The following is a 41,252-nucleotide window of genomic DNA, read 5'->3' as shown; positions in this document are numbered from 1 at the left end:
GTGTTCGCCCGGCGCATCGTGGGCTGGCGGGTCAGCAGCTCGATGCGCACGGACTTCGTGCTCGATGCTTTGGAGCAAGCGCTGTACGACCGTCAGCCCGAGCAATGCTGATCACCCCCTAGCCTCGGCTGGGGTTTTTGTCGAAAACGGTCGGCGAAACGGTGTTCAAATTGGACGGCGAGAGCGAATCAATATGCGCAGAGGTTATAACCGTGAAAAAAATAGAGCTTCCTTCCGTCTTTGAACTGGATTTTTATCGGCAACAGCAACCTGAATTTGCTTATCTTGCCTACGAGGATGCGCTGGAAAATTACCGAGCAAATGGGATTTCCATGGGGCATTTGAGCAGCCATGGAGCGCTGCGAGGTCACCTTCTTGACTATGCAAAGAAAGAAGGTTCAATTTTGGAAATTGGGCCTTTCCATGCGCCATCCATCACTGGCGATAATGTTCGTTACATGGACGTATTATCGACGGAGGAGCTCCTTGAGGCGGTAAAGACAGCGGGGCATGAAATTTCGAATGTCCCGGAAATTCACTATGTCGCACCGAAAGGTGGCTTCGATATGGTCGATCGGAAATTTGCTGCCGTTTTCAGTGGCCATTGCATCGAACATCAGCCTGATTTGATCCGACACTTTCAGGGTGTTTCCAGTGTCTTGGAGGACGGCGGCCGTTACTATATTGCCTGTCCAGACCGACGCTATTGCTTTGATCACTATCTACCGGAAACGGCGGTGGTTGATATTCTTGCGGCTTACCATGCCCAACGCAAAGTGCATTCCGCAAGGACTTTTCTTGCGCAAAGGCTACATCGATCCCATAACGATGCAGGTCGACATTGGGCCGGAGATCACGGTGCGCCGAGTTGTCAAGACTATCGAGAGTTGAGAAAAGAACTCTTCATCGATCTTCCGGGTGAAAATGATTATCATGATGCTCACGCGTGGCAATTCACGCCTACGTCATTTTTTGAAATTATAAATTTCTTGCACGAAGCAGGACTCATTGAATTTTCTGTTGAGCGGGTTTATCACACAAGATTTGCAACGCAAGAATTTACGGCGGTACTTCGGAAGGGAGCGATTGATCTAGATAGGAATGAGGTGTTTTTGGATCAGATACCTGTGAAATCCGTTGTCGCGGCCGTCAAAATTGAGAACAAGGGTCTGCAAACAGAGATTGATTTGCTCAAAAAGCAGGTCGAGGAACTCAGATTTCAAAAGAATTCAGGTGAAAAATTGGTTGAACACTTGAATGGCGAGCTGGCAAGCATTCGCGCATCGCGGTCGTGGGCCGTTACCCGTCCTCTGCGAAAACTCACCGCTCAGTTTGGAATGGGGCGGAGGAAATGACGAATCGGTAGGTCCGTCTTGGCGCTCGATCTGCGGCGCGATGAGCGGCTGCGAGCGATGCCGCCCGATGAAGCGGCCGCCCGACCAGCAGGACAAGCGCTTGGTGATCCCGCTCGAGGTGCATGACTTCGACCGCTGGCTGACCTGCACGACCGAGGAGGCCCGGACGATGCTGAAGCTGGCGCTAGTCGAACTGTTCGATGCGGGGCCTGCGACGGCAGCCGTAGCGGCTTAGTACCTCCAGCGCGGGGGAACAGACGGGGGAACGTTTGGCACGCCAATCGGAGGAATCGAAAGCTGGTGCGCTCTGCAGCTCGCCCTTCAATCCCCTCCGGGACCAAGGGGCTGCGGATTTGGGTCACGGTGTTGCCCATGTTCACCATGCAGCGCACTTGGTTGACACGCAGTCAGTTTCATATGCCACCGCCTTTGCCCTCGGCGTCCTCGCTGCCGATGACCGGGCGAAATTGCTTTGCCGAGCTTGGCGATGCATAGAAGCCGTCAAGGTTTGCGCGGCCGGCGGGCCCCTTGGGCGAGGTCGAACAGTTGCCGGTAGACGTTGCGAGCAGCGCTGGGGTAAGCGTCCACCCAAGCCTCGAACTCTGCGCTCTCTCCACGATGGAGTCAGCGTTGGGGTGCGCCTTGTAGATCGCGTCGTAGTGCGCCGTGGCCGCGTCCTGCTGCTGCTTGGCCTGCAGCGGTGCGACGGCCTTGCCGACGCGCACCTCCACCCGCTGTTGCACCAGCTTCGCGATGCCGGCGGCGAGCGCCTCTTCCGAGAAATCGCCGAACAGGCTCGCGTCCACGCCCTTCTCGATGGCCGCCTCTGCTGCGGCGACCATGTTGTCGGTCTTGGTCGGTGCCTGTCCGGCTTCTGCTCGCGCATCAGCCTTTGCCCTGAGGTCGGCCAGCTGGCGCCGGACCTCCTCCGCCTGGGCCTTCCAGTGCTGTTCGCCCTGGCGGGCCTTCTCCAGTCGGTCGTAGGGGATGGTGTGCTTGCCGTCCCGCGCCAGCACCACTGCATTTGCCGGGTCGATAACCTCGGCGTCATCCTTGGTGCCCGCGCCTTCTGCGCCGGTGGTGGTGGTCTTGCCCGCGTCCGCGGGCTTGGCCTATTCGTTGTCCGTGGTTCACATCCTTGAGCGCGGCATCCTGCCTGGCGGCTTGGTTCTTCTGGAATGGCATCCAGCCGCAGAAGGCGCTGTCCGGCGCCGCATCGTCGCCCTGCACCAGCGCCACGCTGGTTCGGCTGTGCGGCGTGCCATTGGCATTGAAGACGGTCAGGTTGACCATCTTGTCGTTCGAGACGCGAGCGATGATGGCTGCATAGGGATCGCCGCTCTCGTTGCACGCGAAGCCCGCTTCGCCGCTCTTCGGCGCCGGGTAGAAACCAGACGACGCGGCCGACGGTCGGGATGATGATTGGGTTGTGATCTTTCACAGCAGGGCTCCTTGGGCGATGGCTGTGATGGCAGCTATGGCGCCAGCCGATAGCCGCCATCAACGCGGTGATCGTCGTTTCTCCTTGCCCTGCGCGGCGATCCCTACAGGGGGGTGACCACCGTCCGCAAAAAAGCCCGCTCCGAGGCACTCGGAGCGGGCTGAAGGTCAGCTGTCCTTACGCGAACAGATCAAGCTGACCAGGATGGGAACGCCAGTGTTGGCACACGAACTCGAGCTTACCGAGGCGGAAGCGCGTGTAGGCGGTCACAAAGACGTCCTTGATTTTTGGGTAGCGCATAGCCACCTCCTTTACAAGGTAGGCGAGGTCTTTCCTTGAAGAAGCGCCACCCAGGAAGTAAACTTCCTGCTCTCAGCCCGAGAGTTGGGGGCGTTCGGATGGGTCGGAAGACCACGAAAAACGTCACCATCAAATCCCGGTAGCGCAAGCCGCCGGGTCGCTTTCACCAAGTCTCTTGACTTGGGTCGTGGAAGTGGAGACCGGTCGCTCCAGTAGTGGCCTGCTACGGCCCTTGCAGTGTTCCTTCCGCCAAGAACTCACACTGCAGGGGCCTTCTCTTTTTTGTCGCTTCCTCGGCTCGCAGGCAGTTGGCCGGGAAGCGCGTTATCTCCTCATGTGCCGTCGCCTTTCCCCAAGCTCGTTTTGGCATACATCACCTCGATAGCACCATCGTCGCCTCCCACGTACATCAGATCGAAGATGTTCGCCGCAGTCTGAAGCCACTTTGCGCGGTCGCGCGTAGACCAGGGAGCATCGGGCTCTGGCAGTTTGCGGAGCAGCCCCAGAACGAAGGGGTGGTAATCCTCCTCGCTCGCCCGGCCGTTGCCGCTCTTTCCCTTCCCGACTTCCGCTTCGCGCACATCTGGTTCGGCGGCCTTCGCTGGCTCTCCGCTCTCAGGACCACCGCGGGCGACCTTGCTGACCATCGAGCCGTCGACCGTAATCAAGCCAGCCATCTCCAGGTAGTCCAGCAGAAGTTGAACCTGCGGCTTGTACTCGAGGCTTGCCTTGCACTCCTCCGCCAAGAAGGCCAGTGCTTCGTTCACGGTGGTCGGTTTCAGTGACAGGCGGGCCAGGAGAGGCTTGCCGAACCAGCTTGCCGCGAGTATTTGCGCCAGCTTCGAAGCTGGGCGGTCATTGCCCCACTCGGCAGCTTGATCAAAGGAAAACACCGCATCCACCGGCCGCTGCTTGATGCCCTCACGCACGAGCAGCCCTGCGTCGTTCCAGAACGGGTTGCACGTCGAGATTGACGACGCGCTGATGTTCGCGAAGCGTCCGACATCGTTGTTCGAGACGGCGCCTCGACCCTGCTCTTCGCTCGCTTTCGCGTAGGCACGCAGGATTCCAAACTGGGTGTCCTTGCTCACCCGATCCGTCGGCAGATTTTTGATCGGCTTGCTCTTGCTGACCTTTTGATCGAGCACAGGACCAACTTCTACTTCCGGCACGGCGTCTTCGAAGTTTTGGTCTGTCATGTGCGTATCCTGAAAAAGTGGTAACTGGAATCATATCCGAGCCAGTACAACTTTCCGCCGTCGAATTGCGCGAAACTAAATGTATCTGCATCCACGTGAAACACATTCAATAAAATCAACTACTTAGAACTATTTTTTTTCGCAACTCTAGCCCAACTCATACAAACAAGGCTGTTCTGGCCATCCTCAGAAGACCTCTTAGGCAATAGGGTTTTCACCTAAACCACAGATACGTTGTCCCCGACGCGCTCCGTTTCTATGCCATTCATGCCCTCCCTCGCTCGCGCGGGGAAGGTCGGGCTGGTGTTCTCGCGCGCCGGCGGCGCTGCGGCTTCCTCCTCCTGCGCCTCAGGCGCCACCAACGCGGGGCCCCTGCCCCTGGACGTACGGGTCCTTGATGTTCATGGCCGCCGTCTGCGCCGGCGTCGGGAAATTCGGATCGTCGCCACCTGGCATGGGCCGCTTGTAGCCGGCGCCCTGCATGATGGCGTCGGCGATGGGCGCGATCATGGGCATCTGCGCCACCTGCGCGCCACCCTGCATCGCCGCAAACGCCGCCTGCACGCCCACCTGCACCGCGTCCGCCATTAGCTTGCGGATCTCGGCTTCGGTCTTGCGCTCCTTCATGTCCAGTTCGCGCGCCTTGAGGTCGTTGCCGGCCTTGGCCAAGGCGTCGGCCACGGCCTTCTGGATGCGCTGCTCGACCTGCTCGGGCGACTCCTGCGCTGCGGCGTCGCAAAGGGCCTGCACGAGGGCACGCCTGAACGGCACGTCCATCAGGCTGGCCAGGAACGGCATGGCCGCGGCCTGGTACTGCGGCGGCAGGCCCTTGATCGACTCCGACAGCGCGTTGAGCTGCTGGCCGCGGTAGGTCGGCGAGCTGGGCACGTCTTGCAGGCCGACTTGCAGCATGGTGCGCTGCAGATCGTTGGAGAGGTAGGGAACACCGGTGAGCGGGTCCGCCTCTGGCTTGTTGAGCACCACGGTGCGCGCCGGCGTCACGTCGTCGCCCTCGATGACCACCGCGTGCTGGCTCGATCCGATGTCCTGCACGATCATCGCCACCAGCATTTCGCCCACCTGGGTGCGCGCCCGCTTCTGGTTGCCCATCATGTGTGCGAGGGACTGGTTGGCCTGTCTACCTGGGTCTGGTCCTGAATGCCCATCGACACCAGCTTGAAGGCAATGGCGTGAGTGAATCACAAGACCAAAAACTCACTAGCGAGCCCGCGCCTCATTCTCTCGACCTGGGCCGGCTCTACGTCCCCTCACCGCCCATCCATTTCCAGAAATACCCAATCCTGGGGATGGGCAGGAAACACTTCGTTTACAAAAATCAACAATTAGAAACTTCTCAGACTTCCAGCCTGAGCTGTTTCTTTTTCGTGGATCAATAAATTTAACGAGGGGCAGAGGATGCTGTTTAGTCAAGCGAGTTTCTACGGGCGCTGCGGCGCCGTGGCCGGTGCGATCGCGCTGCTGGCGTCTTGTGGTGGTGGCGGAGGCGGAAGCAACGGCGGGGGCTTCTTTTTTCCAACGGCGGCCCCGGCGCAGCCCGTGACCCCGGTCGCCGAACAACGTGCGATCGGCGGCACCGTGACCGGCCTGGTCGGCAAACTCGTGCTGCAGAACAACGCGGGCGACGACCTCACATTGACGGCCGACGGCAAGTTCGGCTTTGCCGGCACCGTCGCCACAGGATCGGACTACGCGGTCAGCGTGCGCAACCAGCCCTACTGGCAGTTCTGCACCGTGACCAAGGGCAGCGGCACGGTCACGGCCGAGGTCGGCGACGTGGCCGTCACGTGCGCGGAGGCGGCCGCACAGGTGTCGACATTCGTCGGAACCGGCAGCCCCGCTTCGCTCGACGGCAACCGCGACACGGCGACGTTCGACAACCCCATGGGCGTCATCGTCGGCAAGAACGGCGAGCTCTTCGTGTCGGAACCGGGCAGCAACCGCATGCGCAAGGTCACGGCCAACGGCGACGTCAGCACCTTTGCCGGCAACAACACGGCTGGCACGATCGACGGCAACGCAACCGCGGCCTCTTTCAACGGCCTGATCGCCATGGCCCTTGCGCCGTCGGGCGATTTCTACGGCGCGGAATTCGGCGGGAACGTGATCCGCAAGATCACCCAGACGGCTGACGTGAGCGTCTTCGCGGGCGCTGGCAGCCCTGGTTCAGGGGACGGCAACGCCGCCACCGCGACGTTCAACGGCCCCATCGCAATGACGATCGACGGTGCGGGCAACATCTTCCTGGCCGAGCTCCACGTCTCTCTCATCCGCAAGATCACGCCTGCCGGCGATGTCAGCACACTGGCCGGCTCGTCGCCCCTCGGCTTTGCCGACGGCACCGGCACTGCGGCACAGTTCGCCCGGCCCTATGGCATCGTGGCCGATGCCGCCGGCAATCTCTTCGTGGCCGACAGCGAAAACCACAGGATCCGCAAGGTGACGCAAGGTGGCGTGGTCACGACCTTCGCGGGCACGGGAACGCCCGGCTCCTTGGACGGCGCAAAAGATATCGCGACCTTCCAGCGCCCTGGCGGCCTGGCCTTCGACGCCCTCGGCAACCTCTACGTGGCTGACACCGACAACAACGTCCTGCGCAAGATCACGCCGGCGGGCGTGGTGTCCACGGTTGCAGGCAAGGCTGGGGTGATGGGCAGCCAGAACGGCATCCGCGAGGCTGCGAGGTTCTCTCAGCCGTACGGCATCGCGATCGCCGCCGACGGCACGATCTACGTGGCCGACAGCTTGAACCACCGAATCCGCAAGATCGAACCCGTCGCCGCGCCCTGAGTCGCGAGCGAGTCGAAGCCCATCGCGTGTCAACGCGCCGGCGTGCCACTCACATGTGGCGCTGCCGGCGCGGCGCTCATCTGCGATGTGCGCCAGTTCGCCGCCTTGAGCATCTGCCGGGCCGTGCGGCAAGTGTTGAATTGGTGGCCTCGAAGATCGATGCGGACAACAACGCATCGGCGGATTGAACCCCAAGCTGCCTAGCGTGCCCAAGAAGCCTGCGAGTGTGTGCTCTTGGGCGGGGGCTCCAGTACGACGATATCCGCATAGAGACGATCCGTTCGCACCTTGATGCCTGCGGCGCACTCGTTTGCACGCGCAATGATCGCCGGCCAATGATCGGGGGCATCGGCTTGCCTCATACGCTCATGCCCCTTTTTGGCACTGTGAAGAAGTGCTTTGCCTAAACTTTCAGAAACAGAGAGCCCTTCGATAGCGCTGTGCGTTTCGAATCGGAGGTAGTCAGTGCGTGACAGCGCACTCACCAACACCTCAAGCTCAACCGCAAGATGGAAGAGGTCCATCAGCACGGGAGGTCGAACGCACCCGATGCTTGCGATCTTCTCAGCGACGCTGTACACGCCGCTCATCACCTGCAACACGCCCTGCAGAGCTGCGCGCTTAGTTTGCCAATCTGCAATTGCTTGCCGCCGGAGTTCCAGCCGATGCTGGCGCTGTACAACCCAGACGGCGAGACCGATTGCAGCGACCGAACCAACGGCCTGTACCCAAGAGGAAAACCCCGCGTTTTCGTTTGCCCATTTCAAGGCAGGAGACCAACCCGCAAGCAGCGCAATGACCGCACCGACCAGCGTCCACAGACCGAGCATCACGAGTCCGTTCATCTCCGCCTCCATTCTTTGGAGCGCGGAGTGTCGCGCCGATCAATCCTCCAGGTCGAAGCGCATCTGCAGCTCGCGCACGATGCGCGCGATGTCGACGCGGTGCGCGCCCCGGTCGGTGCGCACCGGCACCGTCCAGTTCGCGCCGCCCTCGCCGCCTGGGTCTGCCCACACGACGCCAGCGTCGTGCACATCGGTCGGCACGCCGCGCAGGTCGGGAATCGTCTCGATGCGCTCGAGCAGCAGGGACCGAAGCTGGGCGGCGGTGCGTGTCGGCTTTGCCATCTGTTTCACCTAAGCCCTCAGCGCATCCACCCACAGCCACCAGGCCCGGTTGTGCGCCTCGGTGATGCTGCGATATGTCTCACCGTCGCCAGGAAGAGACTCGAGACCAGGGCGCTCGATCGCATGGATCGACACGGCTTGACCATCTTGATGCATCACGGCAAAAGCGCTTTGCGCATCCCGCTGCATCTGCAGTCGGACCACCTTCGGTTCGGGCTTCCCCATCTCGCTTCCCCCAAATAGTCAGGAAACGAATGATGCACCGCGTCGAGACCTCACTCGAGCATGAGCGCCCCGCACCAGCAACTCGCGCACAGGCCAGCCTCAGCCGTCTCATGCGGACATTGTTTCGACCCCAGGGCAGTCGAGAAACGCGGCGCGCAATGCCCGGATCTTGACAAGCCTCGGCAAGTCCCGGTAAGTCCCCGGCAATGGCCCGTCAAAAGGGCCGTGCCCGGTGGAACGCTGACCCTAGTGCAAGCCGCACTGCACGCCCACGTCCGACGCCATCCCCCGCGTCGCCCACCCCAGCCGGGCATCGCCCGCCCCGTCCCCCACCGCAAAGAACCTGCACAGCCCATTGCCCACATCGAAGTGCCCGCCCTGCGTGCGGTTCACCGCCCGACCGTCCGCCAGCCGATAGGACACATCCCCCTTCTTCGGGCTGTACTCCTTGTGCAGGCTCACGCGCAGGAAGAACGTCGTGTACTCGATGACCGTGCTCTGACGGTCTTCTGCGTCCACCACGTTGAACCTGCCGGTTTCGCGGATCACTCTTTCGTAGGTCGCCATGGCTTTTCTCCTGCGCCAAGTGGGAAAACGGCGTGGCCCCGCTGAAAAATTCGGGCCATCCGACCGCTCTACGCAGCGACCTCACAAACGGATTCACTTTTTTTGCTTTTTTTGCCTTTTTCGCCGTTTAGTGCACGAACGGCTTGGCTTTCTCCTGGAAGACCTTGTACAGAACGTCGAGCTCTTCCAGTTCCCGCTTCAGCGCCTGCCGGTCGTAAGGCTCGCCGGCAGCAATCTGGGCCATCAGGTTGCGGTGGGACTCGCGCTGGGCCTCCAGGGCCTGGAAGGCCGCGAAGAATTCGTCCTGCTGGATGGACATGGCATCTCCTTCGAAAACCCCACTATGCCCAGAACGGCCGCGCTGGGCCATGGCCTTAGGCAGCCGGCGCCAGGTGCCAGTTCTTGCTGCGCATCCACGCGCCCCAGTCGCTCCACGGAAAGAAGGCGCTGGGGTGGCGAATGAACAGGAACGCCATCGAGCGACCTTCGTGCGTCGCGGTGAGCTCCGACGGCTGAACGCCCGCGATGGGGTCGTACTTTCGGCGGGTCACGTTCTCGGCGCCGCACAGGTCGCGCAGTGCATCGATCTTCGGCCACTCGGTGCCGTAGACGACACAACGCTCGGCGCCCAGGGCAGCCGCCACGGTGAAGAACGACGCCCACCCGTGCAGGTAGTCGGCGTCGTCCGGGCGATGCTTGCGCGTCTTCATCGGGCGATGAACCAGGTTGAAAAACGCAAGCTCCGACCACAGGCGCTGCCGCTCCGCCGGCGATGTCTTGCTCTTCAGGTAAACGGCCCGTTCGAAGTTGCGAACATAGGTCGCGCGCCCCACCTTCTTCGAGTTCAACGCGAGCGCGCGATTCAGGTGCATCCTGCGCAGCGCGTCACTGCTTGCCACGTAGGCCAGGCTGGCCGCATGCGCGTCGTTCTTGCCGAAGGCGTACACGCTTTCCCCAAGCACGATGGTCTTCTTCTGCGAGCTCGCGTAGCGGCTTCCCACCCACGGCAGCGAAGGCAATTCGAGCGAAGCGAAGGTCGGGTCGAACGACGTGTCCAGCAAGCCCTTGTAGTCAGTCTCGACGCTCATTCTTTCCTGCCTCTCACACGTTGCATGCAGCGTCTTCACGCGATTTCTTCGAACTGAAATTGTCTCGCGACAAGACACTTTTCAAACCAATTCGAAGCTCATGAAATAGCGCACGCCTTGCGCCATTTCCTTGCGCAAGCCGCACACCCCGCGCGCCCGCAACAGCACTCGCTCGCTGATCATCGAGGTTCATGGCCCTCAAGAAATCCCCCAAGGCAAGACCCGGTCGCGCTCCGCTCCAGGAGGGCGTCGCGTCCATCCCCATCACGGTTCGCATGACACCGGCGCAGAAGGAGAAGTTCGCTTTGCTGGGCGGTGCCCGTTGGGTTCGGGCCTGCATTGCCAAGGCGGGGTTGCCCAAGCCAAAGCCATGAGCCACCACCGCCGCGCCTCATGGCGGGGACAACGCAAGCAGCGTCGTCCGCAGTGAGGCACAAAAGGCGACGGCCGCAGGGGGTAGGACCCCTGCAGCCGTCTGACCACAACGTGCTCCCAGCAAAGGAAATCGCACACCATGGCTACCAGAAATGTATCGCAGCGCCCTGCCCGCTCCACCTCGAACGCACTGGGCGCACCGGCCAGGCTCGACGTGACGCTTCACGCCACTTACCAGGTCGAGCAACTGCTGCTTGCCATGCGTCACGCCGCGGAAGAAAACGCCGAAGGCCTCCCGCACCTGGTGCTCGGCATGCTGCCGCGGCTGGAGCAGCTCAACGCGATGATGATGAGCGCGTCGGGCGACGCGCTGCAGTCGGTGCAGCACCTGATCCTCGAGGGCCAGCTCTGGCGCCCTCGCCCATAGCGGCGACGGCAACCACTGCCACTGCACCTGGCGCGCCGCCGAAACGGCGCGCTCCGGCTTCAGATCGGCCGCACGTCGAAGAACGCTTCGTCGGTGTCGCCCAGGTCGCGAAAGCCCGCGGTGCGCGCCGCGTCGTAGGCCTTGGCCCAGCGCTTGGCCATCGCGATCTCGGCCTTCGACAGATCGCTCTCGCTCGACTCGCTCGCGTTCTGGAACGCGCGCAGCGCAGCGACCACGTCGCCGCCCAGTTGCTTGTCGATCTCGCGGCGAAAGCGCTGCTCCGCGACCTTCACCGCGTCCGCGGCGGGGTGCGGGTAGTCGGCCAGCCGAACGGTGTAGGTGACGCGCGCCTCGACCTCGACGTTCTCGAACCGGAACGGCTCGTCGCGCTGCACCGCGCGCGCGGGTGCTAGCGTCGACGCGAGCGAGGGTGCGGGCATGTGCCGCACGGCTGGTGATACAGGCACCTGCATCGGCATTGCCATGGGCATCACCGCTGCGGCAGCCCGCGGAAAGAAAAGCTCAGATTGATTCATGGTTCATCGCCCCCACGCGCGTAGCGCGCTCATCAAAGGCCAGTTGCCAAAAAAGACTGTATGAATATACAGTTTTTAAGAACAGTAAACCAGCCCTCGATGCATGGGCTTCGGCATGAAGCCCACAAGGCGCTCGCGGAGAGTGCGAAAGGTGTTCGGCGGCGTGATCGACAGAAAGAGCGCGAAGCGCCCCTGCGGCCCGCGAGGCCGCGGCTCGAAGCCTTTTCACCGCGCGTTCAGCGGCCGTCGTAGATCATTCGCCAGACATTGCAGCCGCTCGGGCATGCAGGGGTTGTCTGGCTGGTGTTAGCGGCAGCCACCACGGGTGAGGCCGAGACAGAAAGGTCGGCAGGGTCGCTGCCCGGTGAAGGCACGCCGCCCATGACAAGGGCCGTTGCGCCGACAACCATCACCTTCGCAACCATCAACATGATCGTCTCCAGCAGTTGGTCACAAGCCCAAGATAGACCTGCCGCAGACAAAAATCGCCGGGATTTACCCTGAAGAAATTCGGCCGATCGGCCGTGCGATCAGGCGGCTTTTGTAGGCAGATCGCCTTCGCGCAGCTTGCGGCCCACCCACATCATTCCGGTCTCGTAGTTGGCCGCGCCCACCTGGATGCCGCCCACGGTGCGCAACGCGCCCGTGCCGTCGTCGGTGGCCGGGCCCTCGCCGGTGTATTCGCCAGGCACCAGCACGCGGCCGTCTTTCTGGAAATCCGCAATGCGCAGTTCGCGCATGGCGCGGCCCCAATGCCATTGCTTCTTGAGGTCGTAGGTGCTGGTTCGGGTTTTCTTCGCAGGGGTGGATTTCTTCATATCATTCGGCCGCATCAATCAACGGCCGCCAGCATAGCCCCGCGCGGGCCCCCTCCATGAAGAACCGCTCAGCGACACCCTGGAAGAAAAGCCGTACCTACGGCGACATCTACGGCGGGCGCGTGCGCCGCCGCATGACGGACAACATCTTCGCCCGCGCGCACTCGCTGAAGCGCCCAAGCCCGGGCGAGGCGCTGCCCCTCCTCGTGCAGGACAACCCGTCGCGCGAGTTCTTCTTTCCGGTGTCGGCGCAGGAATGCGCGGCGGCCCTGCGCGCGCTTCCGGCCAACCATGGCACGGGCATCACGCACATCTGGCTGCGCCGCAGGCCGACCCGCATGACGGGGCTGGACGCGCCGCTGGCCGAGTTCACCTGCGGCAGCGGCGTGCGCGCGATCCTGCTGTACCCGTGGCGGGTGGACGGCCGCCTCTACGTGGGGCGCAAGAAACCCAAGCCTCAGCATGTGGCGCCGTACCTGCGCTATGGCGCCACGCTGTGCAACGACCAGGGGCGCTGGCATGTCGATTTTTCGCAGGCGGATCTCAAGCGCTTCTACATCGAGCACCTGTTCTGCCATGAGGTCGGCCACCATGTCGACTGGTACAGCAGGCACTGGAGCAGCGCCAACGGCCGCCAGGCCGAGGAGTTCGCGGACCAGTACGCCGTGCAATGGGCGCAGGACGCGAGCGTGGTCGTGTGCGGTCCCTATTCGGTGCAAGGCCTCGTGCCCGGCATCTGAACAGGCGGCGCAGGCTCGACAGCCTCGCCCGCCTCCACGTAGTTGAGTTCGACCGGGTGAATGATCACCGCGGCAAACTCGCCGTCGAACTTCACCAGCAGGTACTCACCGCTGGCACCGGTGATCACACCGAATTTGCCTTGCAGTTCGACCCGCCCGCCGCGCCGCGCGGGAACCTTGAAACGCACTCGGATGTAGGGCAGGCCTACACGGAAATACTCGACCATCGAAACTCCCCGACATCTTGTGAGCACGGCCATGGTGTGCATGTGCACAGGCCGCAACGCACAGAAGCGGCCCACACCGGGTGTGGCCGCCTGTGCAGGTGCAATGTCTCCGGTCCGCCATGGGGAGGCGTGTCGGTCAGAGCCTACGCTTGGTGACAGCCATTGGACATCCGCCATTTGGCGGACGCACCCCATGTTTGTGGCTTCCGCCAATCGGCATAGGCGCGCAGCATGCAGCGATGGGTCGGCATGCCTCGGCGGGCTCCGGCGGCGCGATGCAGCAGGCCGCGCGGCTGCGCGGCCCACGAATGCCGGCGTGCGCTCAGTCGAACTCGCCGACCGCGCTGTCTTCCGTGAAGGCCGATTCGTCGGCCTCCTCGCGCGGGCCGACGTTCAGGTCTTCCGACAGGCCGCGCAGCACGGCGTAGCCCGCCTGCAGCGCTTCGGCATAGGTGTGGAAGCCCTTGGCGGCTTCCATGAGCGACTCGAACTCCATCGAGTTGTCGAAGGACTCGAGCAGCACCCAGAAGTAATCGCCGCCGTCGTGTTGATCGACGGTCAGGGCGATGGAGATAAGTTGACCAGACATGCGCGCATGGTGGCCCGCTCAAATTACAGATCGAAGACGCGCAGGTGCAAGGCCCATGTTGCGATCTCCCGACTCCTCTATTCGAGGGACTCCACGGAAGCCACGGACTCCAGAAACTCGAACCCCATGGTGCGTGCGTGGTAGTGCAGGCCACCGTCCTGCACGATGAGAAAGCGCGCGCCTTGCGCGCCCGCATTGTGGTGCGAGTGCGGCGCGCCCGGCGGCGTGACCAGCGTGGACCACGGCGCCCACGGGCACCTGGCATCGCCCACCATCGAATGGCAGCCCTCGCCCTGCACCACCAGCGTGATGGCGGCGGAGTTGTGGCGGTGGGTGCGCTGGTGGGTGTGCGGCTGGAGCGTGTTGAAGCTCAGGGTGAGCGTGGGCGTGAGATTGCGCGCGGCCGATTGGCGGTCCGACGAGAAGATCAGCGCGCGGCCCGAGGTTTCGTCGCGCGTGGCGGTGGAGAAGATCAACGCGAACTGGCGCTCGATTTCCTCGGCCGTGTAGTGCACCGCGTCGATGGTCGCCTTGGCCAGCGGTGCGGGCTGCGCGCGCTCGAAGGCCAGCTGCGGCTCGTTGCCCACGGTCCACAGCAGGAGATCTTCAGGGCCGGCCTCCAGCCGGTAGCCCGCGGCGCCGGGCAGCAGGAACACGTCGCCCGTGCCGAAGGCGAAGCTGTCGGCACCGCCGGCCAGGCGGCCGCTGCCGGCAATCACGTACCAGACCGAGCCGGTGGCGTTCACCTCCAGCGGCAGCAGCGCATCGCGCGCGGCAACGCGCACATAGCGCGCGAGCATCAGCGGCGTGGTGGCCGCGAAGCCGCAGCCCAAGGCGCGCGACTGGTCGCAGTCGAACACGCCGAAGCGGCCTTCCTGCGGCGGCGCGAACATCTGCGCGGGCACCACGGGCAGCTTCACGTTGAAGGCGTTGCCCGAGTTGAAGAAGCGCGCCCGCGCCTGCGCGGCGCTGGCGGGCGCGCGCGGGTGCTGCATGGGCAGGTCTGCCATGTCGAGCGTGGCGGGCATGGCGGGCATGGCGGGCATGGCGGCCTCGTCATGCACTGCGGCGGTGGCTGTCGAGTTCATGGCTGTGCGCCCTCTCCTGCATACGGCAGCAACACGCGCAGCAGCACGTTCGCCCCGGCCGCCACGTGCGTGGGCTCGGCCCACTCGTGTTCCGCATGGCTCACGCCGTCGCGGCAGGGAATGAAGATCATCGCGCTCGGGCACAGCGGCGCCATGTGGCGCGCGTCGTGGCCGGCGGCCGAAAGAATGGGCATGTGCGGCTCGCCGATGCGCTCAGCGGCCTGTGCAATGGCTTGCTGCAGCGCGGGGTCGAAGACGTTGGAAGGCGCGTCGACCAGCGGCGTCACGCTCACGTGGCACGGCGCGGCCAGCGTCTCGCACAGCGTCACCAGGCGCTGGCCCAGCCGCTCGAGCACGGCGTTGTCGGGGTGGCGCAGGTCGATGCGCAGCGTGGCGCGCTCGGGCACCACCGACGGCGCGTTGGGCTCGACCTGCAGGCGGCCGATGGTGAACTTCACGATGTCGTCATGCCCGCCGACCTGCGCATACAGCGCCACGGCGATGCGCGAGAAGGCTGCGAGCGCATCGCGCCTGTCGGCCATGGCCAGCGTGCCGGCGTGGCCGCGCTCGCCCTCGATGACGATGTCGAATGTCTTCTTGCCCTGGATGCCGGTGACCACGCCGATCACGTGGTCCTGCGCCTCCAGGATGGGCCCCTGCTCGATGTGCGCCTCGACATACGCCGCCAGCGCAAAGCCCAGCGGGCGCCTGCGCAGCGCGGGGAACGCGGCATGCAAGGCATCGAGTGCGTCGGCCACCGACACGCCCTTGGCGTCGCGCACCGCGCGCACGTCTTCCAGGCTGCGCACGCCGGCAAAGGCTTCGGAGCCCATCATGCCGGGCGCGAAGCGCGAGCCCTCCTCGTTCATCCACGCCACGCAGACGATGTCCACCGGCGGGCGCACGCCGCGCGCGGCCATGGTGGTGAGCACCTCCAGCGCAGCCGCCACGCCGTACACGCCGTCGAAGCGCCCGCCGCCGGGCTGGCTGTCGAGGTGGCTGCCGGCCAGCACGGGCGGCGCGTTGCGGTCGATGCCGGGCAGCGCGATGAAGAGGTTGCCCACCGCGTCGGTCGAAGGCTCCAGCCCCGCCGACAGCGCCCAGTCGATCATCGTGTGCCACGAGGCGATTTCTTCCGCGCTCAGCGCCTGCCGGTCGACACCGCCGCCGGGCGTGGCGCCGATGCGCGCGAGCGTCATGAGCCGGTCCCACAGGCGGTCGGCGTCGATGCGCCAGATGCCCTTCTCGCCCGCGGTGCCGTGCCCGGCCTTTTCTGGCTTCTCGGTCCGCGCGGTCTGATCAGTGGCTGCTTCGGCGTTCATCAGTCGGTCTTCATGATCTGGCTGGGCAGCGCACGCGGATCGCGCGGCTTCCACTGGCCGGCCTCGACCTGCGCGAAGAACTCGGCCAGCAAGGCGTTGAACGCGGCGGGCTCTTCCAGGTTGAGCGTGTGGCCGGTCTTGGGCATCACGGCAAGGCCGCAGGCGGGCACGGTCTTCTTCAGGAAGATGCCGGGCTGCAGGCAGTGGTCGTCCTCGTCGCCGACCACCACCAGCGAAGGCACGGCCATCACGCGCAGGTCGCTCTCCAGGTCGTAGATCGACGGGCGGCGGGCCTGCACGCCGCGCATGGTGTTGGCCGCGCCCACGGCGTCGTGCTCGCCGAGCCAGGCCGCAAACTCCTGCCAGCCGCGCGGGTCCTTGTTCTGGAACTGCACGCGGCTCGCGCCCAGCGAATAGGTGCGCGCGAATTTCTCGGAGCCTTGCGCCTCGAACTGCCTGGCCACTTCGAGCGAGACACCGCGAAAGTAGTCTTCGTGTTCCTTCTCCGCGCCGTAGCCCGCGCCGGCAATCACCAGCGAGGCGGCGCGCTTCGCGTGGCGCAGACCGAAGTGCAGCGTGGCAAAGCCGCCCATCGACAGGCCCACGATGTGCGCGCGCTCCAGCTCCAGCGCGTCCATCACGGCAACGATGTCGTCGGCCGCGGTGGCCTGCGAATAGCGCTCCAGGTCCTGCGGCACGTCCGACGGCGGATAGCCGCGCGCGCCGAAGGTCACGCACTGGTGGCGCCGCGCGAAGTAGCGCATCTGCGGCTCCCAGCTGCGGTGGTCCCCGCCGAACTCGTGCACGAACACGATCGGCGTGCCGCTGCCGGCGCTCTCGTAGTACAGGCGGGTGCCGTCGGGGGTGGTGGCGAAGCTCATCGTTCGTCCTTCCTCAGAACAGGGCCGCCGTGGCCGGCAGGCTGCGTGCGCGTTCCACGGCCTGCGGCAGCACGTCGCACAGGGCTTGCGCCCAGGCCTTGGGCACGGTGGTCGAGATCTTGATGAAGCGGTGGCCGAAGCGCGGCGTGTGGTACGTGCCCTGCCGCACCATGATGTCGTGCTCGCCCAGCGCGGTGACCAGCGCCTCGGGCGTCACGCCCGCCTTGCTGCACTCGACCACGATGAAGTTGGCCTGCGAGGGGAACACCGGCACCTCGAAGCCCGGCAGCTTCGCGAAGGCGTCGACGATCATCTGCTGGTTGGCGCGCTGCTGCGTGATGACCTCGGCCATCCACTCGTCCTTGACGGCCAGGCCCGCAATGGCGGCGCGCTGTGCCAGCACGCTGGCGCCCAGCGGGGCCTGCGAGTGCGGCAGGATGCGCGCGAGCAGCTCGGGCGAGGCCACGAGCGCGCCCAGGCGCAGGCCGGCCAGGCCGAGCCACTTCGAGAAGCTCACGATGGTCACGGTGCCTTCCGGGTAGAAGCGCGAGGCCAGCGTGTGGCTGTCGGCAAAGTCGCGGTAGGTGCAGTCGTGGATCAGCACGGCGCCGATCTCGCGGGCGCGGTCGGCAAAGGCGCGAATCTCGTCTTCGGTGTAGGTGGTGCCCAGCGGGTTGTTGGGGTCGACCAGGTAGATGACGGCGGTGTTCTCGTCGGTCGACGCGGCCAGCGCCTCGGCCGAGAGCTTGAAGCCGTACTCGGGCCCGTAGATCGGAATCTCGGTGATCACCGAGCCGGCCTTGGCCGCGAACTGCAGCGGCCACTTCCAGCCCGGATCGGTGGTGACGAAGCCCTTGCCCGCCACGCAGAAGGCACGGCAGGCCAGCGCCAGCGCGGACACCGCACCGTCGGTCACCACGGCCGACTGGCCGGCCACGCCCAGGTCGGCCACGATGGCCGAGCGCAGCGCTTCCATGCCCAGCGGCGGCGCGTAGGCGTGAAAGCTCTCGTCGTCGATGGCGTCGTGCAGCGCCTTCTTCACCGCGGGGTGCAGCGGGTAATGGTTGGTGTTCTGGCCGAGCCACATCAGCTCGGGGTTGGTGAACAGGCGGTCGAAATACTGGTTGCGGGTTTCGGCGTCGGTGGTCACCGACGAGGCCGCGGCCTTGGGTGCCTCGACGGGCTTGAGTACCGCGCTCATGCCGCGAGCCTTTGCTGTTCGGCGGCGATGGCCTTCTTGCTGGTCTTGATGATCGAGCCGCGTGCGGCAATGCCGCCGTCGATGGTCACCACGGTGCCGGTGATGTAGCCCGCGCGCGGCGAGGCCAGGAACACCATCAGCTCGGCCACTTCTTCCGGCGTGGCCGGGCGGCCGCCGGGGTAGTTGTCGAACAGCTCTTCCCAGCGGCCTTCGTCGCCGTGGGTGTCGAGCGCGCGGCGCTTCATGAGCTTGACCATGCGGTCGGTGGCCACGGGGCCGGGGTTCACGCCCACCACGCGAATGCCGTCGTCCAGGCTCACGCCGCCCAGGGCGCGCGTGAAGGCCATCACGGCCGCGTTGCCGGTGGAGCCGGCGATGTAGTTGGCGTCCCAGTTCTCGCCGGAGTTGCCGATGTCGTTCACGATCACGCCGCCGCCCGCGGCCTTCATGCGCGCGTAGTAGATCTGCGTGAGTTCCATGTAGCCCAGCACCTTGAGCTGGAAGCCGCGGCGCACCACGGCGAAGTCGAGCGACTCGATCGGGCCGGCCGGAATGTCGCCCGCGTTGTTCACCAGAATGTCGACGTGCCCGGCCGCCTCGGCCAGTTGCTGCATGGCGCCCGGCGCGGCCAGGTCCATCGGGTGGATGCGCACGTTGATGGGGTAGATCTTCTCGATCTCTTCCTTGGCCGCGGCCAGCGCCACGCCGTCGCGCGCGGCCAGTTGCAGGTGGCAGCCTTCGGCCGCGAACGAGTGGGCGGCTGCAAGGCCGATGCCTTTGGAAGCGCCGGTGATGAGAACGGTCTTGCCTTCGAGTTCGAGTTTCATGATGAAGTGATGTCCTGGAATGCGGTCGAAAAATTCGGTCGAGAAAAAATGGAATGCTTGAAAGAGAGGCTCAGGGCGCGCCGCCGTCCTGCTCGGACAGCGCCGCGATCAGGTCGACGATGTCGTCCTCGAGCAGGCTCACGTGGTCGATGGCGGAAGAGAACGCGGCCGCCGGGTCGTTGCGCCGGATGGCGTCCAGGATGGCGCCGTGCTCGCCGATGGTGGCGGTCATGCGCCCGGGCTGGAAGGTGACGTAGCGGCGGTACACGCGCACCCGCTTGCGCAGCGCGCGTGTCTGCTCGGCCAGGTAGTGCGTGTTGGAGGCCTCGTACAGCGCGTCGTGGAAGTCCTGGTTCACGTCGTAGAAGCGCGAGTGGTCGCCCGAGGCCAGGATGCGGGTGAGCTCGTCGTGCAGCGTGCTCATGCGCAGCTTCTGCGCCTCGGTGGCGCGGCGCGCCGCGAACTTGGCGCACAGGCCTTCCATGACGGCCATCATCTGGAACATCTCGATGAGCATGGGCAGCGAGATGCGCGCCACGCACACGCCGCCCTGGCGGCTGCGCAGGTCGACCAGGCCGGTGGCGGCCAGCGCCTTCAGCGCCTCGCGCACCGGCGTGCGCGACACCTTGAAGCGCTCGGCCAGCTCGGCCTCGTCGAGCCGCGCGCCGGGCTTCATCACGCCGCTGACGATGAGGTCTTCCAGCGTGTCCTTCAGCTCGTCGGACAGTGTGGCGCCCTTGCCGCGCTGGCGATCTCGTCCGCGCAGGGCCGACGGTTCTGCCGCCATCTCAGGTTCGTTCGGTTCCATGTGCTTGCCTTCCTTGTTGTGCTTGTCTTTGTCGGTCTTCAAACGCGGGGCCTGTTCGGCGGGCTCGCGCGGTTCCTGGCGCGGTGTCAGAACGGGCGGTCGCCGGCCACGGTGGTGCGGTGCATCACGCGGCGGTACACGTTGTCGTCGTACGGCGTGGCGCGGTGCATGGTGCAGCGGTTGTCCCACACCAGCAGGTCGCCCGCGAGCCACTTGTGGCGGTAGCTGAACGCGGGCGAGATGGCGTGCGCGTTCAGCTCGGCCAGCAAGGTCACGCTTTCTTCGGCGGGCAGGCCGTCGATTTCCTTCACCACGTCTTCGCCCACGTAGAGCGAGAGGCGGCCCGTTTCAGGGTGCGTGCGCACCAGCGGGTGCACCACGTCGGGCGTGGCGGCCAGCTGCTCGGGCGTGAGCGGGTTGCGGTCGGCGAAGGCCTTGCCGTAGTAGTTGGCATAGCTGTGCGTGGCGGTCATGGGGCGGATGCGCGCCTTGGTTTCTTCGTCGAGCGCGTCGTAGGCCGCATGCATCGAGGCGAAGAAGGTGTCGCCTTCCACCGGCGGCACTTCGAGTGCGTAGAGCAGCGCGCCCATCGAGGGCTCGGCCTTGTACGACAGGTCGGAGTGCCAGTTCCAGCCTTCCTTGTGGTTGCCGATGGGCTTGCCGTTTTCCGACACGTTCGACAGCACGTAGACCTCGGGGTGCTCCTTCTTCAGGAACTGCGTGAGCACGTGGCCCAGCAGCGTGCCGAAGCGGCGCGAGAACGCCACGTGCTGCGACTCGTCGATGTGCTGGCCGCGAAACAGCAGCACGGAGCGCTGGTTGAGCGTGTCGCGCAGCACGGCGAAGTCGGCGTCGCTCACGGGTTCGCGCAGGTCGATGCCCTTGACTTCGGTGCCGATGAAGGAGGTGAGGTTCTCGAGTTGCATGGTCGGAATGTGTAGGACTTGTAGAACGTTTGGAACGTGTCTCAGAGGGGAAAGATGAAGGGAACCGCTGTCAGAGCCGGTAGTCGGGCTGGGTGCGCTCCAGCATGCGCAGGAACGCGGGCCATTCGCGCGTGCCGGGCGGCAGGATGTCGCCGGCAAATTCGGTGAACTGGCGCGCGGCCAGGTCGCTCACTTCGGGCTGCGGGTACACCAGCGACTGGCCGGGCGCGATGCCGCCCTGCGCGAGCAGCTGCACCTTGGCGGCCTTCTCGAAGTAGTACATGAGGATGAAGGCCTCGGGAATGGTGCGCCCCACCGTCAGGATGCCGTGGTTGCGCAGCACCAGCGTGTGGTGCGGCCCCAGGTCGCGCACCAGCCGCTCGCGCTCGCCGGTTTCCAGCGCCACGCCTTCGTAGTCGTGGAACGCGGTGTGGCCTTGGTAGCGCATGGCGAACTGGCTCAGCGGCGAGAGGCCGTGGGGCATGGCCGCGATGGCGGTGCCGGCTTCGGAGTGCGTGTGCAGCACGCACAGCGCGTCGGGCCGGCCCGCATGAATTGCGCTGTGGATCACGAAGCCCGCGCGGTTCACCTCTGCCTCGGTGTCGTCCACCTTGTGGCCTTCGAGGTCGATCTTCACCAGCGACGAAGCCGTCACTTCCGAGAACAGCAGCCCGTAGGGGTTGATGAGGAAGTGGTGCTCCGGCCCCGGCACGCGCGCCGAGATGTGGTTGTAGATGAGGTCGTCCATGCCGAAGTGCGCCACCAGTCGGTAGCAGGCGGCGAGTTGCACGCGCAGCTCGGCTTCGGTCTGCGGGTACGCCGCGGGATTGCTCTTGCTCGTCATCAGCGCCACCACACCAGTTTCTGGTCGATCCAGATCAGCAGGCCGTAGAAGACCATGCTCGCGAGCGACGCAACCAGCACCGCCGACCACACGCTCAGCAGGTCGACCTGCTGCGTCGATTCATAGATCATTCGCCCGAGCCCCGCGTAGGCGCCCAGCATCTCGCCGACGATCGCGACGATCATGCTGCGCGGCACGCCGATGCGCAGCGCCGTCACCACCGAGGGCATGGCCACCGGCAGGCGCAGGCGCCACACGATCTTCATCTGCCCGGCGCCGAAGCTGCGCATGAGGTTCACCGCGGCAAGGTCGGCCTGCTTCAGGCCATGCAGTGCGTTGACCAGCATCGTGAAGCCCACGGCCAATGCCACCAGCGCGATCTTCGATGCGGCACCCAGGCCGAACCAGATGAGGAACAGCGGCGCATAGGCCACGGTGGGCACCGCGTTCACTGCCACGGCCAGCGGCATCACGATGCGCTCCAGCGGCGGTGCCAGCAGCAGCACCACGGCCAGCAGCAGGCCGAGCACGCTGCCCAGCGCATAGCCGCCGAGCGCCTCGCCCAGCGTGGCCAGCAACGCGGCCATGAGGCGGCCGGTGTCGGTGAACGCGTGCTGCACGATCGCGCCCAGGCTGGGCAGCACGAACGGCGGAATCTTGAAGAGAAGGATCGCGCCTTCCCACACCACCAGCAGAACGACGATGCTCAGCACCACCGGCACCACCGGAGAAGCCAGCAACTTCCGCTGCGCGGAGGGCATCAACTTCCGCTGCGCGGAAGGCATCAACTTTCGCTGCGCCACCATACGAGCCTCCTTTCCACGAAGGTGAGCAGCCCGTAGAGCAGCGCACCCATCAGCCCGCAGGCAAACATCACCACCCACAGGCGCACCACCAGGTCGGCGTTCATCGCCTCCATCAGCATCACGCCCAGGCCCACGGTTTCGCCGAACCACTCGCCCACCACCGAGCCGATGAGGCTCAGGCCTATGGCCACGCGCAGCCCCACCATGATCTGCGGCAGCGCTGACGGCACGGCCAGCTTGAAGAACATCACGAGGCGGTTGGCGCCGAAGCTGCGCATCAGCGCCATGCGTTGCGGGTCGCACGACTTCAGCCCGCGCAGCGTGTTCACCGTGACCGGGAAGAAAGTCAGGAAGAACGCGGTCATCACCTTGGCCAGCAGCGAGTTGCCGAACCAGATGACGATGAGCGCGCCGAAGGCCACCACCGGCACGGTCTGCGAGACCACGAACAGTGGGAACACCGAGCGCTCCATCCAGCGCGAGTAGGTGAACACCGTGCCGCAGAAGCAGCCGAAGAGCGCGCCCATGGCAAAGCCGAGCACGGTTTCGAGCAGCGTGCGGCCGAAGCCGCGCGCCAGTTGCGGCCACACCGACCAGGCGTCCTGCGCGATGGCGCTGAGCGCCGGCAGATAGCGCGGCGACGGCGCGAAGGCGTGCACGCAGAGCTCCCACACCAGCGCCAGCCCGATGAAGGCCAACGCGGGCGAGCGCACGGCGCGCTGCAAGAGGGCGTTCACGAGGCGGTGCCCTCCTGCGCGAAGGTCTTCTGGCTTTCTTCCTCGATCTCGGCCAGCAGGCGCTGCTTGAGGCCGATGAACTCGGGCGTGAGCACCACCGACGGGTCGCGCGGGCGCGGCAGGTCGATCACGGTCTCGCTCTTCACGGTGCCGGGGCGCGCGGTCATCACCAGCACCTTGTCGCCCAGCAGGATGGCTTCGTCGATGTCGTGCGTGATGAAGAGCACCGTGCGGCGGTGCCTGGCCCACAGCTCCAGCAGCCAGTGCTGCATGCGGGTGCGGGTGAGCGCGTCGAGCGCGCCGAAGGGTTCGTCGAGCAGCATCAGGTCGCGCTCGAACAGGAAGGTGCGCATCAGCGCCACGCGCTGGCGCATGCCGCCGGAGAGCTGGTGCGGGTAGTGGTTGGCGAAGCCGGCCAGGCCGAACTCGGGCAGCATGCTGCGGGCACGCTCGCGCGCCTCCTTGCGGGGCACGCCTTCCACCTCGAGCGCGAGGATGGCGTTGTCCAGCACGGTGCGCCACGGAAACAGCAGGTCGCGCTGCGGCATGAACGACACCTTGCCCAGCAGCTGGCCGTCGCGCTGCGGCGCGCCGCCGAACAGCAGCGAGCCGTCGTCGTCGGGCGGCAGCAGGCCCGCGATCATGTTGAAGAGCGTCGACTTGCCGCAACCCGAAGGGCCCACGAGCGTGACGAACTCGCTCTTCGCGATCCGCAGGTTGACGCCCGACACCGCGACGGTCTGTGCCTGCGCTTCACCGAAGCGCTTCCACACGTTGACCAGCTCGAGCATGGGCGGCGCCGCGTCGCCCGCTGGGGCCACGGCGGGCGGCATCACTTCGTGAGGCATGAATTTCATGGTCTTGGCAGTGATGCGGCTCAGAACTTCTTGTCGGCGGCGGGCACCTGCGTCCAGAAGCTGGCGTCGTACGCCTTGGACAGGTCGGCCGGTGCCTTCAGCGCCTTGTAGCCCACGAGCTGGGTCTGCATCTTCTCGACGGTGGGCAGGTCGATGGCCAGGATGCCGTCGGTGCCGCCCTTGCCGGCCTTCACGAGCTTCTCGAACTCCTCGAGCATGGCTTCCTGGTGCGGACGGTTCAGGCTGGGCGAAGCGGCCATGACGATGTCGATGGCTTCCTTCTTGTTCTGCAGCGCGTACTTCCAGCCCTTGATGGTGGCGTTCATGAAGGCCTGCACCTGCTGCGGCTTCTCGTTGCGGTACTTCTCGGACACCAGCACGGTGTCCTGCTGCACGACCACGCCGTAGTCGTCGGGCTTGATGAGCGTGAGCTTGTCGCCCAGGCCCTGCTCTTTCAGCGTGTTGAGTTCGTTGTAGTAGGTGGCGGCGGCCACGTCGAACTGCTTCTCGACGAAGGGCGCCATCGAGCCCGACTGCGGAACGATGGTGAGGTCGCTCTGCTTCACGCCGCCCGAGGCGAGCATGGAGTACAGCGTGTACTGCGTGCCGGTGAACCAGGTGGCGACCTTCTTGCCCGCGAAGTCCTGCACCTTGGTGATGCCGGAGTCCTTGTAGGCCACATAGGTGAACGGCGTCTTCTGCACGGTCACGCCGATGCACACCAGCGGCAGGCCCTTTTCGCGGGCGAGCAGCACGGTCTCGGTGCCGCCGGCCAGGCCGAAGGTGTCGTTGCCCGAGGCCACGAGCGTCTCGACGTTGAGGTTGGGGCCGCCGGGGTTGATGGTGAGGTCGAGGCCGGCCTGGTCGTAGAAGCCCTTGGCCTTGGCCACGTAGAAGCCGGCGAACTGCGCCTGCGCCAGCCACTTCAGGCGCAAGGACACCTTTTCAGCGGCGGATGCGGGCAACGCCTGCAGAAGGGCCATCGACGCGGCGACGGCAGCCAGGAGACGCAAGGACTTGAAAGACATGTTGAAAGCCTCTTGAATACAAAAAACTCATTAAGCAGTATCCATGCCAGCCTTTTTCCATGTGTTTTTCGCCTTCGGAAGCGTGAATTGGCCCGGAACATGCACCCAAGTGCAGCTTCTGCCCCAATTTCGAACCTGCTCGAGCCCCTCATGAACCGAATGCATGCGCTGACCGATTCCGCCGCCCCTGCCGTTCCCTCCGCACCCGCCGCCCCCACCACGTTCACCACGCTCACCGACCTTTCCGCCCGCGACGCCGCGCGCCGGATGGCCAGCGGCGAACTGCGCGCCACCGACTACGCCCGCGCCCTGCTAGCCCGCGCCGAAGCCATCGCGCCCTTCGGCGCCCTGCGCCATCTCGACCCCGAACAGCTTCTGTCGGCCGCCGCCGCGCTCGATGCCGGGCCCAGGCCCGCCGCCGGCACGCTTCCCCTGCATGGCGTGCCGCTGGCCTTCAAGGACAACATCGACGTGGCCGGCATGCCGACCACCGCCGGCAGCCCTTGGATGGCGGACCACACGCCGCGCATGCACGCCGGCGTGACGCAACGCCTGCTCGATGCAGGCGCGCTCGTGCTCGGCAAGACCAACCTGCACGAGTGGTCCCAAGGCGTCACCGGCCACAACCATGCCTTCGGGCCGTCGCGCAACCCGTTCGATGCCGCGCACGTCACGGGCGGCTCCAGCGGCGGCAATGCGGCGCTGCTCGGCCTGCGCGCCGCGCCGGCGGCCATCGGCACCGACACGGGCGGCTCGGTGCGCGTGCCGGCCGCGCTGTGCGGGCTGGTGGGCTTTCGGCCCACGGTGCACCGCTGGCCGGACGACGGGCTGGTACCCATCTCGCCGACCTTCGACACGGCCGGCGTGATGGCACGCTGCGTGGACGACTGCGTGCTGGTCGACCATGCCGTGACCGGCAGCCCCGCGCACCTGGCCGCCACGCCGCTCGCGGGCGTGCGGCTGGGTGTGCCGGCGGCTTATTTCTGGGAAGACGTCGATCCGCCCGTGGCCGAGCTGGCGCGCGACAGCATGGAACGGCTGCGCGCGGCGGGCGCGGTGCTGGTGCCTTGCGACCTGGCCGAAGCCGGCGCGCTGTTCCAGCAGGCGTCGATGTCGATCTCGCTGCACGAGATCCTGCCCGCGCTGGCCGCCTACTTCGCGCGCCACGGCCGCCCCTTCGACGCCCGCGCGCTCACCGACGCCGTGGTCAGCCCCGACGTGCGCCCGCTGTTCGAGCGGTTGTTCGGCGACACCGCCGTCACGCCCGAGGCCTATGCCCACGCACGGCACACGCTGCGCCCGCGCATGCAGGCGGCGTACCGCGAATGCTTTGCGCGGCACCAGCTGGCCGCGCTGGTCTTTCCCACCAGCCCGCTGACCGCCGCGCGCATCGGCGACGACGTGGAGGTGACGCTGTGCGGGCGGCGCGTGTCGGCCTTCTCGGCCTACATCCGCAACACCGGCCCGGCCGGCATGGCGGGGCTGCCGGCCGTGAGCCTGCCGATGGGACTGGCGTCGAACGGCCTGCCGGCCGGGCTGGAGTTGACGGGCGCGGAAGGCAGCGACACGGCCTTGCTCGCGTTGGCGCTCGGCGCTGAAAAAGCGCTGCCGCTAGCACCAGTTGCGCCCTTCGTGCAGAAGTTGGCAAACGGCGGCTGACAGCGTCGCCAAAACACTACGACCCTTCGCGTAACAGGCCTTCACGCCGGGGTGCGGGATCGGCGATGCTCGGTGCATGCCCATTGCGAATTCACATTTGCAAAAACGCCCCGGACCGCGCGCCGGATGGCGCACCGCCGCGCTGATCTACACGATCGGCGGGGTGGTGTGCATCCTGGCCAGCGCCGTGGTGCCCGACAGCGAGGTCGGCATGCTGGTCGCCATTGCGGGCGGGCTGCCGTGGTCGCTGAGCCTGCTCACGCTGGGCCTCTCGCCGGGCGTCGCGACCACCGCGCTGCTGTTGCTGGCGGGCAGCTGGGCGGTCAATGCCGCGCTGCTGTGGTGGCTGGCGCTGCGGCGGCCGAAGCCGATGGCGCTGCAGGAGCGCCGCGAGCCGTCGCACCCGGCGTAGGGCCGCCCTCTTCGCCCTCTTCCCCAAGCTCCGCGTCCAGCCCCAGGTAGGCGCGCCGCAACTCCGGCCGCGCCATCAGCTCTTCAGGCCGGCCCAGCGCCACGATGCGCCCTTCTTCCAGCACCGCCGCACGCTCGGCCACGTCCAGCGCCATGCCCACGTTCTGCTCCACCAGCAGCACCGCGATGCCGTCGGCATGGATGCGGCGGATGGCGGTGAACATGTCCAGCACGATGCTCGGCGCCAGCCCCAGCGAAGGCTCGTCGAGCAGCAGCAGCTTGGGCCGCGCCATGAGCGCGCGGCCGATGGCCACCATCTGCTGCTGGCCGCCCGAGAGCGAGCCGGCCGGCTGCTCCAGCTTTTCCTTCAGCGCGGGGAACAGCGTGCACACATGCTCCATCGAGCGCGCGCGCTCCAGCCGCGCCGCGCGCAGGTAGCTGCCGAGCTCGAGGTTCTCGCGCACCGTCATCTCGGTGAACAGGCGCCGCCCCTCGGGCACCAGCGCAATGCCCTGCGCGCAGAAGCGGTGCGGCGCCAGGCGCGAGATGTCCTGCCCCTCGAAGCGCATGCGGCCCGCGCTGATGCGGTGCAGCCCGGCCACGGCGTTGATGAGCGTGCTCTTGCCCGCGCTGTTGGGCCCGACGATGCACAGCAGCTCGCCCTTGCCGATGGACAGCGACACGTCCCACAGCGCGGTGGCCTGCCCGTAGGCGACGCGGATCGATTCGAGTTCAAGCATGGGCCAGCTCCCTGTCTGCCGCCACGGACACCGCCGCGGCCGGCGCGGCGGGCGCCTCCGGTTCCATGGCCTGGCCCAGGTAGGCCGACACCACTTCGGGCCGCTGCATCACGTCGTGCGGCGCGCCTTCGGCCAGCACCTCGCCGCGGTTGAACACCACGATGCGGTCGCACAGCGCCATCACCGCGCGCATCACGTGCTCGACGAAGACGATGGTCGCGCCCTGGTCGCGAATGCGGCGGATGAGCGCCACGGCCTCGTCGATTTCCGACGGCGTGAGGCCCGAGAGCACCTCGTCGAGCATCAGCACCTGCGGGCGCGACGCCAGCGCGCGCGCGAACTCCAGGAACTTGCGCTGGTGCAGGTTCAGGTCGGCCGGCAAGGCGTGCGCGCGCTCGGTGAGGCCGGTGAAGGCGAGCCACTGCCAGGCTTCGGCCTCGGCGGTCTGCCGGTCGAGCGCGGCGGCGCCGAACATCGCGGGCAGCGCCACGTTCTCCAGCACCGTGAGGTGCGCGAAGGGCCGCGGGATCTGGTACGTGCGCGCGATGCCGCCCTGCGCGATGCGGTGCGCCGGAACGCCCGAGATGCGGCGGCCCGCGAACTCGATGCGGCCGGCCGTTACCGCGTAATGGCCGCTCGCCACATTGATGAAGGTCGACTTGCCCGAGCCGTTGGGCCCGAGCAGGCCGAGGATCTCGCCGCGCCGCACTTCCAGGCTCACGCCGCGCAGCGCATGCACGCCCTTGAAGGACTTGCGCACGCCTTCGGCACGCAGCAGCACTTCGCCGGTGATGGCGGCGGGCACCTTCGCACCCGTACCCGTACCCGTACCCGCACCCGCACCCGCACCTGAACCCGCAGCCACGGCCACATGCGCCGGCACCGGTGCCGTCGAAGCCGCCGGCGCACCGCGCCGTGCTTTCCACCACTTCAGCACCTGCCCCAGCAGCCCTTCGGGCATGAACAGGATCACCACGATCAGCACCAGCCCCGTCATGCCCTTGCCGATGATCGCGCTGTCGCCGCCCGTGAAGGCATAGAGCAGCAGCGTGATGGCCGTCGCACCGACGATCGGCCCGGCCCAGTGCCGCGTGCCGCCGAGCACCGCCATCAGCACCACCGTGAGCGGCATCGCGATGGTGAAGGTGTCGCCCGTGGTCACGTACGAGATGAACAGCGCATGCACGCCGCCGACCACGCCCGCCAGCCCGCACGAGAGCGCGAAGGCGCCGAGCTTGTAGCGGTAGGTGGGCACGCCCATGACCTCGGCCACGTCCTCGTCGTCATGGATCGCGAACAAGCCCGTGCCGAAGCGCGAGTGGTACACGGCCAGCGCGGCCAGCACCGTGAGCACCGCCACGCCCAGCGCCAACAGGTAGAAGGTGCCCGAGGCGGAGGGCCCGATCTGCGGCACCGCCACCGCGCTCATGTACACGCCCGGCCCGCCGTCGATGGGCGTGTTGAGGATGATGGTCGCCACCACGAAGGTGGCGGCCAGCGTGAGCAGCGAGAACAGCTCTGCGCGCACCGCCTGCACGCGAAACGCCACCGCGCCCAGCAGCGTGCCGACCAGCGCGGCCACCGCGGCGGCGGCCGGCAGCGTCCAGAGGAACGGAATGTCCAAGCGCGTTGCCAGCGTGGCCGTGGTGTACATGCCGATGCCGAAGAACGCCCCGTGCCCGAACGAGAAGTACCCCGAGTAGCCCGACAGCAGGTTCCACGAGGTGACCAGCGCCACCCAGTGCAGCACCAGGTACAGGATGGATTCGTAGAACGCCGGCAGCCCGAGCCACGGCACCACGGCCAGCCCCGCGCCGGCCGCGAGAATCAGCAGGAACGAGCGCTTCATGCCACCCTCCCCGGCCGCACCAGCAGCACGAACATCAGCAGCGAGAACGACACCAGCGGTGCCCACGAAGGCGCGGTCACCGTCATGGTCACGGCCTCGGTCACGCCGATGATGCAGCCCGCAATGAGCGGGCCGAGCGGGCGGCCCAGGCCGCCCAGCATCACGGCCGCGAACACCACGCCGATCCACGCGTAGATCTGCGAAGGCGACAGCGTGTAGGCCAGCGCAATGCACACGCCCGCCACGCCGGCCAGCGCCGCGTTGAGGCCCGAGAGCATCAGCGCCAGCGCGTGCTGGTTCACGCCGAAGGCCGCGGCAATGGGTGCGTCTTCAGCAGCGGCGCGCATGGCCTTGCCCAGGTCGGTGCGGCGCAGCGCGAGCCACACCGCCAGCGAAATGCCCACGCCCAGCCCCAGCGTGATGAGCTCGGGCACCGGTAGGTAGAGCGGGCCGATCTGCAGCTTGTGCTCCGCGTAGCTCGACTCCAGCTTGCGGTAGTCGGCCGTCCAGGTCCACTGCAGCAGCGCCTCGATGATCACGGTGATGCCGAAAGTGACCAGCAGCGAGTTGAACGGACTCACCCGAAAGCGCGTGAGCACCCAGTGCAGGGCCACGCCCAGCACGAAGAACAGCGGCACGATCACCCCCAGCGTGAGCAGCGGGTCGACGCCGCGGTGGCTCGACAGTTCGTAGGTGAGGTAGGCGCCCAGGAAGGCGAGCGCGAAATGCGCAAGGTTGATCTGCCGCAGCATCCCCCACGACAGGCTGAGGCCGAGCCCCAGCAAGCCGTAGAGTGCCCCGGTGAACAGGCCCGCCAGAACGGACTGGGCCAGCAGCGTGGCACTGGGGAAGCTCATCAGCTGGCCACCCCGCGCGTTTGCAGCCTGGCGCCCGGGGCGGCCCATTCCTTGGGCCACACCACCACCCACTTGCCGTTCTGCACCTGCTTGACCTTGCCCAGGTCGTCGCCGAAGTTGCCGCGCTCGTTGAAGCGCAGCTTGCCCTGGATGGTGTCGACCTTGTTGGCGCGCAGCCAGGTGGCCATGGCCTTGTCGTCCAGGCCCTTGGTGGCGACCACGGCGGCCTCGATGATCTGCCATGCGGAATACGAGGCGGCGGCCTGCGTCTCCACCGCGGTGTCGGGCAGGCCGGCCTTGGCCGCGCGCTCGCGGTAGACCTTCACGAACTCGGCGGCCACGGGGTTGTCGGTGAACGGCGGATGGTCTTCGAAGATGGTGGTGGCCAGCGCACCGTTGGCCTCGGGCGCCTTGAGCATCGGCGCGGGCGCGGGCACGTGATAGAAGTGGTGCAGCGGTGCGTAGTCGATCTTCTTCATCGCATCGAGCAGCTGGTTGCCTTCGAGGCCGATGGCGCCGTTCCAGATGAAGTCGGGGTTGGCCTCCTTCAGCCGGCCCGCAATGGGGCCGAAGTCGCGGTTGCCGAAGTCCCACTCGAGGAACAGCACTTCCTTCAGGCCGCGCTGCTTGGCCACCTCGCGCGCGCCCAGCGCCACGAAGTGCACCGACGGAAACTTGCTGGTGACGATGGCGATGGTCTTGGGCGGCTTGGGCGAAGTGGCGAGCGCGTCGAGCACCATGGCGGGCATGGTCTTCTCGGGGTCGGGTCCGAGCGACCACGCGGGGAACTGCTGCTCGTACTTGGCCAGGCTCGGAATGCCGAAGGTGTGGTGCACCAGCGTCTTGTTGTAGCGCTGGGCCACGCCCATGGCGGACAGGATGTTGCCCGTGGCGTACGGGCCGATGAGCAGGTCGACCTTGTCGGCCGTGACCAGTTGCTCGTACAGCGTGCGCGCGAGGTCGGGCTTGGACTGGTCGTCCTTCAGCACCCACTCCACGGGGCGGCCCAGCAGGCCGCCGCGCTTGTTGAGGCCGTCCACGTAGATCTCTCCGGTGAGCTTGTGCACGAGGCCCGTGGCCGACAGCGGCCCCGTCAACGCCAGCGTGCCACCCACGCGGATCGGCTGGCCCGCGGGCTGCTGCGCCCGGGCCGCGGTGCTGAACAGCGTGCCGCTGCCGAGCGCGCCCAGGGCGCCCGCAGCCGCGACGAAAGAACGACGATCGATGCTCATGTCTTGTCTCCTGATAGTTATCGAACCGGCGCGGGCTCTGCGGCCCGTCGCTTTCCTTATTCGCCGTCGACCACGGGGTTCGACAGCAGGCCCACGCCTTCGATCTCGACCTCGCACACGTCGCCGGCCTTCATGAAGACCTGCGGCTTGCGCGCCAGGCCCACGCCAGATGGCGTGCCGGCGATGATGATGTCGCCCGGCTGCAGCGCGAACGGCTCGGAGCACACCGACACCAGCGTGGCCACGTCGAAGATCATGTCGCGCGTGTTGGCGTCCTGCAGCACGACTCCGTTCAGGCGCGTCTGCAGCTTGAGGCCGGTGGCGCCCGCGGGCAGCTCGTCGGCGGTGACGAACTCGGGGCCGAAGGAGCCCGAGCGGTCGAAGTTCTTGCCCATCATCCATTGCGCCGACTTGAACTGGTAGTCGCGGATGGAGCCGTCGTTGAACACCGAGTAGCCCGCCACGTGGTTCAGCGCGTCGCCCTTCCTGATGTAGCGCCCGGCCTTGCCGATGACCACCAGCAGCTCGCCCTCGTAGTCGAACTGCGTGGACACGTGCGGTCGCACGATCGGCTGGTTGTGGCCGACCCACGACGACGGGAAGCGATGGAACAGCACCGGGTAGGTCGGCGGGTCGAACTTGCTCTCGGCCGCATGGTCGATGTAGTTGAGGCCCACCGCAATGGCCTTGGAGGGCGACTGCACGGGCGGCAGCCAGTCGATGCCGGACAGCGGCAGCCGCGTGCGCGCGCTGTCGCCCGCCTTCTTGGCAGCAGCCATGGCGTCGGGGCCGGCGCGCAGCAGTTCGTCGAGCGTGGCGGGCAGGCCTTCGGCGCTGAGGTTGACCACCTCCTGGCCGAGGCGCAGGCCGAGGGCCGGCTGGCCGTTGTGTTGGAAGGCGAGAAGTCGCATGGGAGTTCCTTGTGATGCGGATTGGGTAGAAAGAAAAAATCGGCCTCAGGCCTTGGCTTGCGCCTCGACCTCGACCTCGAAATTGGTGACGAAGTCTTCGGGCACCTTGGGGCCCCAGGCGTAGAAGGAGTCCTCGGGCGGGTGGTCTGCACTGGCCCAGTCGAAGTCGCCGGGCACGAAGTCCATGTCGCAGGAGTACTCCGAGTAGCTGCCCCACGGGTCGCGCACGTAGTGGAAGTAGTTGGAGCCCAGCACGTGGCGCCCCACGCCCCAGCCGCGCACGTGGCCGGCGGCGTACATCTGCTCCATGCCGCGGCCGACCTCGTCGATGTTGGCCACGTCCCAGCTCAGGTGGTGCAGGCCCGGGCCGTTGGACTTCGCCATGGCGATCAGGTGGTGGTCGCTGCCGTGCACGCCGTGCATGAAGACGATGAGGTCGCCCGAGCGGTCGGTGATGCGCAGGCCCAGCGCGTCTTCGTAGAAGCGCACGGCCTCGGGCACCTTGGCGCAGAACATCAGGATGTGCGAGAGCCGGCGCGGATGCACCTTGGGAATGCGCGCGCGGTTGGGCGAGGCGCCGGTGCCCACGGGGGGGCGCGGCGCCACGACGGGCTCGCTGCCCGCGTCGGGCGCGCTCTTGGCGGCCACCACGATCTGCACCGGAAAGCCGTCGGGGTGCAGCACCCACAAGCCGTTGCCGTCGCCGAGCGCGTGCGGCGAGCAGCGCGGCACGCCCAGGCGCTCGATGCGCGCGGCAATGGCGTCGAAGTCTTCCGCGAAGCAGGCGAAGCGCAGGTACTGCAGCTTCTTCTTCACGCCGCCCTGGCCCTGACCTTTGTAGAGCGAACCCCAGGCATGCGGATGGCCCACGGTGTACAGGTCGAGCCGGTCGCCCTCCCGCTTCGGTTCGAGCCCGAAGGCCTCGTAGAAGCGCGCGGCCTCGTCGAGGTCGGGCACGGTGAAGACGAAGGCATCGAGCGAATGGACGCTGTGCAGCGCCGCGCGATGCGGATCTTTTCGGGTGCGAAGCTGGGTCTCGGCCATGTCGTGTGTCTCCAATCGGCTATCCACGTTCGAACAAATAATATATTCTTTTGTTGTTAGTCTATTGTTCGCCGGTTTATCCATCATTAGGGTTAACAAGTAACATCAGCCGTTTTTCGCGGTGAGACGGGAGTGCAATGAACGAAAAAACAAAAGGCATGAGCCAGACGCGCCAGGTGTTCACGGAGCTGCGCACGGCCATCGTGGGCGGGCGGCTGCTGCCGGGGTCGAAGCTCAACATCGCCGCGCTGGCCGAGGAACTGGACGTGAGCGCCGGCGCGGTGCGAGAAGGCCTGGCCATGCTGGAGGCCGAGGCGCTGGTGGTGTCGGAGCCGGCGCGCGGTTTTCGCGTGAGCCCGATTTCGCAGACCGACCTCGAGGACCTGGTGAAGGCACGCATCGAGATCGAGAAGCTGTGCCTGGCCGAGGCCATCCGCCACGGCGACCTGGCCTGGGAAGGCAGCGTGGTGTCGGCGCACCACCGCCTGTCGCGGCTGGCCGAGCGCGACGCGGCCATGCCCACGGTGCTGAGCACCGAATGGACCGACAGCCATGCGGAGTTCCACAACGCGCTGGTCGCGGGTTGCCCCAACGGCTGGCTGCTGCGCATGCACCAGATGCTGTACCAGCAGAGCGAGCGCTACCGGCAGCTGTCGGCGCCGCTGTCGAAGGAGTCGCGCGACGTGGGCGCCGAGCACCAGGCGCTGCTGGACGCGGTGCTCAACCGCGACATCCTGGCCGCGCAGACCTTGATTGCGGAGCACCTGCGGACCACCGGGCGGCTCCTGATGGCTTCGCTGAAGGCGAATCCGCCGGCCGAGCGCTGAGCGTTGCCGTGGGGCCCGCGGCGGGGCCATTTGGGAAACTACGAGGGTCTGTCGAACATTTCGATGCGATCATCTCGCGCGATTTCGTTCCTGCATCGCCTCACCCCAGGCCCACCCTCCCCCACAAAGGCTTTTTCCCGATGCCCCAAGACCTGCAGCAAGTCAACGCGCCACTGATCGGCGTTCCCGGCGGCCGCCACCTGCTCGACACGCCCGCCCTGCTGATCGACCTGCCCGCCATGGCGCGCAACATCGAACGCATGGCGGCCTTTGCCAAGGCGCGCGGCATCAACCTGCGCCCGCACGTGAAGACGCACAAGTCGGTCGAGATCGCGCGGCGCCAGGTGGCCGCCGGCGCCATCGGCGTGAGCTGCGTGACGATGGGCGAGGCCGAGGTGATGGTGCAAGGCGGCATTCCGGGCGTGCTCATCACCTCGCCGGCGGTCACGCCGAGCAAGATCGCGCGGCTCATCAAGCTGGCGCAGCGCGCGCGCCCCGGCGACGTGATGGTGGTGGTCGACAACCCGCAGAACGTGGCCGAGCTGGCGCGCGCCGCCAGCCAGCTCACGCACCCGCTGGACGTGCTGGTCGACTACGGCGCGGGCTACAACCGCACCGGCGCCGCCACGCAGGCCAAGGTGCTCGAGCTTGCGGCGCTGGTGGCGGCCGAGCCGCGCCTGCGGCTGCGCGGGCTGCAGTCGTACGCGGGCAACCTGCAGCACATCGTGGCGCGCGACGAGCGCCGCGCCGCGGCGGCCGGGCTGCGCGAGACGGTGGCGGGCATCGTGGCGGCGGCGCGCCGGCAGGGCCTGAACTTCGACATCGTGACGGGCGCGGGCACCGGCACGCACGACCTCGACACGCAGGAGAACGCGTTCACCGAGCTGCAGGCCGGCTCGTATGTGTTCATGGACGCCGAGTACACGAACGTGCTGGCCAGCGGCGGCCAGCCCTCGCCCTTCGAGGTCTCGCTGTTCGTGCAGACGGCGGTGGTCAGCACCAACGCCGCCGACTGGGTCACGGTGGACGGCGGCACCAAGTGCTTCTCGACCGACAGCGGCGTGCCGCTGGTGGCCAAGGGCGCGGACACGGCGAGCCGCTACGCCTTCTTCGGCGACGAGCACGGCAAGCTGATGCCCGTGCAGGGCAGCCGCCCCGCACTGGGCGCGCGCGTGGAGTTCGTGACGCCGCATTGCGATCCGACCGTGAACCTGCACGACGCGTACCACGTGGTCGAGGGCGGCACGCTGGTGGCGATCTGGCCGGTGGACGCGCGCGGCAAGCGTTGAATGGGCTGCACGCGTGGACCGCGCGGACTGCGTGGACTGCGCTGAACGCGCAGGTTCGCACGCACCGGTGCCGCCGGTGCTCCTCGCGCACGGCATAAGAAAACGCGAAAAGCGTATTTCACAAAAGCGGGAGCGCGGGGGACAGTCAGCGCCTGTCTGTGCCTGTCCCTCTTCTTTCAGCGCGCGTTCCGACGCCGCCCCGCCCCATGTCATCCATCCAAGAAACGACGCGCCCCGCGGCGCATGTCGCGGGCGTTCACGCGCCCTCCTCGCAACAGCTCTTCGAGCGTTTTCGCCCCGTGTTCCAGCGCATCGCCGAGCATGCGACGCGCCGCGAGATCGAACGCGAGCTGGCCTACGAACCCGTGGCCTGGCTCAACGCCGAGCGCTTCGGCGCGCTGCGCGTGCCGCTCGCGCACGGCGGCATCGGCGCCTCGGTCGAGCAGCTGTACGACCTGCTGATCGAGCTCGGCGAGGCCGACTCCAACCTGCCGCAGATCTTGCGCGCGCACTTCGGCTTCATCGAGCGGCTGCTCGCCGAGATCGACCCCGCGCTGCACGGCCCGTGGATGCGGCTGGCCGCCGAAGGCGTGGTGTTCGGCAACGCCACCACCGAGCTGGGCGACGGCTCGCTCACCACCATGCAGACCACGCTCAAGCGTGACGATGCCGCCGAAGGCGATGCGTGGCGGCTCGACGGCGACAAGTACTACAGCACCGGCACGCTGTACGCCGACTGGATCTCGGTGTCGGCCCAGCGCCTGAACGACGACGGCAGCAGCGAGCGCGTGATCGCGCTGGTGCCCGCGGAGGCACAGGGCGTGGAGCGCGTGGACGACTGGGCCGGCTTCGGCCAGCGGCTGACCGCCTCGGGCACCACGCGCTTTCGCAACGTGCGGGTGAAGGCCGAGAACGTGCTGCTCTACGTGCGCGACCAGCCCACGCCGCTGACCGCGCACTTCCAGCTCACGCACCTGGCCACGCTGGCGGGCATTGCGCGCGCCATCGTGCGCGACGCGGTGGCCTTCGTGCAGCCGCGCAAGCGCGTCTACAGCCACGGCAGCGGCAGCACGCCGCGCGAGGATCCGCTGGTGCAGCAGGTCATCGGGCAGCTCGCGAGCACGGCGTTCATCGCGGCGTCGACGGTGCAGGCGGTGGCGCGCGGGCTGGGCGACATCGACCGCTACCGCGCACGCGGCGAAGCGGCACCGGAAAGCCTGTTGTTCGAAGTGGAACTGAACACCGCCAAGGCGCAGGCCGGCATCGTCGACGCGGTGCTGCAGGCAGGCACGCGGCTGTTCGACATCGGCGGCGCGTCGGCGCTGCAGGAAGACCGCCGGCTCGACCGGCACTGGCGCAATGCGCGCACGCTGGCGTCGCACAACCCGACGATCTACAAGGGCCGCGTGGTGGGCGACCACCTGCTGAACGGGGCGAAGCCGACCTTCTACTGGGCGGTGGGCGCGATCGCGTCCTGAAGCTGCGGGCGGCCGACAGGCCGGGCGGGAGCGGAGCGCTTAAAGTCGCGGGTCTTCCGACCGGACCTCTACTTTCATGCGCCGACTGCTGCTCGCCCTCGTTCCCTTCGCCATCGCCGCCTGTGCCGTTCCCCTGACGGGCGTGCTGCGGCTCAACGACGGCATCTTCCGCGCGGCCAGCCCGCAGGAGGCCGAGGCGTATTGCCGCAAGGACGGGAACCCGATCCGCTTCCTGGAACAGTCCGATGCGCCCACCACACCGGGCAGCGGCGTGCTGTTCAGGTGCGATTGAGCCTGTTGAGCCTGGGCGGTTGAACCTGCCCGCCGGCGTGGCGCGCGCTCAGACGCGCGGCAGTGCGGCCAGAAACGTGGACACGACGATGGCTGCGGCGCGATCGAGCTGCAGGATGTCCGCCACGTCGAAAGCGTGCGGCGCCGTGCGTCCGCTCGCGCCGAGCGGCTTGCGGATCTCGACAAGGACTTCGGCCGCGAGCTCGCGGTCGCTGCGTGGCGCACCGTCGGCGTCCATCACCCACTCGTCGACCTGGTCGAACGGAATGCTGCGAAAGACCCCGACGATGGGGATGTACTTGTAGCGATCCTCGCCCACCAGGATGGGCACGCTGAGGTTACAAAAAAACGTGGTGGTCGACATGCAGGATCGCCGTCGCGAAACGAAAGCATCCAATTGTTGATGAGTGCGGCTTCAGGAGCCATCCTCCCCAGGTGTCATCGGAGAGGAAGACGTGACGTTCTGCACACAAATTGTCTCCAAACTCATGGATCTTCCCCATAAAACAACTACTTTATTCTTACACAACAACATCCAAAAAGCACTTTGAATCGTTTTGGATGTTGCAGACGGGTGCAATTCGCCCGGACACGGGGAAGCCGGCGCGCACCGGCGCCTTGGCTTAAAAGAGACAGACAGGAGGCGAGATTGCGCGGAATCCGGCGTCAGCGGACCGCAGGATTACCCGGAAACGTCGGCCCGCCGCCACACGCGGCGACACGCGGCGACATGCGGCTACGCGCGGGCGCACGCGGCCACACAGGGCCACAGGGCCACAGGGCCGAGCCGGAAAAACCTCAGGCCGGCGCCGAAAAACGGGGCGCGCGGCGCTCCATGTTGGCCTTCACGGCCTCGGCCTGGTTCGCGCTGCCGATCAGCGCCTTCTGCTCCACCGACTCGGCCATGAGCAGTTCGGCCGCCGTTTGAGAGGCCGAGCCGTTGAGCAGCCGCTTGCCCGCGCGGATGGCGTCGGGGCTCTTCTGGGCGATGTCGTGCGCCATCTGCAGGGCCTCGGCCAGCGGGTCGGCGCACACGCGGGTGGCAAAGCCGATCTGCAACGCCTCCTCGCCCGAGAAGATGCGGCCCGTGTAGGTGAGCTCGCGCACCACGTCGTCACGGGCCAGCTCGCGCATGAGCACCATGCCGGCCATGTCGGGCACCAGGCCCCACTTGATCTCCATGACCGACATGCGCGTGTCCGGCGCCACCAGGCGGATGTCCGCACCCAGCGCCACCTGCAGGCCGCCGCCGAAGGCCACGCCGTGCACCGCGGCAATCACCGGCACCGGCACTTCGCGCCAGACCATGGCGACCTGCTGCGCCGCGTTCGAGATGCCGTGCGTGCGCGCGACCAGGTCGGCGCCCGCCGCGCCCTCGCCCAGCACGCCGGAGCCGGCGCCTTCCTGCATGCGCTGGAACGAGGCCATGTCGAGCCCCGCGCAAAAGGCCTTGCCGCGGCCCGCGATGACCACGGCGCGCACGGTCTTGTCGTCGCGCAGCGCCTCGCCGGCGGCAATGAGCGCGTCGAACATCGCGGGGTCGAGCGCGTTCATCTTGTCGGCGCGGGCGAGCTGCAGTTCCACCACGCCGTCGGCATGGCGGATCGATTCGATGCGGTCGTTCATTCGGTGTCTCCTGGGCGGGGTCGTGGCGTTGTTCGCGGCAGTATCGCGCGCGGCGGCGCTGGGCGATGATCGCGGCTGTCGCCTACACAACACCGCTCGAGCCTCTTCGCCATGCCTTTGGACCGCCGCCAGTTTCTTCTTCAATCGGGTTCGGCCGCGGCCGTGGTGGCGCTGTTCGGCCAGGGCTGCGCAGCGCCGGCGTCGGTGCCCGCCGGGCAAGGCCAGGCGCTCGGCTTCACGGGCGTGCCGGCCTCGCTGCGCGACGGCGTGGTGATTCCGCCCGAATACGAATGGCAGTTGCTCTACCCCTGGGGCACGCCCACCGGCGTGGCGGGCCGCATGCCGGCCTTTGCGCCGGACGCTGGCAACAGCGCGGAAGACCAGGCCGTGCAGGCCGGCATGCACCATGACGGCATGCACTTCTTCGCGCTGGACGCAAGCGGCGAGCGCGGCCTGCTGGTCATGAACCACGAATACACCGACGAGGAGCTGCTGCACACTGACGGCATCAAGCCCTCCGGCTGGACCGCCGAGAAGGTGCGCAAGTCGCTGCACGCGATGGGCGTCTCGGTCATCGAGATCCGCCGCACGCCCGAAGGCTGGCAGCAGGTGCAGCCCTCCCCGTTCGCGCGGCGCGTGCACGGCCACACGCCCATGCGCATCTCGGGCCCGGCCGCTGGCACGCCGCGCATGCGCACCGCGGCCAACCCGGCGGGCGACGCGGTGTTCGGCACCTTCGCCAACTGCGCCATGGGCGTGACGCCCTGGGGCACGTACCTGAGCTGCGAGGAGAACTTCCACGGCTACTTCGGCGGCCCGAAGGAGGCCGCACAGGCCGTAACAGCCGCGCAGCGCCGCTACGGCACGGTGGCGGGCTCGCAGTGGGTCGAGTACTGGCGCTTCGACGAGCGCTTCGACCTGAGCCGCCACCCCAACGAGCCGCACCGCTTCGGCTGGGTGGTCGAGATCGACCCGTTCGATCCCAGCGCCACGCCCGTCAAGCGCACCGCGCTGGGCCGCAAGCGCCAGGAGAGCGCGACCTGCACCGTCGCGAAGGACGGGCGGCTGGTGGTCTACATGGGCGACGACTCGCGCTTCGAATACATCTACAAGTTCGTGAGCCGCGACAAGGTGCACCCCGGCACCGACGCCGCCGCGCGCGCCGCCAACCGCCACCTGCTGGACGAGGGCACGCTCCACGTGGCGCGCTACGACGCGGGCGGCCGCGGCCGCTGGCTGCCCCTGGTGCACGGCCGCGACGGGCTCGACGCGGCCGCCGGCTTCGAGGACCAGGCGGACGTGCTGATCCACGCGCGCCTGGCGGGCGACGTCGTCGGCGGCACGAAGATGGACCGGCCCGAGTGGATCGCGGTGCACCCGCAGACGGGCGAGGTGTACGTCACGCTCACCAACAACAGCCAGCGCGGCGACGCGGGCAAGCCCGGCACCGACGCGGCCAATCCGCGCGCGAACAATTTCTTCGGCGGCATCCTGCGCTGGCGCGAGGACGCAGGGGACGCCGCGGCCACCGGCTTCGGCTGGGACCATTTCGCCATGGCCGGCGACCCGGCGCAGCCCGGCAGCGGCGCGCGCTACCCGTCCGCCGACGCCGACATGTTCGGCGCGCCGGACGGCCTGCATTTCGACCGCGGCGGCCTGCTGTGGATCCAGACCGACATGAGCGGCCAGGTCATCGGCCGGCCGCCCTACACCTCGCTGGGCAACAACCAGATGCTGTGCGCCGACCCGGCGTCGCGGCGCATCAAGCGCTTTCTCACCGGGCCCAACGGTTGCGAGATCACGGGCTGCGTGGTCACGCCCGACCGGCGCACGCTGTTCGTGAACATCCAGCACCCGGGCGAGGCGCGCGACGACGGCGACGGCGGGCACA

The 41,252-nt window shown here is 66.9% G+C and carries 47 protein-coding genes (1 of these 47 running past the window's edge); 12 read left to right on the top strand and 35 right to left on the bottom strand.

Annotated elements, in window-relative coordinates; genetic code table 11:
* Positions 1 to 212: 212 nt before the first annotated feature.
* Entirely contained in the window at positions 213 to 1,355 is a 1,143-nt protein-coding gene (locus tag BM004_RS40745) for a class I SAM-dependent methyltransferase (RefSeq protein WP_143072474.1), read from the top strand.
* Between the two features lie 67 nt (positions 1,356 to 1,422).
* On the top strand, positions 1,423 to 1,590 hold the full coding sequence (locus BM004_RS22425) for a hypothetical protein (RefSeq protein WP_256219988.1): 168 nt from the start codon (positions 1,423 to 1,425) through the stop codon (positions 1,588 to 1,590).
* 178 nt (positions 1,591 to 1,768) lie between these two features.
* Here the strand turns inward: BM004_RS22425 and BM004_RS22420 are convergent, their stop codons facing one another.
* From BM004_RS22420 to BM004_RS22405, 4 genes are all read right to left on the bottom strand, one after another.
* Positions 1,769 to 2,374 (bottom strand): hypothetical protein, encoded by a 606-nt coding sequence (locus BM004_RS22420; protein WP_093216818.1) that lies wholly within the window; start codon positions 2,372 to 2,374, stop codon positions 1,769 to 1,771.
* Between the two features lie 28 nt (positions 2,375 to 2,402).
* Positions 2,403 to 2,648 (bottom strand): hypothetical protein, encoded by a 246-nt coding sequence (locus BM004_RS40740; protein ID WP_143072473.1) that lies wholly within the window; start codon positions 2,646 to 2,648, stop codon positions 2,403 to 2,405.
* Between the two features lie 780 nt (positions 2,649 to 3,428).
* Positions 3,429 to 4,295, bottom strand: coding sequence for a hypothetical protein (locus tag BM004_RS22410; protein ID WP_093216813.1), 867 nt, complete (start codon positions 4,293 to 4,295; stop codon positions 3,429 to 3,431).
* 348 nt (positions 4,296 to 4,643) lie between these two features.
* Entirely contained in the window at positions 4,644 to 5,408 is a 765-nt protein-coding gene (locus BM004_RS22405; RefSeq protein ID WP_218152714.1) for a portal protein, read from the bottom strand.
* 444 nt (positions 5,409 to 5,852) lie between these two features.
* On the opposite strand from BM004_RS22405, the gene BM004_RS22400 reads away from it, so the two are divergent.
* The gene (locus tag BM004_RS22400; RefSeq protein ID WP_177206569.1) at positions 5,853 to 7,103 is read left to right on the top strand and encodes an NHL repeat-containing protein; all 1,251 of its coding nucleotides are present in this window, start codon (positions 5,853 to 5,855) and stop codon (positions 7,101 to 7,103) included.
* A gap of 200 nt (positions 7,104 to 7,303) precedes the next feature.
* Here BM004_RS22400 and BM004_RS22395 read toward each other — a convergent pair whose 3' ends face one another.
* The 6 genes from BM004_RS22395 to BM004_RS22370 form a co-directional block, all read right to left on the bottom strand.
* On the bottom strand, positions 7,304 to 7,948 hold the full coding sequence (locus BM004_RS22395; RefSeq protein ID WP_143072472.1) for a hypothetical protein: 645 nt from the start codon (positions 7,946 to 7,948) through the stop codon (positions 7,304 to 7,306).
* Between the two features lie 39 nt (positions 7,949 to 7,987).
* On the bottom strand, positions 7,988 to 8,230 hold the full coding sequence (locus tag BM004_RS22390; RefSeq protein WP_093216808.1) for a hypothetical protein: 243 nt from the start codon (positions 8,228 to 8,230) through the stop codon (positions 7,988 to 7,990).
* A gap of 9 nt (positions 8,231 to 8,239) precedes the next feature.
* Entirely contained in the window at positions 8,240 to 8,455 is a 216-nt protein-coding gene (locus BM004_RS22385; RefSeq protein ID WP_093216805.1) for a hypothetical protein, read from the bottom strand.
* Between the two features lie 246 nt (positions 8,456 to 8,701).
* A complete protein-coding gene (locus BM004_RS22380; RefSeq protein WP_093216803.1) occupies positions 8,702 to 9,022 on the bottom strand; it encodes a hypothetical protein in 321 nt (106 codons plus the stop codon).
* Between the two features lie 127 nt (positions 9,023 to 9,149).
* On the bottom strand, positions 9,150 to 9,341 hold the full coding sequence (locus BM004_RS22375) for a hypothetical protein (RefSeq protein WP_093216800.1): 192 nt from the start codon (positions 9,339 to 9,341) through the stop codon (positions 9,150 to 9,152).
* Between the two features lie 55 nt (positions 9,342 to 9,396).
* Complete coding sequence (locus BM004_RS22370; RefSeq protein ID WP_093216798.1) at positions 9,397 to 10,110, bottom strand: hypothetical protein; 714 nt, start codon at positions 10,108 to 10,110, stop codon at positions 9,397 to 9,399.
* Between the two features lie 514 nt (positions 10,111 to 10,624).
* Here BM004_RS22370 and BM004_RS40735 point away from each other — a divergent pair.
* Complete coding sequence (locus BM004_RS40735; protein ID WP_143072471.1) at positions 10,625 to 10,912, top strand: hypothetical protein; 288 nt, start codon at positions 10,625 to 10,627, stop codon at positions 10,910 to 10,912.
* A 59-nt stretch (positions 10,913 to 10,971) separates the two neighbouring features.
* On the opposite strand, the gene BM004_RS22365 is transcribed toward BM004_RS40735, so the two are convergent.
* The 3 genes from BM004_RS22365 to BM004_RS22360 all read right to left on the bottom strand — a co-directional run bounded on the left by BM004_RS22365 (position 10,972) and on the right by BM004_RS22360 (position 12,266).
* The gene (locus BM004_RS22365) at positions 10,972 to 11,352 is read right to left on the bottom strand and encodes a hypothetical protein (RefSeq protein WP_256219987.1); all 381 of its coding nucleotides are present in this window, start codon (positions 11,350 to 11,352) and stop codon (positions 10,972 to 10,974) included.
* 332 nt (positions 11,353 to 11,684) lie between these two features.
* Positions 11,685 to 11,879, bottom strand: coding sequence for a hypothetical protein (locus BM004_RS40730; RefSeq protein WP_093122894.1), 195 nt, complete (start codon positions 11,877 to 11,879; stop codon positions 11,685 to 11,687).
* Between the two features lie 99 nt (positions 11,880 to 11,978).
* Positions 11,979 to 12,266 (bottom strand): hypothetical protein, encoded by a 288-nt coding sequence (locus BM004_RS22360; protein WP_093216792.1) that lies wholly within the window; start codon positions 12,264 to 12,266, stop codon positions 11,979 to 11,981.
* Positions 12,267 to 12,322: 56 nt separating this feature from the next.
* Between BM004_RS22360 and BM004_RS22355 the strand changes: the two genes are divergently transcribed.
* On the top strand, positions 12,323 to 13,006 hold the full coding sequence (locus tag BM004_RS22355) for a hypothetical protein (protein ID WP_093216790.1): 684 nt from the start codon (positions 12,323 to 12,325) through the stop codon (positions 13,004 to 13,006).
* On the opposite strand, the gene BM004_RS22350 is transcribed toward BM004_RS22355, so the two are convergent.
* The 14 genes from BM004_RS22350 to BM004_RS22285 form a co-directional block, all read right to left on the bottom strand.
* Positions 12,973 to 13,266 carry a hypothetical protein gene (locus BM004_RS22350; RefSeq protein ID WP_256219986.1) on the bottom strand — a complete coding sequence of 98 codons (294 nt, stop codon included), beginning with the start codon at positions 13,264 to 13,266 and terminating at the stop codon, positions 12,973 to 12,975. The two genes, BM004_RS22355 and BM004_RS22350, sit on opposite strands and share 34 nt — an antisense overlap.
* Positions 13,267 to 13,555: 289 nt before the next feature.
* Positions 13,556 to 13,822 (bottom strand): hypothetical protein, encoded by a 267-nt coding sequence (locus BM004_RS22345; RefSeq protein WP_093122902.1) that lies wholly within the window; start codon positions 13,820 to 13,822, stop codon positions 13,556 to 13,558.
* Positions 13,823 to 13,899: 77 nt separating this feature from the next.
* Positions 13,900 to 14,910 (bottom strand): cupin domain-containing protein, encoded by a 1,011-nt coding sequence (locus tag BM004_RS22340; protein ID WP_093216787.1) that lies wholly within the window; start codon positions 14,908 to 14,910, stop codon positions 13,900 to 13,902.
* Positions 14,907 to 16,232, bottom strand: coding sequence for a Zn-dependent hydrolase (locus BM004_RS22335; protein ID WP_093216784.1), 1,326 nt, complete (start codon positions 16,230 to 16,232; stop codon positions 14,907 to 14,909). Before BM004_RS22335 ends, BM004_RS22340 begins: the two co-directional genes overlap by 4 nt.
* Positions 16,232 to 17,113, bottom strand: coding sequence for an alpha/beta fold hydrolase (locus BM004_RS22330; protein ID WP_093216782.1), 882 nt, complete (start codon positions 17,111 to 17,113; stop codon positions 16,232 to 16,234). The genes BM004_RS22335 and BM004_RS22330 overlap by 1 nt, the downstream gene beginning before the upstream one ends.
* Before the next feature lie 13 nt (positions 17,114 to 17,126).
* Positions 17,127 to 18,314: a pyridoxal phosphate-dependent aminotransferase gene (locus BM004_RS22325; RefSeq protein ID WP_093216779.1), complete on the bottom strand. Its 1,188-nt coding sequence runs from the start codon at positions 18,312 to 18,314 to the stop codon at positions 17,127 to 17,129.
* The gene (locus BM004_RS22320) at positions 18,311 to 19,141 is read right to left on the bottom strand and encodes an SDR family oxidoreductase (RefSeq protein WP_093216777.1); all 831 of its coding nucleotides are present in this window, start codon (positions 19,139 to 19,141) and stop codon (positions 18,311 to 18,313) included. The genes BM004_RS22325 and BM004_RS22320 overlap by 4 nt, the downstream gene beginning before the upstream one ends.
* Before the next feature lie 70 nt (positions 19,142 to 19,211).
* Positions 19,212 to 19,949, bottom strand: coding sequence for a GntR family transcriptional regulator (locus BM004_RS22315; protein WP_093123364.1), 738 nt, complete (start codon positions 19,947 to 19,949; stop codon positions 19,212 to 19,214).
* 86 nt (positions 19,950 to 20,035) lie between these two features.
* A complete protein-coding gene (locus BM004_RS22310) occupies positions 20,036 to 20,875 on the bottom strand; it encodes a TauD/TfdA dioxygenase family protein (RefSeq protein ID WP_093216774.1) in 840 nt (279 codons plus the stop codon).
* Positions 20,876 to 20,945: 70 nt separating this feature from the next.
* Complete coding sequence (locus BM004_RS22305) at positions 20,946 to 21,719, bottom strand: class II aldolase/adducin family protein (protein WP_093216873.1); 774 nt, start codon at positions 21,717 to 21,719, stop codon at positions 20,946 to 20,948.
* A complete protein-coding gene (locus tag BM004_RS22300) occupies positions 21,719 to 22,459 on the bottom strand; it encodes an ABC transporter permease (RefSeq protein WP_256219985.1) in 741 nt (246 codons plus the stop codon). Before BM004_RS22300 ends, BM004_RS22305 begins: the two co-directional genes overlap by 1 nt.
* A 44-nt stretch (positions 22,460 to 22,503) precedes the next feature.
* The gene (locus tag BM004_RS22295) at positions 22,504 to 23,262 is read right to left on the bottom strand and encodes an ABC transporter permease (RefSeq protein ID WP_093122921.1); all 759 of its coding nucleotides are present in this window, start codon (positions 23,260 to 23,262) and stop codon (positions 22,504 to 22,506) included.
* Positions 23,259 to 24,119 carry an ABC transporter ATP-binding protein gene (locus tag BM004_RS22290; RefSeq protein ID WP_093122923.1) on the bottom strand — a complete coding sequence of 287 codons (861 nt, stop codon included), beginning with the start codon at positions 24,117 to 24,119 and terminating at the stop codon, positions 23,259 to 23,261. The genes BM004_RS22295 and BM004_RS22290 overlap by 4 nt, the downstream gene beginning before the upstream one ends.
* 20 nt (positions 24,120 to 24,139) lie before the next feature.
* Positions 24,140 to 25,147 (bottom strand): ABC transporter substrate-binding protein, encoded by a 1,008-nt coding sequence (locus BM004_RS22285; RefSeq protein WP_093122924.1) that lies wholly within the window; start codon positions 25,145 to 25,147, stop codon positions 24,140 to 24,142.
* A gap of 150 nt (positions 25,148 to 25,297) precedes the next feature.
* On the opposite strand from BM004_RS22285, the gene iaaH reads away from it, so the two are divergent.
* Both iaaH and BM004_RS22275 read left to right on the top strand, forming a co-directional pair.
* Positions 25,298 to 26,806, top strand: coding sequence for an indoleacetamide hydrolase (gene iaaH, locus BM004_RS22280; RefSeq protein ID WP_177206568.1), 1,509 nt, complete (start codon positions 25,298 to 25,300; stop codon positions 26,804 to 26,806).
* A gap of 97 nt (positions 26,807 to 26,903) precedes the next feature.
* Positions 26,904 to 27,218, top strand: coding sequence for a hypothetical protein (locus BM004_RS22275; RefSeq protein WP_256219984.1), 315 nt, complete (start codon positions 26,904 to 26,906; stop codon positions 27,216 to 27,218).
* Here BM004_RS22275 and BM004_RS22270 read toward each other — a convergent pair.
* The 6 genes from BM004_RS22270 to BM004_RS22245 are packed head-to-tail and all read right to left on the bottom strand — an operon-like array spanning position 27,130 to position 33,850.
* Complete coding sequence (locus BM004_RS22270; RefSeq protein WP_093216770.1) at positions 27,130 to 27,957, bottom strand: ABC transporter ATP-binding protein; 828 nt, start codon at positions 27,955 to 27,957, stop codon at positions 27,130 to 27,132. The genes BM004_RS22275 and BM004_RS22270 overlap by 89 nt on opposite strands.
* Positions 27,950 to 29,806 carry a branched-chain amino acid ABC transporter ATP-binding protein/permease gene (locus tag BM004_RS22265; RefSeq protein ID WP_093216768.1) on the bottom strand — a complete coding sequence of 619 codons (1,857 nt, stop codon included), beginning with the start codon at positions 29,804 to 29,806 and terminating at the stop codon, positions 27,950 to 27,952. Before BM004_RS22265 ends, BM004_RS22270 begins: the two co-directional genes overlap by 8 nt.
* Positions 29,803 to 30,663: a branched-chain amino acid ABC transporter permease gene (locus BM004_RS22260; RefSeq protein ID WP_177206567.1), complete on the bottom strand. Its 861-nt coding sequence runs from the start codon at positions 30,661 to 30,663 to the stop codon at positions 29,803 to 29,805. The genes BM004_RS22265 and BM004_RS22260 overlap by 4 nt, the downstream gene beginning before the upstream one ends.
* Positions 30,663 to 31,895 carry an amino acid ABC transporter substrate-binding protein gene (locus tag BM004_RS22255; RefSeq protein WP_093122936.1) on the bottom strand — a complete coding sequence of 411 codons (1,233 nt, stop codon included), beginning with the start codon at positions 31,893 to 31,895 and terminating at the stop codon, positions 30,663 to 30,665. The genes BM004_RS22260 and BM004_RS22255 overlap by 1 nt, the downstream gene beginning before the upstream one ends.
* Positions 31,896 to 31,951: 56 nt before the next feature.
* On the bottom strand, positions 31,952 to 32,806 hold the full coding sequence (locus tag BM004_RS22250) for a fumarylacetoacetate hydrolase family protein (protein WP_093122939.1): 855 nt from the start codon (positions 32,804 to 32,806) through the stop codon (positions 31,952 to 31,954).
* Positions 32,807 to 32,851: 45 nt separating this feature from the next.
* A complete protein-coding gene (locus BM004_RS22245; RefSeq protein ID WP_093216766.1) occupies positions 32,852 to 33,850 on the bottom strand; it encodes a VOC family protein in 999 nt (332 codons plus the stop codon).
* A gap of 158 nt (positions 33,851 to 34,008) precedes the next feature.
* Between BM004_RS22245 and BM004_RS22240 the strand changes: the two genes are divergently transcribed.
* The 4 genes from BM004_RS22240 to BM004_RS22225 all read left to right on the top strand — a co-directional run bounded on the left by BM004_RS22240 (position 34,009) and on the right by BM004_RS22225 (position 37,736).
* On the top strand, positions 34,009 to 34,677 hold the full coding sequence (locus BM004_RS22240; protein WP_177206566.1) for a GntR family transcriptional regulator: 669 nt from the start codon (positions 34,009 to 34,011) through the stop codon (positions 34,675 to 34,677).
* 140 nt (positions 34,678 to 34,817) lie between these two features.
* Complete coding sequence (locus BM004_RS22235) at positions 34,818 to 35,966, top strand: DSD1 family PLP-dependent enzyme (protein ID WP_093216761.1); 1,149 nt, start codon at positions 34,818 to 34,820, stop codon at positions 35,964 to 35,966.
* Positions 35,967 to 36,172: 206 nt separating this feature from the next.
* The gene (locus BM004_RS22230; RefSeq protein ID WP_093216758.1) at positions 36,173 to 37,444 is read left to right on the top strand and encodes an acyl-CoA dehydrogenase family protein; all 1,272 of its coding nucleotides are present in this window, start codon (positions 36,173 to 36,175) and stop codon (positions 37,442 to 37,444) included.
* A gap of 76 nt (positions 37,445 to 37,520) precedes the next feature.
* Complete coding sequence (locus BM004_RS22225; protein WP_093122949.1) at positions 37,521 to 37,736, top strand: hypothetical protein; 216 nt, start codon at positions 37,521 to 37,523, stop codon at positions 37,734 to 37,736.
* Between the two features lie 48 nt (positions 37,737 to 37,784).
* Here the strand turns inward: BM004_RS22225 and BM004_RS22220 are convergent, their stop codons facing one another.
* Together BM004_RS22220 and BM004_RS22215 are read right to left on the bottom strand one after the other, a co-directional pair.
* Positions 37,785 to 38,099 (bottom strand): hypothetical protein, encoded by a 315-nt coding sequence (locus tag BM004_RS22220; protein WP_093122952.1) that lies wholly within the window; start codon positions 38,097 to 38,099, stop codon positions 37,785 to 37,787.
* 434 nt (positions 38,100 to 38,533) lie between these two features.
* A complete protein-coding gene (locus BM004_RS22215; protein WP_093122955.1) occupies positions 38,534 to 39,361 on the bottom strand; it encodes a crotonase/enoyl-CoA hydratase family protein in 828 nt (275 codons plus the stop codon).
* 111 nt (positions 39,362 to 39,472) lie between these two features.
* Between BM004_RS22215 and BM004_RS22210 the strand changes: the two genes are divergently transcribed.
* Positions 39,473 to 41,252: the 5' portion of a PhoX family protein gene (locus BM004_RS22210; RefSeq protein WP_093216756.1), read on the top strand. It continues 98 nt past the right edge of the window; the window shows 1,780 of its 1,878 coding nt (coding positions 1-1,780); it begins with the start codon at positions 39,473 to 39,475; its stop codon lies beyond the right edge, outside the window.

This window comes from Variovorax sp. OK212, assembly GCF_900112425.1.
In the GTDB taxonomy this organism is placed as follows: domain Bacteria; phylum Pseudomonadota; class Gammaproteobacteria; order Burkholderiales; family Burkholderiaceae_C; genus Variovorax.
Note: the sequence above shows the minus strand (reverse complement) of the source record. Positions and strands in the feature narration are given on the sequence as shown.

What these genes read in the sequence shown, in the direction of transcription:
- BM004_RS22320 (WP_093216777.1), bottom strand. Translation starts at nt 19,141, where the DNA reads ATGAAACTCGAACTCGAAGGCAAGACCGTTCTCATCACCGGCGCTTCC.
- BM004_RS40730 (WP_093122894.1), bottom strand. Translation starts at nt 11,879, where the DNA reads ATGTTGATGGTTGCGAAGGTGATGGTTGTCGGCGCAACGGCCCTTGTC.
- BM004_RS22240 (WP_177206566.1), top strand. Translation starts at nt 34,009, where the DNA reads ATGAGCCAGACGCGCCAGGTGTTCACGGAGCTGCGCACGGCCATCGTG.
- BM004_RS22340 (WP_093216787.1), bottom strand. Translation starts at nt 14,910, where the DNA reads ATGAACTCGACAGCCACCGCCGCAGTGCATGACGAGGCCGCCATGCCC.
- BM004_RS22225 (WP_093122949.1), top strand. Translation starts at nt 37,521, where the DNA reads ATGCGCCGACTGCTGCTCGCCCTCGTTCCCTTCGCCATCGCCGCCTGT.
- BM004_RS22390 (WP_093216808.1), bottom strand. Translation starts at nt 8,230, where the DNA reads ATGGCAAAGCCGACACGCACCGCCGCCCAGCTTCGGTCCCTGCTGCTC.
- BM004_RS22305 (WP_093216873.1), bottom strand. Translation starts at nt 21,719, where the DNA reads ATGACGAGCAAGAGCAATCCCGCGGCGTACCCGCAGACCGAAGCCGAG.
- BM004_RS22370 (WP_093216798.1), bottom strand. Translation starts at nt 10,110, where the DNA reads ATGAGCGTCGAGACTGACTACAAGGGCTTGCTGGACACGTCGTTCGAC.
- BM004_RS22245 (WP_093216766.1), bottom strand. Translation starts at nt 33,850, where the DNA reads ATGGCCGAGACCCAGCTTCGCACCCGAAAAGATCCGCATCGCGCGGCG.
- BM004_RS22375 (WP_093216800.1), bottom strand. Translation starts at nt 9,341, where the DNA reads ATGTCCATCCAGCAGGACGAATTCTTCGCGGCCTTCCAGGCCCTGGAG.
- BM004_RS22335 (WP_093216784.1), bottom strand. Translation starts at nt 16,232, where the DNA reads ATGAACGCCGAAGCAGCCACTGATCAGACCGCGCGGACCGAGAAGCCA.
- BM004_RS22315 (WP_093123364.1), bottom strand. Translation starts at nt 19,949, where the DNA reads ATGGAACCGAACGAACCTGAGATGGCGGCAGAACCGTCGGCCCTGCGC.
- BM004_RS22290 (WP_093122923.1), bottom strand. Translation starts at nt 24,119, where the DNA reads ATGAAATTCATGCCTCACGAAGTGATGCCGCCCGCCGTGGCCCCAGCG.
- BM004_RS22345 (WP_093122902.1), bottom strand. Translation starts at nt 13,822, where the DNA reads ATGTCTGGTCAACTTATCTCCATCGCCCTGACCGTCGATCAACACGAC.
- BM004_RS40740 (WP_143072473.1), bottom strand. Translation starts at nt 2,648, where the DNA reads ATGGTCAACCTGACCGTCTTCAATGCCAATGGCACGCCGCACAGCCGA.
- BM004_RS22360 (WP_093216792.1), bottom strand. Translation starts at nt 12,266, where the DNA reads ATGAAGAAATCCACCCCTGCGAAGAAAACCCGAACCAGCACCTACGAC.
- BM004_RS22260 (WP_177206567.1), bottom strand. Translation starts at nt 30,663, where the DNA reads ATGAGCTTCCCCAGTGCCACGCTGCTGGCCCAGTCCGTTCTGGCGGGC.
- BM004_RS22220 (WP_093122952.1), bottom strand. Translation starts at nt 38,099, where the DNA reads ATGTCGACCACCACGTTTTTTTGTAACCTCAGCGTGCCCATCCTGGTG.
- BM004_RS22410 (WP_093216813.1), bottom strand. Translation starts at nt 4,295, where the DNA reads ATGACAGACCAAAACTTCGAAGACGCCGTGCCGGAAGTAGAAGTTGGT.
- BM004_RS22325 (WP_093216779.1), bottom strand. Translation starts at nt 18,314, where the DNA reads ATGAGCGCGGTACTCAAGCCCGTCGAGGCACCCAAGGCCGCGGCCTCG.
- BM004_RS22215 (WP_093122955.1), bottom strand. Translation starts at nt 39,361, where the DNA reads ATGAACGACCGCATCGAATCGATCCGCCATGCCGACGGCGTGGTGGAA.
- BM004_RS22405 (WP_218152714.1), bottom strand. Translation starts at nt 5,408, where the DNA reads ATGATGGGCAACCAGAAGCGGGCGCGCACCCAGGTGGGCGAAATGCTG.
- BM004_RS22330 (WP_093216782.1), bottom strand. Translation starts at nt 17,113, where the DNA reads ATGAGCTTCGCCACCACCCCCGACGGCACCCGCCTGTACTACGAGAGC.
- BM004_RS22270 (WP_093216770.1), bottom strand. Translation starts at nt 27,957, where the DNA reads ATGCTTGAACTCGAATCGATCCGCGTCGCCTACGGGCAGGCCACCGCG.
- BM004_RS22350 (WP_256219986.1), bottom strand. Translation starts at nt 13,266, where the DNA reads ATGGCCGTGCTCACAAGATGTCGGGGAGTTTCGATGGTCGAGTATTTC.
- BM004_RS22385 (WP_093216805.1), bottom strand. Translation starts at nt 8,455, where the DNA reads ATGGGGAAGCCCGAACCGAAGGTGGTCCGACTGCAGATGCAGCGGGAT.
- BM004_RS22235 (WP_093216761.1), top strand. Translation starts at nt 34,818, where the DNA reads ATGCCCCAAGACCTGCAGCAAGTCAACGCGCCACTGATCGGCGTTCCC.
- BM004_RS22425 (WP_256219988.1), top strand. Translation starts at nt 1,423, where the DNA reads ATGAAGCGGCCGCCCGACCAGCAGGACAAGCGCTTGGTGATCCCGCTC.
- BM004_RS22230 (WP_093216758.1), top strand. Translation starts at nt 36,173, where the DNA reads ATGTCATCCATCCAAGAAACGACGCGCCCCGCGGCGCATGTCGCGGGC.
- iaaH (WP_177206568.1), top strand. Translation starts at nt 25,298, where the DNA reads ATGAACCGAATGCATGCGCTGACCGATTCCGCCGCCCCTGCCGTTCCC.
- BM004_RS22380 (WP_093216803.1), bottom strand. Translation starts at nt 9,022, where the DNA reads ATGGCGACCTACGAAAGAGTGATCCGCGAAACCGGCAGGTTCAACGTG.
- BM004_RS22365 (WP_256219987.1), bottom strand. Translation starts at nt 11,352, where the DNA reads ATGCCCGCACCCTCGCTCGCGTCGACGCTAGCACCCGCGCGCGCGGTG.
- BM004_RS22265 (WP_093216768.1), bottom strand. Translation starts at nt 29,806, where the DNA reads ATGAAGCGCTCGTTCCTGCTGATTCTCGCGGCCGGCGCGGGGCTGGCC.
- BM004_RS22250 (WP_093122939.1), bottom strand. Translation starts at nt 32,806, where the DNA reads ATGCGACTTCTCGCCTTCCAACACAACGGCCAGCCGGCCCTCGGCCTG.
- BM004_RS22285 (WP_093122924.1), bottom strand. Translation starts at nt 25,147, where the DNA reads ATGTCTTTCAAGTCCTTGCGTCTCCTGGCTGCCGTCGCCGCGTCGATG.
- BM004_RS22310 (WP_093216774.1), bottom strand. Translation starts at nt 20,875, where the DNA reads ATGCAACTCGAGAACCTCACCTCCTTCATCGGCACCGAAGTCAAGGGC.
- BM004_RS22395 (WP_143072472.1), bottom strand. Translation starts at nt 7,948, where the DNA reads ATGAACGGACTCGTGATGCTCGGTCTGTGGACGCTGGTCGGTGCGGTC.
- BM004_RS22355 (WP_093216790.1), top strand. Translation starts at nt 12,323, where the DNA reads ATGAAGAACCGCTCAGCGACACCCTGGAAGAAAAGCCGTACCTACGGC.
- BM004_RS22255 (WP_093122936.1), bottom strand. Translation starts at nt 31,895, where the DNA reads ATGAGCATCGATCGTCGTTCTTTCGTCGCGGCTGCGGGCGCCCTGGGC.
- BM004_RS40735 (WP_143072471.1), top strand. Translation starts at nt 10,625, where the DNA reads ATGGCTACCAGAAATGTATCGCAGCGCCCTGCCCGCTCCACCTCGAAC.